Source organism: Weizmannia sp. WK01 (assembly GCF_025905465.1).
Taxonomy (GTDB): domain Bacteria; phylum Bacillota; class Bacilli; order Bacillales; family Bacillaceae_C; genus Weizmannia; species Weizmannia faecalis.
Map to the genome: position 1 here is coordinate 403700 of NZ_CP109616.1, position 57671 is coordinate 461370.

Consider the following 57671-nt stretch of genomic DNA (forward strand, 5'->3'; position numbering starts at 1 on the left):
GCGCGTTACGGACCGCGATGTCTATTTGCATGTGCTCCCGATGTTCCATGTAAACGGATGGGGCTCGCCGTTTTACTATACAGCAAACGGGGCGACCCATGTCTGCCTCCGCAAACCGTCGGCGGAAGCCATTTTCACGGAAATCATCAGGCATAATGTGACGGTGGTGCATATGGCGCCAACTGTGCTGAACAGCCTGTTGCAGTACAACGCGGAACACCATCCCGCTATTGAACAGGACGTGCGTGTTGTCATCGCCGGAGCTGCACCGCCGCCCGCATTTGTGGAACGCGTGGAAAAAGAACTCGGCTGGGAATTCATCCAGGTGTACGGCATGACGGAGTCAACACCGCTCACCCTTGTATCTGTCATTCGTTCGCAGCTTGGCGGGCTGGACCGTGATACACAATTGCGGTTGCGGGCGAAAGCCGGGTTTCCGATGATCGGAAGCGATGTCCGGGTTTTACGGGAAAATGACGAAGAAGTGGCCCATGACGGGAAAGAAATCGGCGAGGTCACGGTAAGAGGCCATGGTGTTATGCTCGGATACTGGAAAAACCCGGAAGAAACGATGAAAACGATCCGGAACGGGCGGCTCTATACAGGGGATATGGCGACCGTTGATGAATACGGCTATATCGATATCGTCGACCGTAAAAAAGACATTATTATCAGTGGCGGAGAGAATATATCCTCTATAGAAGTGGAAGGAGTGCTGTATGAGCATCCGGCTGTCCTTGAAGCAGCGGTGATTGCTGTTCCACATGAAAAATGGGGGGAGACCCCGCATGCGTTTGTCGTCCGGAAAGCAGATGCGGCCGCAACAGAAGAAGACATCATCCGTTTTTCAAGGGAAAGGCTTGCCCATTTCAAAGCCGTGACGGGTGTGACATTTGTGGATGAGTTGCCGAAAACGGCATCTGGCAAAATCCAGAAAGTCCGCCTGCGCAATGAATACTGGGAAAAGCTCGGGAAAACAGAGCGGTTTGTAAATTAGGGCTTGCTGAACGAATCCGATTCTGCGTTTGTCCCAATTGATCAGCAAGCTCAGAAGAATCTATCTACGACAATGCGTGATTCTGTCTTCTCTAATACGTTGAATCAGCTTTCGAGTGCAAGCTTTTCCCTCGATTTTTTATAAAACGCTTGCATTTAAATTTTGAATAAAGTTGTCAGCCTCCTTTCCAATTTAGAAATTTTGCTTACTCAGCAAGCCCTAATGAACATGTCTGAAACAGATCCGGCAAAACGCAAGGCCGCCGAAAAGCACAGGACAACGCGTTACATTTCGGCGTAAAACAGAGGAAAACATTTCACATCCATGCCCCTTGCTTCAGCGATGAGGCGGGGGGCGTTGGAGGAATCGCCATAAACGATTTCAGCAGCTGCAGACGGCAAATTTTAACCGAATTGCCCTTTCTTATCCTTTGACTGATGGTTTCTTTTGGACAGAAATACAGTATAATAGGATAAAAGACCTATATCAAAGGGGCAAATCCATTGAAAAATGGAGACGCAAAACTACAGGGGCTACCGGTTTTCTAACCATGCCAGCCAGTTGCTAATGCGCAGTGAAAAGCCGAAGTTTGGCCTTTGTTTTCGTTTGCAAGTTCCCCGGAGATTGATCAGAAAGGCGGGGCGGAAATGGGCAGGAAAATCGAGACATTGGAAGATTTTAAAAGAATCCTTTATCTTTGGATCAGCCCGCTTTTGATCGCTGCCCTTGCGATTTACAATTTGGTCCCTCACACAGGCACCCGTACAGCTTTATTTTATCTCGCCACGACGCGGATCCTGATTGCCTGGAACGCTCTGTTTCTCATCTGCATGGTTTTCAAGCGTTATTTCCGCTTGTTTGACTATGTGAATCTCGTGATCCTCACGGTTTATTATCTTGCCATCGTGATGGACTGTGTTTTTCAATACATGGTTCCGGGAAAAGAGGGAGCCATCGGAATTTCGATCATTTGGAGCCCACTTCTATTTCTCTATATTTTTATCACGTTGAAAAAGCGGAACGGGATCATTTATTCGCTCGCTTTGTTCGTGACTACGCTTCTGATCGGAATGCCGCGGTTCCGCCATTTTTCCTTTGACTATAAAATATCCATGCTGATCTTTTACCTTGCCAATCTCGTCTATATCGCCATCTTTTGCATTTCTCATTATCTCTTAAAAGTATTTAGAGAATTGGAAGAGGAAAAGAAAAAGGCTTATTCGGACATGTTGACCGGGATTGCCAACCGGCGCCAGGTGCAGGCATGGCTGGATGCTGCGGTTAAACACGCGGACAAAACCGGCACATCATTTTCCGTGATTTTTTTCGATATCGACTATTTTAAACAGGTGAATGACCAGTTCGGGCACCAGACAGGAGATGAGGTGCTGAAGGAATTTGTCCGTCTTTCCTCCCGGGTGATTTCAGCGAATGATTACATCGGACGCTGGGGCGGTGAAGAATTCATCATCATTACAAAGGATGAATTGCCCCAGGCAGAGGAACTGGCGGAATATTTGAAAGCAAGCATTAGCCGCCATTCATTTGGGCATGCGGGAAAGCTGTCCGCAAGTTTCGGTGTGACTGCATATACACCGGGGGATACAGCAGAAACCATTGTAAGGCGGGTGGACGAAGGGCTATACAAGTCGAAGGGTCAGGGCAGAAACCGGATTACGGTGTTGTAAGGCAGGGGGAGAGCGGATTTTCTTCATTGCATGTGGCGAACATTTTAGCTGGCGGGTTTGCGATCAAAAAAACGTATGACAGCGGTAGTCCATTTAATTAACAGACTTGCTGCTCATAAACTGGGGTATGCGATTTGGCATGGAGAGTGCCTATAACCGCGGACGAACCTCAAAATTTGCAAAATCACTACGCGAGGCAGGGCATACGTTTGCGGCGGCACACTTCCGCTTGCGGAGCCTAAGCGGGGACTGCCATTTAGAAGTTCCCCGGTTTGCCCTGCCAGATGCTTTTTATACGGCGTATATATAATTTTCCATAAATGCATAAACCTGCTCGGCATCCGGCGGCTGTATGTTCAGCCGTTTTTCACAGTCTTCCAGATACGGCTTGAGCGTGCTGTCGTTTTTTGCCTCTTTGAGCGTAAGGCTGCCCTGTACGAGGCGGATTGCCGCTTCTTTTACCGTGTTATCATCCGTTTGAAACAAAAGATATGCCAAGCAACTGTACCGATCCATTGTTCTGCCTCCCGGAACCTTTTTATTCCCTTTTCGATAAAAGCGGCAAAAATTCCTGCAAATTCGCAAAAAAAGAAACAAAAAAGCAAGACCGGTGCGACAGGCCTTGCCTTGATGCTATTTTAATCCGATATATTTTTTGACGCTTCCATCCGACGTACGAGGCGCATCCTTTCCGGGAGCAACGAAATGGCAATCGCGGCCAGAATCAGGGCGCCGCCGAGAAAGAAGCGGCCGTTCAGGCTTTCATGGAGCAAAAGCCAACCGAGAAAAGAGCCAGTGACAGGCTGCAAAAACATAAACAGTGACCCGCTGCCGGCTTCTACCATTTCAAGCCCTTTGTTCCACAGAAAGAAAGCGCCGGCTGTAGAGATGACGCCGAGATACAAAATACCTGCCATCCCCCAAAAACCGCCCGATGATACAGGCCAGGCCATCATGGCTTCGCGGGCGGCAAAAGGCGTTGTAAACAGCAGCCCGAACAAAATGGCATATGTTGTAATGGTTAACGAATCCATTTTCCAGGAAGCCACTTTTACATAAACGGACAGAAGTGCCCATGTAATCATCGCTCCAGCCAGAATCAGGCTGCCCCAAAAGTAGGTTTGCACGTGAATGTCCCAGCCGATCACGATGACAACGCCCGCGGATGCGGTAATCAGCGCCAGTATTTTGCGCGCGGTCAATTTTTCTTTTAAAATGAAGCGCGCGAATATCACGATAAAAACCGGAGAAGCGGATGTAATGATCGCGCCGGTATGGGCGTCCGCTTTTTGCGTCCCGATAAACTGCATGGCAACGGATGCAAAATAGCCGATAAACCCGATCCAGGCGAGCAGCAGCCAGTCTTTTTTTGTAAGGCTTACCTTTTCCTTTTTCTTTCTGCCGGCATGCAATATCGCGTACAGTGCGGCAAAACCGATCATATACCGCAGCCATAAAAGCGTAAGCGGCGGTACGAAGTTTAAGACATATTTACTGACCACATACATCCCGCCCCAGATGCCGGATGCAAGTGCGAGGCAAAGTGCACCTGCCCATTTGTTTTTCACAGTCATCAACCTCCGTCTTTATTTTTTATCTAACAGCCAGACGGGGGTTTTGAAGCGGCTGTTCGTCCCCCGCATCAGGAACGAACAGGCTGGTCATTTTCAAACAGATCAAGATACAGACGCACAAACAGCACCTCCCACTATAATATTCTTAATTTTAACATATTTCCTCCCACGCAGCGAATAAAATAAATAAAATCATGAAAAAGGGGAAGTTGGACGTGATTGTAAAACAGCGGGAATATCCCGCACAAATCCGGGCGGGAGAGGCGTTGCTGGAGAGGCTGCCCAAAAGGCATCCGCTGTATGGGCAGATTGCGGAGGATGTAAAAAAGTGGAGGGCGAAATATAAAAGGGAGAAGCGGGCAGACCGTTTTTTGGAGATTCTTCCGTCCGACCAATTCCATGTTTACCATGCACTGCCCATTGCAAATACATGCCTGGACGGGTTAATTCTCACACGGAATCTTGTTTTGATTATAGGCTACACCCATTTATCCGGCGTGATTTTTCCGGATCCGGCTTTTTCCCAGCTTATCCAGCAAAAAGGCGGGAAGGAAAAAGGCTGGCCGGAACCGTTTGCGCGCCTGCAAAAACAAAGAGAAATCTTATGTACATGGGCCCGTATGCGGCATTTGCCCGAATTGACGCTGGAGTATTTGCTTGTCCTTTGCCATGAGGAGGCCGAGCTGAAAATGCCTGTTGTCAATTCAGCAGACGAATTGAAGATCTGCCCGGCAAGCCAGGCTGTTTATAAAGTTATAAAGATGCAGGACACATACAGCCAGCCGGTCCTGGACAGCAAGCATTTTAAAAAATGGCACAAGCATTTGCTGGAATGCCACGAAAAATCGGGGATCTTTCCGTGGCCGGTTGACCAAAGCGAATGGTATACGGGGGTCGGGTGCCCAGTGTGCCGCCGTTTCGAAATGGATTTTAATAATGGCATGTGGCACTGCCAGGTTTGCGGCCATACCAGTAAAGATGCGCACCGTAAAGCGATAGAAGAGTTCTATTTGCTTTTTGGCCAGGATGCGCCGGATGAGGCACTTTGTTCATTTTTGCGCGTGGATGCGCAAACAGCGGCAAAAATCGTGCGCGAGGCAGCGCATTAGTACACCAGTGCGATTTTAGCTGGAGGGCGCAATCGGAAAAAGTCTCCAACCAGAACGATGTGTGCACAGCCCTTGCTTTGATCCGCCAATCGCCACCGGGGAAGCAAACTGGACCTGGCGTACAAGTAAAAAGGCCCAAATCTATACCTTCCCTCACTGCCCATTTGGCGACTGTATAGAAATTGGCGGGTAACATAAGCTATTGAAAAAACGTTAACGCTGATTGCGAGGCTCAAACATGATTGGGTATGTTGTTTCCCTCATTGGATTTAATCTGGCTGTTTTTTGTGTAAAAAAGCGGCTTTCTCCCGGGCAGATCGTACAGATTTGGACGTTCACCATCGCTTCCCACTTGGTTTTTGATGTATATATCGATTACAAGTACCATGGCTACTGGTATTTTACAAAGGGAGTGGACTGGGAGAATCTCCCGGGTTTGGTTTGTTTACTTCCGCCTGTCAATATTTTATATCTCAACTGGTTCCCGTTTGGAAAAGCATGGATAAAAAGGTTTTTTATATTGCCGTTTGGGAAGTGCTGATGCTGGGGTGTGAGATGATCACCCTGTTGCCGGCACCATGGGGTTATTTTCATTACGGATGGTGGAATTTCACCATTTCGGCACTCGTAAATCCGTTCCTTTTGCTCAGTGTGGTCGGATTTTACAAATGGATTGTCTGGCTGGAAAACAAAAAAACTGTAACTGCTGAGCAGCAGCTACAGTGAAACGGTCCGGTCTTTCTGCCGGAGATAATCGGTATGATCATGGATGGTGGGGTCCTCTGTCTGGATGGTCGTATGGCGGATGCCGTATTTTTGTTCAAGCATCTGATTGACAGCCAAAATGACGTGCATCGGTTCGGATGAATGCCTGACAAATACATGGGCGGTCAGAGAACAATGGTCGGAAGAAATGTTCCAAAGATGCATGTCATGGACGTCTTCAACACCCTCAATTTGATACATATCTGTGCGGATCTGTTCTAAATCAAACCCTTCCGGCACCGTATCCATCAAAATCAAATAGGAAGCGCGGATGATTTTGGCACCGCCGTAAAAAATGATGCCGCCGATCACGATGCTGATGAGCGGATCAAAGAAATTCATTCCCGTAAAATAAATGAGCAGGGCGGAAACAATCACGCCGGCTGAATTCAATAAGTCACCGATAAAATGCCATAACGCGCTTTGAACATTTAAGTTTTCTTCTTCTTTTGTGCTCCGGTGCAGCACAATGGTGAGGATGATGTTCACAACAAGCCCGGTCACTGCAATGATAAACATCCACTTAAAATCAATGGGTTGCGGATGGACGAGGCGATTGATCCCTTCAATGAAAATACCGATTGAAATGCCCGCAAGCGTTAGCCCGTTCAGGAACGATGCGATGATTTCAAACCGCAAATAGCCGAATGTATATTTGCGGTTTGGCGGGCGTGTCGCCATGAACAAAGCAAGCATACTGAAGAGGAGCGCAATGACATCAGAAGCCATATGTGCCGAGTCGGAAAGCAAAGCAAGCGAATGCGAAATCAGACCACCAGCAATTTCAACAAACATGAAAAACAAGGTTAGGACGAGCGTTGCCCATAATGCTTTTTTTGATGCGGACTGGACTTTGACATGGGGAAGGTGGTGATAATCATATTCCGGCATCATCGCACACCTCTTCCTAAATAAACTTATTTTCACCTGTATTGTAGCACGAAGAAACGAAAAAGAATAGCGTTTATTCTCAATTAATATAAATTTTTTTGAATAATTGAGAATGGGAATCAATATGGATTAGCGGGTTATTGCTGTAAACAAAAAGAAATAGAATCATTTATAATGCTTATTATATGATAAAAAATCAAATAGGAGCCTGCCCTAAAAGAGAAAAACCGCCAGAATCCTTTTCCCCGGCGGTTTTTGTGTGAAAGGCACGGCCTGAAAAAGTTTAACACGATTTCCCTTTACTCGACGGTTAAGCTCTTCGCCAGGTTGCGCGGGCGGTCAACGTCATAGCCACGTACGATGCCGGCATAATAAGCAAGCAGCTGCAGCGGGATGGCGGCCAGGACCGGCATGAGAAAGGGGTGTGCTTCCGGAATGTAGAGCACTTCGTCTACGACGGCGCTCACTTCGTCATCTCCCGTGGTCGTAATCCCGACGACATATGCATCACGTGCCTTTACTTCTTTAATATTGTTTATGGCCTTGTCGCGCAAATGTTCCTGGGTGGCAAGGGCAATGACCGGAACACCCGGCGTGATCAAAGCCATTGTGCCGTGTTTCATTTCTCCTGCCGCGTAGGCATCCGCATGGAGATAGGCGACTTCCTGGAGTTTGAGCGCCCCTTCAAGCGCCAGGACATAATCGAGCCCGCGGCCAATCAGGAATAGATGCTCCTGGTCGTTTGTGACCTGTGCAAACTGGTCGATGGCATCCTGCGTCATCACCAGGCATTTTTCCACGTCATCAGCGAGTGAATGAAGGGCATCGAGCAAGGCAGGGATTTGGCCTTCGCCGGAACCGTGCAGTTTTTTTGCCAGAACAATCGAAAGCAGGACGAGCGCCGTAATCTGGGTTGTATAGGCTTTTGTTGCAGCAACCGCCAGTTCCGGGCCTGCATGCGTATAAATCACGCAATCCGATTTCCGCGCCAGCGTGCTCTTCCGGTAATTGCTGATCGCGATCACCGCCGCTCCTGACTTTTTCGCTTCTTTCAAGGCGGAAATGGTATCAGCCGTTTCTCCTGATTGGCTGATGGCAATGACGAGCGTTTTTTCGTCCAACCGCCCGTGCTCACATCTGAATTCAGATGCAATCGCGGCTTCAACCGGTATATCAAGCATGGTTTCGAGAATCTTTTTGCCGATCATGCCGGCGTGATGGGAGGTGCCGCTTGCGACAATGATGATCCTTTCCGGATCTGTAAGCTTGCGCTTTGCGAAAAAATCGTCCACTTCCGGAATGACGACACCGCTTTCTGTCAGCCGGTCTTTTAACGTGCGCTTGATTGCTTCCGGCTGCTCCATGATTTCTTTTAACATGTAGTGACCGTAATCCTGCAGGTTGAGTTCGTCTTGGTTCCAGCGCACGGATGTTTTTTTCGGCAAAATTTTTTCCCCGGAAAGTGTCTTAATTTCCACATTGGTCTGAGTCAAAATGGCCATTTCGCCGTTTTTAATTGGATAAATTTCTTTTGTATACGAAAGCAGCGCCGGGATATCCGAGGAGAGATACGCTTCCCCGCTGCCAAAGCCGATAATGAGCGGATTATCATAAGAAATGGCGATAATCTGGTTCGGGTGATCTTTTGCCATGATCGCAAGCGCAAACGCACCTTTTAATTGCGGAATGACGATCCGCACGGTTTCTTCAAAATTGCCGGTATCATAATGCGCGAGAAGATATGGAATGACTTCTGTGTCGGTGTCCGTTTGTAAACGATGCCCCTGTGCGATAAGGAATTTTTTTAATTGCTGGTAGTTTTCAATAATTCCGTTATGAACAACGTAGAAACGTGCTTCTTCATCACATAACGGATGGGAATTTTCAACGGTCGGCATTCCGTGTGATGCCCACCTTGTGTGGCCGATCCCAAGGCATCCGGCGGGAATCGGTTCGAGCTGGAGGGAAGCTTCCAGATCTTCGACGCGCCCTTTTTCTTTGCGGACGCCGATGGTTTTCATATCGGAGACGGCAATGCCTGCTGAATCATAGCCCCGGTAATCCAGTTTTTTCAGGCAATCGAGCAGAACCGGCTGTGCCGAATGTCTGCCAATGTACCCAACGATTCCACTCATCTTCTTCACCTCAACGTATCGCTTTCCTTCTATCACGTGTATTCCTATCTTCATGCTAACATGAACCGAGCGGGGAATAAAGCGATTGTGCTGCAGGCAGCAATGCCAGAATTTCCAAAGTATACCAGGAGGGATATTCGAGCACACGGACAAAAAGCGCAACCCGATCGGATTGCGCCTTTTGCCTCATCCAAATCTGATATTCAGATGACGTCCAGTACGGACTTATCCAAACCTGGCCTCAGATAAGTCCGGGGCTTCAAATAGTAGGCGGACACGAACCTTCACCGAAAGTATATCGGTTCCGGACGGTTGTCCCACTTGCCCGCTGGACAAATGCAGTGCCAAATACGGAAGATGAAGTTGCTGTCAAGTCTTTCATCAAAAACTTTACCAGTCCCTTCTTTTAAGATGTATTGGCCTTGCACTGCTCCTATTCCCGGCAGGCACGAAATAAAACAAACCAAAATATGGAAATCATGCTCTTTTCCGCTGCTCCGCCGCAGCCGGGATGATCGAAATATTCCCATATTTCGTAACCGACAGCTCCCCGCATCTGCCATAGTTTCCGAGTTTCGCATGCGGATCGGCATGAAGGCGGAGTTTTTTCAGCAAAGTGCCGGCTTTGACCTCAAGAAAAAGATCCACCGTCTGCTGTAATGCAAGCCAGTCCGCTAAAAGCGCAATATCAACGGCAGCAACAAAGCGCATCCTTCTTTGCGGCAACAGCCGGATCACAGCCGGAATCCGCCGCTCCTCCTTTGTGGTGCGGTTTTGCAAAATCACCGTGATGCCCGCTTCCTGCTTTGAGCGCGGCGGCAAATAGCCGATCTGGCCGAACCCTTTTAAAGAAAGGGCGCGGTTGCATAAGTCGCCGGCAAGCAGTTCCGCTTTTTCCGGTTGTAACCCAGGCGGCACGCGGACAGCGTCAGGAAGCAGATGGTCGAAATCATGCTTTCCTTTAAAGGCGCGGAAATCAAAGCAGCCGTCCGGCATTACCGGCAAATACCCGCGCGAAACGCTTGCTGTTGCCGCAAATTCAAATGGCATTCCGTTGCGCAGGAAGAAATAGCGCGCCCGCACCAGCTCCGGTTCCGGCACATAGTAAACGGGAAGTATGACGCTGACTTTCACAAAACATCCTCCTTATCATTTCCAGTATATGCAAATCGTTGCGCTTTTATTGCAAATAAGATCAATTTTCGATAGAATGGACGGGGAATCACGATACGGTGAAAGTAATCCTGTGATCGCTCTGTTTGTGGATAGCCTCACAACCAGGAGCGGTTATTTTTTGGCACGGATTTAAAAATGGGATTCTCTCGTTTCATCACCTGTAGAAACGGGAATGGGCACAACTACCTTTCCACATCCGGCTCGCAAAAGACGGATGCTGCCCATAAGAGGTGAAGGCACGAACCCAATTTTATCAGTACCGGTATAAGCTAAATTTCCAACGGCCGGTTTTCTTTGGAACTTTCGTGAATCCGGCCCATATTTTTATGTATATGCTCAAGGCCCAAACCATTGTCATCCCGCGGCCTGTTGCGATAAAATAGGCATTGTCGAAAAGTGGCGATGCTCGATGGAATACGATTTGCCAGCGATCCATTCACCGCTGGATAACATAGATTTTTTTCTGTATGGCACCGTTTAAGGAGCCGGCACAATGAAGGACTTTTTTGAAAAAATTTTCCCGAAAACCGCGCATCGGTCTGGCAAGGGAAAGCGAGGGGTAAACATGATGAAAATTCCCGGCAATACAGCAACCGGGACGGCACACGGAAAATTAATTTTAGCGGGGGAACATGCTGTTGTTTACGGACAACCGGCGATCGCGCTTCCATTCGATCATGTGAAAATTGAAACGGCAGTTATCCAAAAACAAGGCCCGCTCTCCATTGACTGCCGGTTTTACAAAGGGGCACTGGATAAAGCGCCGGAAAGGCTTCACGGAATCAGAGCATGTGTCAAAGAAATCCTCCGTACGTTAAAAAAGCCGGCCGAAAATTTGGCGATTAAACTGGAGTCGACCATTCCGATCGGGCGCGGGCTTGGCTCGAGTGCCGCTGTTGCCGTTGCCATTGTCCGCGGGCTGTATGCTTTTTTTGAAAAACAATTAACGAAAATGGAACTCGAACGGTTTGTCCAAATTGCTGAGAATTTTGCCCACGGGAATCCGAGTGGCATCGATATGATGGCGGTCATCAGCAATGATCCGATCTGGTTTGAAAAAGGGAAGGCGGCCCGGCCGCTTCCGTTTTCGCTTCCGTTTTATCTGGTGGTCGCCGATTCCGGGCGCGTGCATAATACGGCAATGGCGGTCGGGAGCATCCGTGAAAAAAGCGGTTCTGACCCGAAAACGGTGGAGTCCGCCATCAACCGTTTAGGCGAAATCGTGCACGAAGCGGGAAGGGCATTGATTGAAAAAGACGGACTGCATCTCGGCCGATTATTTAATGAAGCACATGCACAACTTTCCGTTTTGGGTGTCAGCGACGAAGGGCTTAACGCATTATGCGCTGCAGCACGCTCAGCCGGCGCACTCGGTGCCAAACTGACCGGTGCGGGCCGGGGTGGTTGCATTATTTCGCTCGCCGAAAGCAGGAAAAAGGCTTTAGCAGTTGCGCAAGCCCTGCAAAATGCAGGCGCCGCCCAAGTATGGCAATTTTCGCTGGAAGGATGACCGTTATTCCGCAATCATGCAGCACAGCCCCGAAAACAGGAGATGCTTCATGTAAAAGAGGCTCCCTGTTTTTGCTTGTAGCGGGCAGCTCTTTTGGTCCTGGCTTCAAAGCCGAGCGGATCATGAGAAGAGATTTTCCGTTGAAGCGGCTGGATAAGGAGACCCGAAGCTGCTAAGGATGGGGAATCGCAGGCAGTTGCCCCTTGCAAGAAAATGGTTTGCGGCATTTTCCTTTGGAGATAGTTGGTCAGGGCAGCCTTTTTGTCCGGCAGCGAGAATAGCATTGACAGGGAAGTACCTTTTCAAAGCAAGAAGGCATTTTTACTGGAAGGACGATGAAAGATGGAGGCAACAGCGAGGGCCCATACGAATATTGCCCTGATCAAATACTGGGGGAAACGGGACGAAAAGCTTTTTCTCCCGATGAACAGCAGCCTGTCCATTACGCTGGACAGGTTTTATACGACAACAAAGGTGGCTTTTGATTCCGCTTTAAAGGCGGACGTGTTTTTTCTGAACGGAAAACCGGCCATTGATGCGGAAACGACGAAAATTTCCCGCTTTATGGATAAGATCAGGGCCTTTGCGGGAGAAAAAAGATATGCCTATATAGAATCACAAAACGAAGTGCCGATCGCTGCCGGGCTAGCCTCTTCCGCATCCGGTATGGCGGCGCTTGCAGCTGCGGCTGTTAAAGCGCTCGGCATTGAGGTGGATGGGCGTACGCTGTCAATCTTGGCGCGCCAAGGTTCCGGGTCCGCCTGCCGCAGTATCTACGGCGGTTTCGTCGAGTGGCAAAAAGGTGAAAAAGCGGATGGCTCCGATTCACACGCGGTTCCGCTTCTCAGCGAAGACGATTGGGATCTCAGTATTTTATCCTGCCTGGTGGAATCAAAGCAGAAAAAAGTTTCGAGCAGGGAAGGGATGAAACGGACTGTCAGCACGTCGCCGTTTTATAAAGCCTGGCTCGAAACTGTGGAAACAGATTTGGCCGCCGCAAAATCCGCGATTGCAGCGCGCGATTTTACGATGCTTGGGCGCGTGCTTGAAGCAAATGCGTTAAAAATGCATGCGACAACGATCAGCGCCAACCCGCCTTTTTTATACTGGCAAAGTGCAACGCTCGATGTCATGCAGGAAGTGGCGCTTTTGCGCGAACGCGGGATTGAAGCTTATTTTACAATTGACGCCGGCCCGAATGTGAAAGTGCTGTGCGAACGAAAAGATGAAGAGACGGTATATCATGCGCTTTCTGCCATCCCGTCCGTCCGCGAAGTGCTGGTTTGCCATCCAGGTCCGGGCATTCAATACGGCCCGTTTTAATGCTTTTCGAAACGCTGGAACCCCGGCAGGAAGGCGCCAAAACATCCAGATGATGCACTTTTTAAAAAATGCCGTTTTTCCTTCTGCAGCCGTTGCTGAAAAAACCATTTAGGCGTCACTGGCTGTTTCGCGCTATTTAACGGCACCATGCCCGTAACGGGTTCTGGGCTGATTCCTTTTAATATGAGCATGGAAGTGCCATGGAACTTGTTTTGACGCGGGAAATGCAACCCCCGTCCGCTAGTTGGTCAGGGGGATCTATCCGAAAAAGCGGTGCAGCAGGCATTGGATGTGATGCTTGCAGATTTGACGGGTACACCGACCTAAAAAGGATTGAAAGAGATGAACGGGATGCAATTTCAAGTAAAGGCGCCGGGTAAACTGATGATTGCCGGCGAATATGCGGTCATTGAACCCGGTTGCCCTGCTATGGTTGCCGCGGTAGACCGATACATCACAATAGAGGTAAAAGAAAGCACAGAAAACCTTTTTTCTTTGCCGCAGATTGGCATTCCGCATGCCGCGTGGCGTGTGGAGAACGGGGAAGTCCGCTTTGACCGCGATGACCCGAAACTCCGGTTTATCCAAAATGCGCTCGCCGTTTTTAACCAGCTGCTTATGGAAAAATCGATTCCGCTCCGCCCGCTTCACATTACGGTAACGAGTGAACTGGATGATCCCACAACAAGGCAAAAATACGGGCTCGGTTCCAGTGCTGCGATTCTTTCTGCCGTTCTTACCGCCCTTTTGCACGCCCATGAAGGGTTGCCGGAAACGAAGGAAGCCATTTTTAAACTGGCCGCTGTGGCCCATTTGAAAACACAGGGCAACGGGTCCGGCGCGGATCTTGCCGCTTCCGTGTACGGCGGCATGTTGAAATATGCCGCATTCAGGCCAGATTGGATTTTTTCCCGGTTGGAAGCGGGCTGCACAGTTTCGGAATTACTGGCAGAAAAATGGCCGTATTTGTCCATTTCTAAATTGGTACTGCCGCCGGGCCTCATTTTTTGTGCGGGTTGGACCGGAAAAGCGGTGGCAACCGGGCCAATGGTGGAGCGCATCGGCAAATTGCGGGAGGCGGCAACGGAAACATACACGGCATTTTTACGAGAAAGTACCACCGCCGTGGATAAACTGGTGGAAAGTTTCATGCAGCAAGATATGGCTGGCATATTTGAGCACATCCGGCAAAACCGGCGTGCTTTGCAGAAACTTGAAGCAGCAGCCCATACCACCATTGAAACAGCGCCATTGAAGCAACTGGCAGACATTGCCAGCCGTTTCGGTGCCGGCAAATCATCGGGCTCGGGTGGCGGAGACTGCGGCATTGCCTTTGTAGCAGGGAAGGAAAAAGCTGCCGCGTTGAAAGCAGCATGGGAAGCTTCAGGCATTATCCCGCTTGCGCTTCAGATTTCAGAACAAGGTGTGTCCATTATGGAGTAAAAATCCGCAAAAAAATGCGGATTTTTTGCTTTTCTGTGGAAACAACGGAAGTTCCACCGTCGAGTAAGCATCATCCCACTTTTCTCAATCATTTGCTTCTCCATACTCCTTTTGAAATAATAGAAAAAAACGAAAGGAGATGGATTGGATGAAAGTTCTTGTTGCAGGCGCAAACGGAAAGATCGGAAAAATGCTTGTGGATCTTTTACAAAAAAGTGACCGCCATATCCCACGTGCCATGGTGCGGAAAGAAGAACAGGCTCAATTTTTCAGGCAAAAAGGGGTAGATGCGGTCATATCCGATTTGGAAGGCACTGTCGATGAGCTGGCGGAAGCGGCGAATGGATGCGATTGCATTGTGTTTACCGCTGGTTCCGGCGGGCACACGGGCGCAGACAAAACGCTGCTTGTCGATTTGGACGGCGCAGTGAAAACGATGGAGGCGGCAGAAAAAGCAGGTATCAGCCGTTTTGTTATCGTGAGTGCGCTCCAGGCCCACCACCGCGAAAACTGGAGCGAGGCCATCAAGCCGTATTATGTTGCCAAGCATTATGCAGACCGCGTGCTCCAGTCGACCAAGCTGAACTACACGATCATTCGGCCGGGCGGCTTGCTGAACGAACCCGGCACCGGAAAAGTCGAAGCGTCGGAAAACTTAAAACGCGGCACCATTCCGCGTGAAGACGTCGCACGCACCATTCTCGCAAGCCTCGACGAACCGAAAACATACCGGAAAGCATTCGACCTCATTTCGGGAGATACACCGATTGAGGAAGAGTTGAAACGCTTATAGAAATGGGCAAATCAAAAAAATGCAATTTGCTAAAACCCCCTCCCTCCTGCTTCATAGAAGAAGGGGGTTTCATAAAGGTTCGGCTTGCTGGATGCATGCATTCAGCAAGTCCTGCTTCAATATTTGCCATGCAGGATGAAGCGCAGTAGCATCCATTTGTTATCAATGATTTATATGAAGGTGGTGTTTCTAGTTGGGAGAGCAAAATCATATTCCAAAAAGAAAATTTGCTTGGGCAGACAAATGGATCAAGATGACTGGCGAGCGAGCAAGAATTGATGCAAAAGTAAATAACACTTATATTGTGTACGAGAAAAACGGCAAGTTGGTAAAGGAATATCCTAATGGAGATATAGTCCCATTAAAGCATAATGGTGAGTCATAATGCATAAGCATAGCCCCATGTTTTATGTATTTGCGGGGAATAATGGAAGCGGAAAAAGTACAATAAGAAACTTAATTATTGACAAAATTGGTATTGATATTAACATTGATCCGGATGCTACAGCAAGAAAAATTGATCCGGATAACCCTGAATCAAAAAGGGTAACAGCGGGAAAAGAAGTTATAAAATCAATAAATGAATACATTCAAGAAGGTAAGGATTTTTCTATCGAGACAACGCTTGCTGGTGGAAATGTCATTAGACAAATGGAGAAAGCAAAAGCGATGGGTTATAAAATTACCATGTTTTACGTAGCTCTAAATAATGTGAATCAGAATATTGAACGGGTTGCAATGAGAGTTAAAAATGGTGGGCATGACATCCCAACTGAGGATATCCTCAGACGAAATAAAACGTCTTTTGAACATCTACATAACTATGCCACTATGGCTGATAATCTTGTGTTAATCGACAATAGTCTATATAACGGGGAAATTGTTTTGGAAGTAAATGATGGTCAGATTACTTTTGAAAAGAGTAATTTGCCAAAATGGGCTCTTCCTGTCTGGGAACGATTTAAATGACATTAACTATAACCTGAATCCGTGACGAAAATCTAACAAACATCGGTAATAGGTAGTTTTCCCAAGTGTGGATTTCTAGATGTAACTGATTATTCATAAAATATATCTTTGTAACTTTGGTAGGTAAATTTTTTCCTATTTCATTTATTTTAGGCACGAAACATAAACCTGCAAATTTCCATTTTTTTGCAAGTTTTCTGGTTTGTTTCGGCTTTTCTTCTTATCGCTTATTACCCTGGTTGTCTAGTAAAAGGCATCGTATAAGCGAGCAAAAGTCGGCAACCATTTGTTGGTCGCCGTCACTTTTAATTTCCATTGCCGACCTTGGTAAACAAGCTTTGAAGCCAGTGTAATCATATTCTGGATGACAGTTCGGATTCTTCTTCGTGTTGCTTTCTTTTTCAATGGTGCATCTTGTTTTTTCAAGCTTTCTTGTCCGATCAAACGAAGTAAATTATACGCAAATACACCAAAATGGAGCACAAGGCCATTCGTTTCATATTTGACCGATGGCAACCGTTCCAGATCCAGTTCTGATTTAATTTCACTGTGAAACTGTTCGCATGTGCCATGGTCATGATAGAGAGAGATCACCACATGAGGCGGCACTTCAAGATCTGTCCAGTAGGTTTCAAATTCATATTCGGGAATCAAAAAAATCTGGCCGTCTCTTGAGATGGTTCTTTCGATCACTTTAAAGACTTTTCGGATGGTTCGTATCTGGTCTTTTAATTGAATGGTTTCGGGGATGGATCCAAGGTAAACCTTCTTTCCTTCCCGTTCTTCACAGCAGATCCCATATTTTTGGGCAATATGAAGCCAGTCTTCTGCTTTTTCCTTACGAGGATTGCGTTTGATAACAAAGCTTGCATGTTCTTCCAAGAAAATGATGAGATTATCCCGGCTGTCATTTCCGGAATCAAGCCTGAAAAGCAATGGCTGATCCGTTAATCTCCTGGCAGATTGGATGGTTTCCTTGATAAAATTCGGCGTACCTTTTTGGCAGTGGTCATTTCCCTTTCGCATCTCAACATGCAGGCAGTAGCCTTCCTGCCCAATGTAAGCGAACATAGGTGCATAACCGTCGCAGCCTTTATAGGTTCTTTCCACTCCTTCTTTTTTTGTTTTGGAGTTATCAAAAGGGGAGACATCCAGATCAACCGGGATATACGGCTTGTCTTTGGCGTAAACTGGGCTAATTTCCGCATTTGTATTGCGGATCAGATTCAGCGATTCTTCATGCAAGATCGCTTTCCATTTTTCCGTCAAGGCAGCTTGGTCCAGTCGCTGCCTTAAAGTCGGGCTGGAAGGAACCCTTTGGATATCCAAAGCCAGTGCAAAAAAGGCATCTTCGCGGAAGGTTTCAATATTGTCATAATCACTTTTTCCTTGGCAAAGCAGGCCAATATAGGATTTGGCTACATCAGCATTGGAACAGACGGGATTTCTGGAAATATCAGGGAGTCGATAGGCATTTAACCTGGAAGCTAAATTCGTTAGATTTAGTAAATTTCCTACTATCGCTAAACCGCTTTGGGCAACAATTCGTTCTTTCGTGGCTTCTATCACTAACTTTTTCATTAGATCACCTGAATGTGGAATGAGTTAAATTTAATGGATATGCTTATTATACTAGATTTCATGCGAATGGGTTAACGTTAAGTGAAAATTTCGTCACGGATTCAGGTAAAATAGAAAGCACACCCTAAAAAGGCGCACGAATCCAATTACCCACAAGCGCTTTTTAAAATACTTTCCTGAATGTTGAAAGGCTAAGAAACAAAGCTCCTCACTTTTCAGCCTGGTTTTCTTTGATCATGCCTAAGGACAGGGCTAACATGACACGGAGTGCCAGCCCACAACCAGCTTCATCTTCATTAGTGGATTTCGACGGTATAACGGTTGATTTCCTAAAAGCCCAGCTCAAATACGGGATGAACGAAGTGGAAAGTACTTATACTTACTTTGGTGCCATGTTATAAACAGTTCAATCCCTCCAGTTGATAAGGCTCCCGCCTCTTATATTCAAACGCCTAGTTCGGATTGGTTCAAGCAGTCTATCTATACTACCGGATCAAGGTCTTCGTATAAATAAACATTTGTCAAAGGTAGTTTCGACAAAATCATATTTATGGATCATTGAATGCGTTGTCACCCCAACCTATAATAAAGATAAAGGAACTCCTTTTAAAATGAATTTGTGTAAACGTAAACAAACGGCGCGCTGAATGTTGAATTTCTAACCTTTAAATAGGATTTATAACGAAAGTTTTTGATAAATATGCAATTGTGGGAGGTATTATAATGAGCGAAGGCAAAAGTATTAAAGTAGCCGTCCAAAAGCTGGGAAACTCTCTTAGCACGATGGTATTGCCAAATATCGGGGCATTCATTGCCTGGGGTCTTATTACAGCTATATTTCTTTATCCTAGTGGGTGGATTCCTAATAAAACCCTAAATGAGTTGATCAGCCCGACCGTTACTTATCTTCTTCCGATTTTAATCGGCTATTCAGGTGGTAAATTGATTTATGAACACCGTGGCGGTGTTGTAGGTGCGATTGCAACAATGGGTGTTATTATTGGGACAGACATTCCAATGTTCTTGGGCGCGATGATTATGGGGCCGCTTGGAGGCTGGATCATCAAAAAATTTGATAAGATGATCGAAGGCAAAGTTAAAGCCGGTTTTGAAATGTTAATTGATAACTTTTCAGCTGGTATACTTGGAGGAGCTCTAGCTGTTCTTGCTTTCTTAGGAGTCGGTCCTCTCGTTGATGAAATTTCGAAAGCGTTGGCAGCAGGCGTTGAGTGGTTGATCCATACCGGTATTCTGCCACTTGTCAGCATTTTTATCGAACCTGCTAAAATTCTTTTCCTAAACAATGCAATAAACCATGGGGTATTGACTCCACTTGGAATTGAACAAGTAAAAGAGACTGGAAAATCGATCCTGTTCTTACTGGAAGCAAATCCTGGTCCAGGGATGGGCGTACTACTGGCTTATTGCTTATTTGGTAAAGGCACGGCAAAACGTTCTGCGCCTGGTGCAGCTATTATCCACTTCTTTGGCGGGATTCATGAAATATACTTTCCTTATATCTTAATGAAACCGTTGCTATTTTTCTCTGTTATTTTGGGTGGTGCAAGTGGTGTCCTGACTTTGGTAACTTTACACGGCGGTTTGGTTGCGCCTGCATCTCCTGGATCCATTATTTCGATTCTGGCGGTTACACCGCATGCATTAGGGAATTATATCGCTAATATTGCAGATGTACTTGTTGCGATGGTTGTTTCCTTTGTAGTATCTTTCTTCATTTTGAAAACGGATAAGAGCACAGATGAAGATTTGGAAAAAGCAACTGAAAAAATGGAAAGCATGAAAGGTAAAAAAAGCCGAGCTGCTTCCTTATTATCAAATAATCAAGGTGAATTGAATCCAAGTGAAGTAAAGAAGATTGTATTTGCTTGTGATGCAGGTATGGGTTCAAGCGCAATGGGGGCTTCTCTCTTAAGAAAAATGGTTAAAAAAGAAGGGCTTCCGATTACAGTTACCAATACTGCAATCCGCAATCTACCGAAAGATATGCAAATTGTAATCACTCAAAGAGAATTAACAAGCCGTGCGAAACAACAAGCGCCAAATGCTTACCATGTTTCTGTGGACAATTTCCTCGACAATTCACAATATGAGCGTCTGATTGAACAACTGAAAGGTAATGGTGGCAATGTCACGCAGCAGGATCAAACCCAAGTGCCGGAAGTTGAGGAAAATTCAAATAATGAAATTTTGCCTCCAAAAAATGTATTTTTAAATCAATCGTTTAAAAACAAAGAAGAAGCAATACGTTTTGCCGGACGTGTCTTGGTAGATAATGGATATGTAACGGAATCATATATTGATGCGATGATTCAACGTGAACAACTTACATCTACTTATATCGGTAATGAGATTGCTATTCCGCATGGGACAGATGAAGCAAAAGAGGCAATTTTGAAATCTGGGATTACAGTTATCCAAGTTCCGGAGGGAATTGATTTTGATGGGAATACGGTCCGCATGGTCATAGGCATTGCCGGAAAGAATGGTGAGCATTTAGGTATTCTGTCGAAAATAGCAGAGACATGCTCCGATTTAGAAACAGTTAAAAAAATGACTGAAGCAAAAACGGTCGATGAATTGTTAAGCTATTTTGGCAGCATTACTGAACAACCTGTTAATTCATAATCATATAAAAAGGGCTGTTCCACGAAAAAAGAAATGGGCTGATCAGATGTTTATTCGAAACAGGGAAAAAAACATACTGGAACTGCTCCTAAAAATGAGTGGGACCCACACAGTTTCTTCGCTTGCAAGTACACTTCATGTAAGCGAACGAACTGTGAACAGGGACATGAGAAACATAGAAAAGATTTTATCAGAATATAACTTGAAAATTTCAAGGAATAAAGATAACTTCTTATACATTAAAGGAAAAAATGAGGATATCTTCAAACTTTCCCAAAGTCTGTCAAGAATGCGTCCATTAGATTTTTCGGTTGATCAACGAAAATTAATAGTCCTAATAAAACTGTTGCAAGCGAAAGAACCGATAAAACAGCATGCATTGATTTCAGACCTTGATATTTCCGCAGCGACAATTGCCTCTTATCTGGATGATTTGCAGGCATTTGTGAAAGGATTCGGCCTTATGCTGATTCGGAAACGTAATTTTGGTATACAGCTTTCAGGCAATGAAGCTTCGAAAAGAAAGGCTTTGGGAAAGTTTTTTATCCAGCATTTTCACGAAGAGCTGATAGAAGCCCTATTTCAGCTAGATCACCACAGATTTAGGTATACGGACAGCTTATTTCTTCATTATTTTGAACCAGCGTATTTAAATGTAGTTCAAAATGCTGTCAATACAGAGCTGGAAGAAAAGAAAATTGATCTGGCAGATAGTGATTATATGGCTTTTATTTTACAAGTTTATATCACTTATCAAAGATACAGTAAGGGTTACAGATTGCAGGACGTAGACCATCATAGCGATCTTGAGGAAAGTGATATTGCGTTTGTTCAGTCAGTTTGCCACAGAATTGAAAATGAAATAAAAAACGAGATTTCAGAACTTGAAAAGCAGTATTTAGCGGAGTATTTTAAGGGTTCAAAAGTGCAAAGCGCCGAGTCAGTGTATGACGACAATGTGATCACAAGTAGGAATATTAAACATTTGATCGAATTGGTTTCACAAAAAATTAACGTTGATTTGACTTCTGATTTTTCGCTTTTTCAAGGCCTGCTAGCCCATTTAAAGCCTTCAATTTTCAGAATCAGAAAAAATCTTGGGTCGTATAATCCTTTGACAGAACAAATTAAACAGCAATATCCGAAATTATTCAAAGTCATTACAGACGTTACACAGAGGGTATTTAAGGATTTGTCTTTTCCAGACGATGAAATCGCCTATATTGTTCTGCATTTCGGTGCATCCTTGGAACAAAGACAGTCAAATATTAATCTGCATGCGTTAGTCGTCTGTCCGACTGGAATCGGTGCATCTAAAATGCTTGAAACTCGGCTGCGCAAAGAGATACCATGCATCACGAACATTGAAATTTCATCCATAAAAGAAATGAAGACAAAGGATCTTGATCAATATGATTTGGTATTTTCAACTGTAAGGCTTCCGTGGGCAAAACATACGTACATTTATGTCAATCCCTTATTGAGTAAAGAAGATGTGAAAAATATTGAGGGGTACATTAATAGCTATATTCACTCAGACCAGAAAGATTTTAGAGAAAAAAACGTAAAACCCATTGAAACTGACTTTTTGTCTGGACCCAAAACATTGGATAATCTAATGGATGACATGAAATATATGTATTCGAGCATATCAACCTTATTGAGGAATCTTAAAGTCTATACCGGTTTAAACGGAGAAGATTATCGGGGTATTATTCGTTTGATGGTTGAATCCTGCTTTCAGCAAGATATCATAAAAAATGTTGATTCGATATATAGGCGGCTGCTGGAACGCGAAAAAATTGCTGGCCTCGGAATTCCGGGAACAAATATGGCTCTCTTTCATTGCCAGGATCAAGGTGTGAAGAAACTGGCTTTTCAGTTGGGGCATTTAGATACGCCCTTCATTTTAAGGGGAATGGATGAAAAACCAATGAGTGTACGCAATATCCTTCTCCTTTTAGCGCCAGAAGAATTAACACCGATCCAAAGAGAGATCATGAGCCTTGTGAGCTCAACGATCATTGAGGACAATAAAAGCATCTTGATTTTTTCATCTGCCAATGAACATTTAATTCGCGAAAAACTGGAAAAATCTTTTTACCAGTTTATAAAAAATAAAATTCTAGAGGAATGATGATCATGAAACAAGCAGTCCATTTTGGAGCAGGAAACATTGGGAGAGGTTTTATCGGTGCACTATTTTCACAATCAGGATATCATGTTACGTTTGTAGATGTGGCTGACCAGATTATCCAGGAATTGAACAGTAAGAAGTCATATGATGTTTATATGGCTGCAGAGCATCAAGAAGTTCAACATATTACAAACGTATCCGGTATTAATAGTAAAACTGATCCTGAGGCTGTTGTAGAAGCAATTGAAAAAGCAACTTATGTGACCACTGCAGTCGGCGTCAGCATTCTACCAGGAATTGCTCCTTTAATTGCAAAAGGGATTACCAGCAGATTAGAGAAAACAGATGAAAAACTGTATGTCATTGCCTGTGAAAACCAAATCTCGGCAACTGATATATTGAAAGAGCATGTTGTAAAACTGTTAGATCCAGATACACGTACTAAAATGGAAAATCAGGTCATTTTTATGAATTGTGCGGTCGATCGTATTGTTCCTGCCCAGCATAATGAAAAATTACTGGATGTTTTGGTTGAACCTTACTTTGAATGGGTGGTTGAAACGAAAGACAGCATTCCTGAAGTAACAGGTATGAAGATTGTGTCTGATATTCAGCCTTATATTGAACGGAAATTATTTACGGTCAATACTGGGCATGCTGTCACTGCTTATATCGGCTATGCAGAAGGAAAAGAAACAATCGATCAAGCATTGGAAGATACGGAAATCTATCAGAAAGTGAAAGCAACAGTTGAAGAAACCGGCAATTATTTGATTAAACGGTATGGTTTAAATCCATCGGAACACCAGCAATATATTGAAAAGATTCTGGGACGTTTCCAAAATAAGTATTTTAAAGATGATGTGAGAAGGGTCGGGCGCTCCCCAATCCGCAAACTGGGTCCTGAAGACCGTTTGGTAAGGCCGGCAAGAGAAGCACAAAAATTAGGACTGCCGTTTACGCATCTTGCCCAGGCCATCGCCTACTGCTTAAAATTTGACGTCGATACTGATCCAGAAGCGGTCGAACTGCAAAAGCAGCTGAAAGAAAAAGGATTGCAGGCAGTCCTTCAGGATATTTGTAAATTGGATCATGAAAATCCAATTGCAGAAGAAGTTACCCGCTTTTATAAAAAATGAGCCGGCACCTGCTGTTTCGTGTTGGTATCTGGACAATAAGGCATCAAGGCTATCTGCTGGAAAGTAGGGATGCATCCAGTTCATTTTCAGTTTCAATTCAATTGTCAACTTAAACTTAGGCTGGATCCAATTCGGGTCCAGTTTTTCTTGGTTCATTAATATAGGTAATACCAAATCCGTGACGAAAATCTAACAATCGTGGTAATAGGTAGTTTTCCCAAGAGAAGGTATCTAGAGGTGTCTGAGTATTCGATAAATTTACTTTTGCTGCTTTGATGGGTAAATATTCCCTAATTCATGTATTTGTGGGTATACTAAGTAAACGTTATGATTTAATTTTTAAAGTTTTCTGCTTTGTTTCGGCTTTTCTATTACCATGATTGTCTAGAAAAGGCATTGTATAAGCGAGCAAAAGCCAGCAGCCATTTGTTGGTCCCAGTAACTTTCAATTTCCATTGCCGGCCCTGGTAAACTAGCTTAGAAGCCATCGTGATTATATTCTGGATGATGTTTAGATATATGGCCAATATTATAGAAGATGACTCAATCAAATCCATTTTTGAAGATCTATTAAAACCTTTTCAAATCAAAAACAGCGAATCAACATATTCTTAGAAAATGAAGGGCTTCCTGTTTCCATTGGATTTTACTGAGTCCATCCTGTTGAAAAACAGAGGTTGTTCAAAGATATATTTTGATTGAATCATTTATATATTACGACTTTGTGTTGTTGTGTTGCAGCACCGCATTACCTGTATCAGTTAGAAAAGACTTAAATACTCAACTTGAAAATGAAAAACATACCTCCGATATTGTGCCAGACCTAAGCCAAGTGATTAGAATCCTTGAAAAAGAAAGGTTTGTGGATATTGGTTAAACTTCCAAGGGGACTGCGAACATGCTCAAGGACGCGAAAAACATAAAGACTCCATCATCCCGCATTGCAAGCACCCAAAAACACCTAGGCCGGCCCAAACCTTTTGGGCCGGCCTTTTCCTTACGCAAAGGCCTTTTCGAGCCTGTTTAAGCCTTCCATCAAAATTTTGCGTGGGCAGGCGATGTTCATGCGGATAAAGCCTTCTCCGCCAGGGCCGAATTTGCTGCCAATTTCGACGCCGAGCTTTGCCTTTTTCCATAAACGGTCTTTCAATGCTTCTTCTTCCAGGCCATATGTGCGGCAGTCGAGCCACATTAAATACGTACCTTCTGTTTCCATCACCCGGATTTCCGGCAGGCGTTCCGCGATGAACCGTGCCGCTGTATCAATATTTTCCTTCAAGTAAACAAGGAGCGCATCCAGCCATTCGCTGCCGTGCCGGTATGCTGCTTCCATGCCGACAATGCCAAATGTATTCAAGGCAGATGTCCCGTTTACCGCCTGCACATCTTTGAACTTTTTGCGCAGTTCCGGGTTCGGAATGATGACGGCAGAAGCTTTGATCCCGGCTAGATTAAACGTTTTTGTCGGCGCAATGCAGGTGATGGTCATATCGCGGTACTTGTCCCCGAGCGAAGCAACCGGCACATGGGTATGCGGCGGGTATACAAGGTCGGAGTGGATTTCATCGGACAAAAACAAACAGTTATACTGCGCGCAAAGATCCGCCATTTTCATAAGCTCGTCTTTCGTCCAGACGCGCCCGCCCGGATTATGCGGATTGCAGCCTAAAAACAGCTTTGCCCCTTCTTTTAGCCGCGCTTCAACCTGCTCCCAGTCGATTTCAAACCGGTTTTCCACAAGCTTCAGCTGCGCGTTTACGACAACGCGGCCGTTTTTTTCAACCATATGGAAAAACGGATGGTACACCGGAGACATCAGCAGTACTTTATCGCCCGGTTCAGTAAATGCCTGAATGGCTGTGCTGATTGCCGGCACAATGCCGGTGCAGTACGCGATCCACGCCGGGTGGATGTCCCAGTTATGGCGCTTTTTCAGCCATGCCTGAATCGCTTCTGCAGTGGAATCCGGCACAAACGCATATCCGAGGATTTCGTGTTCAACCCGCTTTTTAATCGCTTCCGCCACTTCATACGGCGGGTTGAAATCCATATCGGCCACCCACATCGGGAGCACATCTTCTTCCCCGAAGACCTGTTTGACCTGCTCCCATTTAACAGAAGCGGTATTTTTTCTCTCAATGACTGTATCAAAATCAAACAAAACCATCACCATCCTGATATTGATCTTCTTCCCATTTTACCACACAAAAGCAGATGAATATTCATTTTCAGATGGAAGGGCTATAATGAAAAACAAGTATTCCAATTGGGAGGAGTGTCCTTTATGTCGTATTATGAAAAAGATATGCTGCAACATCTATCGAAATTAAAAGACCTTGCGCCGGAACAGGCGGCTGCTTTTGACCGCCTCAATGCCGAAGTGTTTAAAGACGGTGCCGTTTCTGCCCGGGACAAAGAAATCATCGCCGTCGCCGTGGCCCATGCGACAAAATGCCCGTATTGCCTCGACATTCATACGAAAAAAGCAAAAGCAGCGGGTGTCAGTCTCGAAGAACTTACAGAAGCGGCGTTTGTGGCAGCGGCACTGGAAGCAGGCGGCGCGGTGGCCCACAGTGTCCATATGCAGCTTGCCCTGATTGAAGATGCCAGTGATACGATTTACAAAAAATCCAATATGAAAAAACTTGCCAACATGAACCATCTTGCCAAAGACGGTTTCGCGGCCTACAATGCGTTCGGTGCTGCTGCTATGAAAGCCGGCAAACTGCCTGCACTTGTCAAAGAACTGGCTGCTGTTGCGGTCGCCCATATTACCGAGTGCCCGTATTGCATTGATTTTCATTCCAAACAGGCGCAAAAAGCGGGCGCAACGGAAGAACAACTTGCGGAAGCCATCCTTGTTGCGGGCGCGCTTGCAGCAGGCGGCGCCTACACGCATATCGCGAATATGATTGACAGCTACGAAAGCTAAGCCTGGGCAGTGCAAAGAAAAAACAGTTTGAGCGCAGGATCGTTGTTGACATGCTTACGGCAAGCGGCGCCTACACGCATATCGCGAATATGATTGACAGCTACGAAAGCTGAGCCGGGCGGTATAAAGAAAGAACAGCTTGAGCACAGGATCGTTGTTGACATGCTTACGGCAGGCGGCGCCTACACGCATATCGCGAATATGATTGACAGCTACGAAAGCTTTACCCGGGCGGCGCAAAAAAAGAATAGTTTGAGCGCAGGATCGTTGTTGACATGCTTTAAGCAGGCAGTGCCTACACCGCATATCACGAATATGATTGACAGCAGAAAGCTGACCCGGGTGGCGGAAGAACAGCTTTTAACATATGATTTTTAGCAGACGGCGTCTCCACTCAGATTAGAATTATGCAACGAAAAACCGGCTTGCGGGTGCCGGTCTCGTTGCCGGTGTGCTTGTTCTCTATATGATACTGAAAGTTTGCGAAAATCCGTTTCCGGCGAAAAGGGCAGCAGGGGAGTTTCAATCTTGCTGCCCTATTTTTTAATGAAAAATTCCAAAAATATACATAGACAAGACCGGAAAAATTTGTGATAGTAAGGATATGAATTTTTTTACAAAACAGGAGTGGACAAAATGAGAGCAATTTTGACAGTAATCGGCAAAGATCAGGTTGGCATTATTGCCGGTGTCAGCACACAGCTGGCAGAATTAAAGATTAATATTCTCGATGTCAGCCAGACCATCATGAGCGGTTATTTCACGATGATGATGATGCTCGATTTGTCGAATGCTGAAGCGAATTTTGATGAAATCAAACAAGCCCTTGCGAAAAAAGGCGAAGCACTGCAAGTCCAAATCAAAATTCAGCGCGAAGAAATTTTCCAATCGATGCACAGCTTGTAAAAACGGGGGACAATCATGGAGACGAAACAAATACTTGAAACCATCCGGATGATTGAAGAAGAAAAACTCGATATCCGCACCATCACAATGGGCATTTCGCTCCTCGACTGCATTGACGCGGACGGGGAAAAGGCGCGACGGAAGATTTATGATAAAATAACGCGATTGGCAGAAAACCTTGTCCAAACCGGGGAAGAGATTGAATCGGAATACGGTATCCCGATCATTAACAAACGCATCTCGGTCACGCCGATTTCCCTCATCGCCGGGGCAACGGACGAAAAAGATTACATTGCTTTTGCCAAGACCCTTGATGCGGCTGCGAAAAAAGTCGGCGTTCACTTTATTGGCGGCTTTTCGGCGCTGGTGCAAAAAGGCTGCCACAAAGGCGATAAAATATTGATAGATTCGATTCCAAGGGCACTGGCTGAAACCGAACGGGTCTGTGCCTCGGTCAATGTCGGCTCGACTCGCTCCGGTATTAACATGAACGCGGTCCGTGATATGGGTGTCATCATCAAAAAGACGGCCGAGCTGACTGCCGATACGCAAGGGCTCGGCTGTGCAAAACTCGTTGTGTTCGCGAATGCGGTGGAAGACAATCCGTTTATGGCCGGCGCGTTCCACGGGGTTGGTGAAGCGGATGTCGTCATCAATGTCGGCGTCAGCGGTCCGGGTGTGGTGAAACGCGCCCTTGAAAAAGTGAAAGGCGAACCGTTTGATGTCGTTGCGGAAACGGTCAAGAAAACCGCATTTAAAATTACGCGGATGGGCCAGCTTGTCGGCATGGAAGCATCCAAACGGCTCGGTGTTCCGTTCGGGATTGTCGACTTGTCGCTTGCCCCGACACCGGCTGTTGGCGACTCTGTAGCCCATATTTTGGAAGAAATGGGCCTTGCGTCTGTCGGTACGCACGGAACAACGGCGGCGCTCGCTTTGCTGAATGATGCCGTGAAAAAAGGCGGTGTTATGGCATGCGGCCATGTTGGCGGCTTAAGCGGCGCATTCATCCCGGTTTCTGAAGACGCCGGCATGATTGATGCGGTCAACCGCGGGTCCTTGAATCTCGAAAAACTGGAGGCGATGACCGCGATCTGCTCCGTCGGCCTTGACATGATTGCAATTCCGGGCGATGTTCCGGCAGAAACGATTTCAGCAATGATCGCGGACGAAGCTGCAATTGGCGTCATTAACAATAAAACGACAGCGGTCCGCATCATTCCGGCACCGGGCACAAAGGTTGGCGATACGATCGAATTTGGCGGCCTGCTCGGACATGCGCCGGTGATGGGCGTCCATTCCTTTTCATCAGCGGACTTCATTGCCCGCGGCGGCAGAATCCCGGCCCCGATTCACTCATTTAAAAACTGAGCTCTTGAAAAAGAGCTCTTTTTCATATGCGGCGGCACAAAACCGGGAGGAGTCGGAAAAAATTTCCGTTCATTTTTGATTGACAGCTCCTCTCACTTTGTTATAATGAAATCAAATGGTACCGGTTTCATTTTAAAGATGGATGGTAAACAACATGAGGGGAAAAGAAGCGAAAGTCACGATTTACGATGTGGCAAAAAAAGCTGGCGTGTCGAAATCGACCGTTTCGAGATATTTAGGCGGCCGGTTTCATGAATTGTCACCGAAAACCCAGCAAAAAATCAAACAGGTGATCGATGAACTCCAATACCGCCCGAATAATTTGGCGAGAGGGCTGAAAAGCAGCCGCAGCTACTTGATTGGCGCGCTGGTTGCGGATATTACCAACCCGTATACAACGGCGATTTTAAGGGGAGCTGAGGATGTCTGCAAGCAGCATGGCTACAGTTTGCTGATTTGCAACTCTGATAACCAGCCGGCAAAAGAACGCGAGTATATTTCTATGCTGCAGTCCCACAAGATTGACGGGCTGCTGATTCAAACAACAGGAGGAAACAGCGACTTTTTGGAAACCTTGTCGGAAAACGGCAAAACTCCGATTGTCCTGGTTGACCGTAAAATTCCTGAGCTGCCGTTTGATACCGTTGAAATTGATAACCGCGGGGCCGTGATGCAGGCCGTGTCCTATCTGATAAAGAAAAATTATAAAAGAATCGGCTATTTTACAGAGCCGGTTGCACATTTCAGCCCGCGGCACGAACGGTATACAGGATTTCAGGAGGCTTTACGGCTTGTTAATCCCAGTCACCCGAGCCTGGAAGATTTGTTTGAAGTGGATCTCAATGACGAAAGCCAATTGGAGAAAAAGCTCAATACGTTTTTGTCCCGCACCAGCAAAGAACCAAGGGCCATCATTGCCGGAAACAGTGTCATCGCGTTAAAAATCATTATCAAACTGAAAGAACAGGGCTATAAAATTCCTGACGATACCGGTTTTCTGAGCTTTGACAATCCGGAGTGGGCAGCTGCCGTATTTTCAGGCATTACCACCATTGAACAGCCGACTTATCAAATTGGTAAAACAGTAATGGAACTCATTTTAAAACGGCTGGCGGACAACGAATCGCCGGTCCAGACGATCTCTTACCAGACGCGTTTGATTGAAAGGGAATCTGCCCCGGGGAGATAACTTCCCCCCTAAGGAAAAATGAGATCGGTTTCACCGAAAGAGGCGACGATACAGGCTGAAATCCTGCATCAAAGGATCAGCTCGCAGGATTGAAAAGCTGTCAACATGGGATTGGCCAAGACAAAAGTGGCAGCTTTCCCCTTTAATGGTACCGGTCCCATCTAAAAAGAAAAAGAGCTTCCGGAAACATCAAAAACAGGAAAAACGATAGATAGAGTAAACGGGAAAGTCCAAAAAATATCCCAACATCGCACTGCTCATGGAAATTTTGCAAACTATATAAGTTGTACTTAAGTTCCCAAGCACCAATTTGCACGATGACTATTTTTTACAGCAGGCAACAGAGCTGCGATATTTTGTTTATTTTATAAAATACAGGTCCGGCATCGAAAAATGGTACCGGTCCCAAGAAATCCGGTTCCAACACACAAGAAAAGAGGAAACACCAATGGCCCATTTATTTGTCACCATGAATGCATTTCAGGATACTGCCATTTTATCTTACCCGGTGTTATTCGCCGCCATCCGCAAGGCCGGATGTGACGGGGTGGAAATCCGGCGGGAGCTGCTTGAAGACCCGGCTTCTCTTTTACCCGCGGTGAAAGGCATGCTCGATAAGGCGGGGCTGATCCCTTACTATTCCTGCCCGGTTTCTTTATTTGGAGAGGATCACCAAGTTATCGATGTGGCGCCTTATAGGCAGGAGGCTGTGGAGCTCGGGGCAAAACTCATCAAATTTTCATTGGGCAACTACCGGGAGGGTCTATCTGATATGGATACGCTTGCCAAAGCTGCCGCCTGCTTTTCGGATGCCGGCATCCTGGTGACCATCGAGAATGATCAAACCGCCCTCGGGGGAAAAACAGAGCGGCTCGCGCCATTTTTTGCAGCATGCCGCAGCAAGGCTATTCCGATCCGTTTTACCTGTGATATCGGCAACTGGGCTTATACAGGGGAAGATGCTGAAGAGGCCGCTACCGCTTTAAAAAACGAGGTGGTATACATTCACGTGAAAGAAGTGGTGGAAACGGCATCCGGTTATGCAACGATCCCAATTGGCCAAAACGGCAGGCAAAAATGGAAACGGTTGCTGCGTCTGTTGCTGAAAGATGCCGCGATTGCGCTGGAATTTCCGATTATAAGTGATTTGAAAGATTATATCGAACTGCTGAAAGAAGAGGTGTTCGCAAATGAAAGTGTATGATGTGCTGACATTCGGAGAAGCGATGGGCATGTTTATTGCGGAAGAACCCGGACAGCTCGCCTCGGTCCGGCATTTTACCAAAGAACTGGCAGGGGCGGAAACAAATGTGGCAATCGGACTTTCTCGCCTCGGGTACCGGGTACTGTGGCTGAGCAAAGTCGGAACAGACCCGCTTGGCGATTATATCATCCAGGAACTGCAGCGTGAAAAAGTGGATACTTCCTTGATTAAAAGAGACGAAGAAAACTTGACGGGATTTCAATTGAAAGAAAAAGTATCGGAAGGCGATCCGGGTGTTTATTACTACCGTAAAAACTCCGCCGCAAGCCTGATGGGGATCAAAGATTTCCCTGAACTCAGAGAAATGCATGCAAAACATTATCACTTAACGGGGATCCCGCTCGCACTCTCCCCGTCTGTACGGGAACTGAGCGAAGCTTTCATACAAAAAGCCAAAAAAGAAGGCAGTATCGTTTCGTTTGATCCGAATTTGCGCCCTTCCATGTGGAAAGACGAAAAAACGATGGCGGAAACGATTCAAAGATACGCCTGCCAGGCCGACATTGTTTTTCCCGGTATCAAAGAAGGGAAAATTTTGACCGGCTATCAAGCGCCTGAAGATATCGCGAAATATTATCTTGAACACGGTGCCAAAATGGTGTTTGTCAAACTCGGGGCAAAAGGCGCCTATGTGGCAACGGAAAAGAAAGCGCATACCGTTCCAGGCTTCCCGGTTACCAAAGTGGTGGATACGGTTGGTGCTGGAGACGGATTTGCAGCCGGTGTATTAAGCGGCCTGTTCGACGGTTTAACTCCATTTGAAGCAGCGGAAAGAGGGAATGCAATCGGCGCTTTACAAACCATGTCTTCCGGGGATAAAAACGGGCTTCCGACCCGGGAAGAACTGTTGGCATTTATGAACGGGCATTCGGTGAAAAACGGTTAAACCCACAACAAAGGAGTGTTTTGGAATGGAAAAGTCGTTGAGAAATGTCGCAAGCAAGAAGAGATTTTTGCATCTGGTTCCAATCGCTTTCATTACCTACAGCCTTGCCTATTTCGACCGGGCGAATTACAGCTTTGGCGCAGCGGGCGGAATGGCGCACGATTTAAATATAACTACAGGTGTTGCCTCCTTTTTATCGGCATTATTTTTTCTCGGTTATTTCTTCTTTCAAATTCCGGGCGCGGCGTATGCAGAAAAAAGAAGTGCCAAGAAGCTCGTATTTGTCAGCCTGATTCTCTGGGGCCTGCTTGCTTCTGCAACCGGTCTGGTCCATAATGTCGCATGGCTGTATCCGATCCGGTTCTTCCTCGGTGTCGTGGAATCTGCCGTGATGCCGGCAATGCTCGTCTTTTTGAGCAACTGGTTTTTAAAAGAAGAGCGTTCCCGTGCCAACACCTTCTTAATTTTGGGCAATCCTGTCACCGTTTTATGGATGTCCATTGTTTCCGGTTATTTGTTAAAGGTGCTTGACTGGAGGGGAATGTTTATTGTGGAAGGAATTCCGGCCATCGTTTGGGCATTTTTCTGGTGGAAGCTGGTTGAAAATAAGCCGGAAGAAGCAAAGTGGCTGACGGATGAGGAAAAGGAAAACATCGCATCTGAAATGAAAGAAGAACAAAAAGGAATGATCAAAGTAGCGGGGTATAAAGAAATGTTCCGCAATAAAACGGTGCTCATTCTCGCGGTTCAGTATTTTGCATGGAGCATCGGCGTCTACGGATTTGTCATGTGGCTGCCGTCCATGATAAAAGCGGCCTCCCATATGGATATTGTGGCAACGGGCTGGCTGTCTGCCGCTCCATACTTACTGGCGACAATCGGGATGATCGCTGTTTCCTATTTTTCCGATAAAACGCTAAATCGCAAAACATTTGTCTGGGTATCGCTATTGATCGGCACCATTGCCTTCTACGGTTCTTATTTGATCGGTTCATCCAATTTCTGGTTCTCTTACGCGCTGCTTGTCATTGCAGGAGGCGCCATGTATGCACCATACGGGCCGTTTTTCGCAATCATGCCGGAAATTTTGCCGAAAAATGTATCAGGAAGTGCCAATGCGTTTATCAACAGCATGGGTGCTTTAGGCTCTTTTGTTGGCGCATACATTGTCGGATTTTTAAACGGGGCAACGGGCAGCACGCAGGCATCTTTTATCTTTATGGCGATCTCGCTCCTTGTCTCGGTTCTGTTAACCTTGATGGTCCGGGCAAAAAAACAGGCGTCTCCCCTGGCGCCGGAAAATCTTGAAGCAAAGGCGGTTTTAAAATGAAGATTCAACTGGCATTAGACCGATTCACGATTCAGGAAGCAATCGAAATTGCAGCAAAAGCGGAAAAAGCGATAGAATGGATTGAAGTCGGCACATCGTTAATTAAAGAATTCGGCGTCAAAAGCATTTATGACATAAAAAACCGGTTTCCGGACAAAACGGTGGTAGCCGATATCAAGACGTTCGACAATGCGAAGTACGAATTTGAACTTTGTTTTCGGGCGGGAGCCGACATTGCGACTGTGATGGGGGCAGCCCCTCCTGTCACACTCCGTACGTGTTTGGATATGGCCGGGCAGTTTGATAGACAAGTGATGGTTGACCTTTTGAATACAGCGGCGCATCAACAGAAGGAGATTGCCCGTTTGGAAAACATCATCGTCTGCCAGCATATCAGCAAGGACCAGCAGGAAGAAGGCGGAGGCGGAACGTGGGGGCACCGCGCAGCATCACGCAACCAGCAGCTTGCAGTGGCCGGGGGCATTTCACTGGAAAATTTGGCTGCCGTCCGCGCCCTTCAGCCGGATGTGCTCATTATTGGTTCAGCAATCAGCAAGGCAAGTGATCCTTTGCTTGCGGCACAAAAGATAAAAGAAGCTTGGGAGGCATTGAAATGAATCGGGAAATAGAAGTCATTTTAAATGAAATTCAAACGGTGTTTTCAAAAATAGACGGGGAACAAGTGGAAAAGCTGGCGGATATGCTTGCTTCTCCGAAAAGCATTTTTGTATTGGGTGAGGGGCGTTCGGGGCTGATGGCCAAGTCTTTTGCGATGCGGCTCATGCATCTTGGTTTCCATGTGTTTGTTGTCGGCGAGACGATCACTCCTTCGATTCAGCCGGGAGATTTATTGATTGCCGTCTCTGGTTCCGGCACGACTTCCAATGTGGTGCAAGCGGCGGAAAAAGCGAAAAAGAATGGTGTATCCGTTGTGGGGGTAACTTCTGATCCGTCTTCGAGACTTGCGCAAACTTCGGATAGCGTAGTCCATATTCCGTCTGCCACGAAATACCGGAGGCCGGGAGAAATTGAAAGCAGACAGCCGCTCAGCTCATTATTCGACCAGTCTGTTCATCTGTTTTTTGACGCGGTTTGCCTGAAAATTGCCGAACAGCAGAAATCGGGGAATGAAGCAGCGTTGAGCCGGCACAGCAATCTGGAATAAGGATTGGCAAAAATCAATGGGCCGCGATTGACTATTCGGTTTCTGAATAAGACAAAATGGTAATGGAACACAGAAAAAAACAGCGGGTATGGCTTGTCTCACCGTTGGATATAGTGGGGCCGGATCCGGTTCATTCCGGTTGCGGACTGCTCGCTGTACCTTTTAAAGGATATACCGCGGATGAACAATCGATCCGCGGTTTTCCATTCTTTTATCCGGAACATTACACCGGCTGATTTTCATCCTTCTGCGGGCGCTATTTATTTTGCCGCCGGGCGATTACCCTGAAAATACGGGTCGTTCCACCGCTGGTACGCATTTATTGCAGCATGGGCGCCTATCTCGGTGGGTGACTTGCTGGCACTGCATTCAATGGGTATGGCTTTCTCCCTGAAAATAGGCACTGGCTGATTTCTGTTCCTGCGCTGGTGCTGCATTCATTGCGGCATGGAGCCTATCTCGCTGGATGACTTTCATTCTACGGCTGGAGTCATATTCAAGCATGGCTGTCTATCCTGAAAATTTGCGACGGGATTTTCATTCTTCCGCTGGTGCTAAATTTTTTGCGGCACTGGCGTCTGCCCTGAAAATAGGCACCGGCTGATTTCTGTTCCTGCGCTGGTGCTGCATTCATTGCGGCATGGAGCCTATCTCGCTGGATGACTTTCATTTTGCGGCTGGAGTCATATTCAAGCATGGCTGTCTATCCTGAAAATTTGCGACGGGATTTTCATTCTTCCGCTGGTGCTAAATTTTTTGCGGCACTGGCGTCTGCCCTGAAAATAGGCACCGGCTGATTTCCGTCTTCCGCTGGTGCTGCATTCATTGCGGCATGGAGCCTATCTCGCTGATGACTTTCATTCTGCGGCTGGAGTCATATTCAAGCATGGCTGTCTATCCTGAAAATTTGCGACGGGATTTTCATTCTTCCGCTGGTGCCAAATTCTTTGCGGCATTGGCGTCTGCCCTGAAAATAGGCACCGGCTGGTTTCCGTCTTCCGCTGGTGCTGCATTCATTGCGGCATGGAGCCTATCTCGCTGATGACTTTCATTCTGCGGCTGGAGTCATATTCAAGCATGGCTGTCTACCTAGAAAATAGGCACCGGCTGATTTCCGTCTTCCACTGGTGCTGCATTTATTGCAGCATGTGTGCCGGGTCACTCGCTAGTGCCGCATTTAATGCAGCACGGGCGCCGGATTCTTCACTCTTCTTCCCGCATTTGCAGCGCCCGGTTGGCGTTCCGGACATCGTTGTTCAGCAATTGACTTAAGTTGTAGGCCTGGTACATACCGTGTTCATGCATATAGTTGAATACGCGCGCATGCCAGTCGATCGCGCTGTTCAAATGGCGGACAAGCACGGTGCGCAATGCCGGCGTGGCTGTTTCTGTAATGGCAGTCGCATAATTTCGTACAGCCGTTTTGGAAGCGGTCAGCAGTTCACCGGCCTGAAAACCGGGATTGGTTTGCCGCTCCTCGTTTTCTTCTATTTCCTCTTCCCGCGGCGCCTGCGGATAAAACTGCAGAAGGTCGCGAATATTTTTTTCAAGTGCCCGGATCGAAAACGTATACAGTTCCCGGAGCCCTGCATCGGACACATTTCTTACGACTGATTTAAACCGGATCAAACAAATCGTCTGGGATGCAACCAGCTCATGAATTTCCAATGTTTCATGCCAAGCTAACGTTCTTGCCACAATAACCCCTCCTTTTTCTCTCACACATTCCCATTTGTATGCAAACAGCTCGCACATGTGCCTGTTTGACCGGAAACCGAAATATTTTTACATTTCTTTTTGATTTGCTATGATAAGGATTGAAATCTGAAGAGAAAGGCGGAGGTAAGATGGAAAAACAAAGAAGACTCGGCAAATCGGATTTGTATGTCAACCCGGTCGGTCTCGGCACAAATGCGGTCGGCGGACATAATATTCACCCGAATCTCAATGATGAAACCGGGAAAGAAGTTGTGCGCACGGCAATTGACCACGGCATCAATTTTCTTGACACTGCGTTTATTTACGGGCCAAAACGTTCGGAAGAGTTGATCGGCGAGGTGCTAAAAGAACACGGCGGCCGTGACAAGGTCGTGCTTGCCACAAAAGGTGCACATAAATTTGTCGATGGAAAAGTGGTGTTCGACAACTCCCCTGCATTTTTAAAAGAAGCGGTCGAAAGCAGCCTGAAACGCCTGCAAACCGATTATATTGATTTGTTTTATATCCATTTCCCGGATGACCATACTCCGAAAGACGAAGCAGTCGGCGCCTTAAAAGAACTGAAAGATGAAGGGAAAATCCGTGCAATCGGTGTTTCCAATTTTTCCATTGAACAATTGAAAGAGGCAAACAAAGACGGATATGTCGATGTGCTGCAGTCGGAGTACAATTTATTCAAACGCGAGGCTGAAAAAGACTTACTTCCGTACACAGCGGAAAACGGTATTTCGTTTATCCCGTATTTTCCGCTCGCATCCGGGCTGCTCGCCGGCAAATATACAAAAGATACCAAATTTGAAGGCGGCCGTGCGAAAAATCCGCTTTACCAAGGGGAAACCTATCTCCGTAATTTGGAAAAGGTTGAAAAGCTCCGCCCGATTGCGAAAGAAAAAGGCGTGGATGTCGCACATGTTGTCCTTGCTTGGTATCTCTCCCAGCCTTCCATTGATGCTGTCATTCCGGGTGCCAAACGGCCGGAGCAGGTGATTGACAATCTGAAAACATTGGAAGTCAGCTTGACGGAAGCGGATGTGCAAAAGATCAGCGCCATTTTTCAATAATGTATTTCCACGGTGGAAAAATGTTTTTTGTTGATTGACGCATTTTCCTGTCTTATACTTAAATTAGTATGGCTAAAGGAGTTGGGAAAATGGGTGTCATGGATCTGATCAAATCGCGCCGTTCCATCGGCGTGACAGACAATAAAGAGGTGCCCGATGATGTGATTGGAACATTGCTCGAAGCTGCCACATGGGCGCCAAACCATAAGAAAACAGAACCGTGGAAATTCCGCGTGTTTAAAGGAGAAGGGCGTGTCAAACTCGGGGAGGAAATGGCTCGGATTGCAGCCCAGAAAGCGGAAGGCCTGAGTGAAGAAGAAGCGGCGAAAAAGATTGAAAAAGCGCGCAAAGGGCCACTGCGGGCGCCGGTGGTTATTGCGGTTGCCGTCAGCCCTTCCGGCATTGTTCCGGAAATTGAGGAAATCGTTGCGACCGGTTGTGCGATTCAAAACCTGCTGCTTACGGCAACCGAGCTCGGTTTGGCTACAATCGTGAGGACCGGTGACATCGCGCATGAACCCGAATTGAAAAACTATCTTAATCTCGAACCGGCAGATAAAATTGCCGGGCTCATCTATGTCGGCTATCCGAAAAGAGAATTGGACATCAAAGCGCAACGGACACCAGCAGAAGAAAAAACGCAATGGTTTGCTTAAACCCAGGCTTGCCGGCTCTTTTCATGGGCCGGTTCGCTTCTGCATGTTAAATTTTCTCAAAAATGGGAAGTTTTAGCCCGGCATTTTTGTAAGCGTAAACAAAAATGCCGCCTCACAATACCCGGACACGACCGGGGAGAGGCGTGCACATACGGTTTGCTTTTTACCCGCAACAAATAAGAAGATTGTGATATAATCAAATTTATACATAGATAAGGAGTTGATCGGTATGGATCAAAGCCCGAATGGACAAGAGCTGAGTCGCGGGCTGAAAAACCGCCATATTCAATTGATTGCGATCGGGGGCGCAATTGGAACGGGGCTTTTCCTTGGTTCCGGCAAATCGATTCACTTTGCCGGCCCGTCTATTATGCTCGTATACTTCGTAATCGGCTTGGCCCTTTTCTTTATGATGCGGGCACTCGGCGAACTGCTGATGTACAAGCCGATTACCGGATCGTTTACCCATTTTGCTGAAACATTTATCGGACCGTGGGCAGGCTTTATTACCGGCTGGACCTATTGGTTTTGCTGGATTGTAACCGGTATTGCCGAAATTACCGCAGTCGGTATGTATGTTCAATTTTGGGTACCCGATCTGCCACAGTGGATTCCTGCTTTGATTTGCGTCGCTGTTTTGTTTCTCATCAATATTGCGACAGTCAAAGCATTCGGGGAAATGGAATTTTGGTTTGCTATTATTAAAGTTGTCACCATTATTGCCCTGATTGTTATCGGCATTCTCCTCGTGTTCGCTGGTTTTCAAAGCAATGGGGGGCACGCCTCTTTTACAAACCTGTGGCAGCACGGCGGCTTTTTCCCGAATGGCTCAAAAGGGTTTCTGCTGGCGTTTGAAATGGCCGTCTTTTCATTTGTCGGGATTGAACTGGTCGGCGTAACAGCCGGGGAAGCAGAGGATCCATCAAAGACGCTGCCAAAAGCGATCAACCAGATTCCGCTGCGAATTTTACTGTTTTATGTTGGTGCTTTGTTTGTCATCATGTCGATTTACCCGTGGAACCGGCTGAATCCGGATGCGAGCCCGTTTGTCCGAGTATTTGCCGATATCGGTCTGCCGGCTGCAGCAGGTATCATCAATTTTGTGGTGCTCACTTCGGCGGCTTCCTCGTGCAACAGCGGCATTTTCAGTACAAGCCGCATGCTGTACTCTCTTGCAGAAGATGGAAAAGCGCCGAAAATATTTAAAAAGTTAAACAAGCGGAATGTCCCGGCACCTGCTTTGCTTGGTTCAACGATCATGCTGTTAATCGGCGTTATGCTGAATTATTTTATGAAGAGCACACAAGTCTTTACGCTTGTCACAAGCATTTCATCCATCTGTTTTGTCTGGGTGTGGGGCGTCATTATGGTTGCCCACTTGCGTTTCCGGAAGAATATGCCGGAAGAAGCGGCCAAAATCTCTTTTAAATTGCCGTTTGCCCCGGTCATCAACTGGATTGTACTCTTGTTCTTTGTTTTTGTCCTCGTGGTTCTCGGGATAGCAAAAGATACGCGTGTTGCCTTATTTGTGACACCGGTATGGTTCATCCTGCTTGTCATCGCTTACGGCCTGACACGAAAGAAGAAAAGCATTTAACAAAAACCCGTTTGGAAAGAGGATTTCCAAACGGGTTTTTCTCTTTTATATAGGGTCAACAACCTGTGTCTTAAAATATAGAAGACTTCATCTTTGAAAATACGATTCTGTCTTCTCTATACCTTGAATCAGCTTTCAAGTGCAAGCTTTTCTCTGGACTTTCTAAAAAAACCATTTAAATTTTTGCCAAAACTGTCAGCATCCTTGCCAAATCTAGGAATTTTGCGTGTTCAGCAAGCAAGGAGGCGTGGAAAAATGAAGGCCTTTCTTCACCTAGAGGGCGTCTACGTTAAGGAAGCGTGAAAAAACGAGGCTCTTCCTTAACCTAGAGGGCGTCTACGTTAAGGAAGCGCGGAAAAACGAAGGCCTTCCTTAACCTAGAGCGCGCCTATGTTAAGGAAGCGTGAAAAAACGAGGCTCTTCCTTAACCTAGAGGGCGTTTATGTTAAGAAAGCGTGCAAAAATGAAGGCTTTTCTTTACATAGGGCCCGTCTACGTTAAGGGAAGATGACTATGATGCAGCCGAGGAACTTGTATCCCAGCAAGATGATCTTAAAACGCAACTCGATACTTTGAACAAACAGGTCGATGTTGCACAAGCTGACTTGAAAAATGCAAAATCAGAATTAAAATCCACTCAAAGCAAAGTGGATGCCAAGAAAAAGGACCTTGCTTCATTGACAGGACAGGTGCAGAAAGCGAAAAGTGCACCAAAGACGCTGGCAGCCGGCAGATATGAAGTTGGCAAAGACATCCCGGAAGGAAGGTATAAAGCCACGCCGGTTGGTGAAGGATCGAACTTCGTCACTTTTGACGGAGAAGGTGTACCAGATGTGAATACGATTCTTGGCGTAGATGGCGAAGCTTCCTATACATTTATGGTCTATGACGGCTACACGATCCAGACAGAAGCAACGGTTAAGCTTACCCCAATCGATTAGCATCCACTCCAATTGTTACACGGCACATACCAGCAAATCCATTAAAAAAACCGGGGACCAATGCCCCGGTTTTTCATCACTTCATCTATTATTTTATCCCTCTCATCAGCCGTTTGATGACCGGTGCGTAGAGGAGCAGGAATATGCCCAAAATGACCGAAACAAGGCCGACGCCGCCGAAGTAGATCACTTCATGGTTGGCGCTGTACAGTTTGACAAGCTGGGCGTTCAACGTTTGGGCCGCAGCATCAGACAAGTTCCAGAGGCTGAGCATTTGCGCCGAGAATGCGGCTGGCGCCAGCTTTGTCGATACACTCAAACCAACCGGTGACAAGCAAAGTTCCCCGATCACGACAAGGAAGTAGCTCAATACAAGCCAGAGCGGGCTCACGAGCGACGAAGAGCCGTTAAAGTAAGCCGGGGCCATCATGACCATATAGGACAAACCAGCAAGGATAAGCCCAAACGAAAATTTAACCGGTGTAGACGGCTGCCTGTCTCCCAGCTTCACCCAAAGCGAAGCCAAAACCGGCGCAAAGACGACGATAAACAGCGGATTCAATGTCTGAAACCAGGACGGTAAAATATGAATGCCGGCAAAATTCAGCTGTGTCCGCTTGTCCGCATAGACGGCGAGCAAACTCGCGCCTTGTTCTTCAATCGCCCAGAAGACGATGGAAGCAATAAATAAAGGAATATAAGCCAAAATGCGTGAGCGTTCGTCTTTCGATGTTTTTTTGCTAAAGTACATCATAAAGAAGTACCAGGCAGGAATCAAAAATCCTAAAATGCTGACGATGGTAATAAAGCTGTTCAGATTTAAAATCCGTGTCGGAATGGTAATCGCCAGCAAAATAATCAGGACGACAGCTCCTACGCCGATTTTGGTGAAAGTCGATCTTCTTTCTTCCGGCTTCAACGGGTTGTGCACAACAGAGCCGGCAAGCCCAAGATTTTTCTTCCTGGACATGGTGAATGCGATCAAACCGAAAAACATTCCGATCGCTGCAATACTGAAGCCGAGATGGTAATTGTACCCCTGACCGATTGTTCCGACAATGAGCGGCGCAATGAAGGCCCCGAGGTTAACCGCCATGTAGTAAATGCTGAAACCGGAATCGCGGCGCAAGTCTTTTTCATCATACAATTCCCCGACGGTTGAAGCGGCATTTGGTTTTAACAAGCCTGTCCCAAGCACAATCAGTACCATGGAAACGATCAGCGCCGGGAACCCTCCCGGAAAGGACAACGCAATATGCCCGAGCATAATCAGCACTCCGCCGTAAAAAACGGTTTTGGCGGAACCGAGCAGACGGTCTGAAATCCAGCCGCCGATAATCCCCGACATATAAACAAGCGCGCCGTAAATCGAAGCAATCGATGCGGCTGTTGTCGGGTCCAATCCCAACCCGCCGTTTGACAGGCGGTCATACATGTAGTAAATCAGAATCCCTTTCATCCCGTAGTAAGAGAATCTCTCCCAAAACTCTAGGAAAAATAAAGTCGACAACCCTTTTGGATGACCAAAAAATCCGGTCTGTGGAACAGTTTCCAGAACTTTTTTCTTGTCGATTGTTGACATGCCATTGCCTCCTTGTAAAAATCACATATTGGCATAATTTGTGAAATTAACTGAAAAATAAGTGCTGGTTTTTTCGGGGAATGAATGCGATAGATTAAATATTAACGTAAAATGAGAAAAAAATAAAGATTAATTTTTTGGCAAATTTGTGTGCGTCATTGTTAAAAAAGGCTGGAATCCGCATGAAATAAAGGATTCTGAGCTAGGAAAATATTTAAAATGAATTTTTTCCTAGATAAAGGAAACGTTTTCATAAATTAAAATAAAGGTAAATTTCATATAATTTATGTTAAAAGTAAGTTTCTGATGAAAGGAAAAAACCTGCGGCAGCCACCACAGGTTTTTCCGTTAGGATTCCCGGTTAAAATCGCATTCCTGTAAAGAAACGACTTTTGTCTTTTTCACAAATTTATAAATGAGCCATACGGCAATAAAGATGGGCAGGCCAATATACGAGACAAACACGCTTTCCCACTTAATATGGTCTCCCAGAAATGCCTGGTAGTTTTGCCCGAGAATGACGACCGTACAAACGGCAAACGCAAATAGCGGTCCGAATGGGAACCATCTCGAACGGTAAGGCAGGTCGCTCAACGCTTTGCCTTGCGCCACATATGCACGGCGGAACCGGTAATGGCTGATGGCAATCCCGAGCCAGGCGATAAAGCCGGATAAGCCGGATGCGTTCAGGAGCCAGTTGTATACTGCCCCGTCACCGAAGAAAGATGCAAGGAAGGCCACCGTTCCGACAAGCGCAGTGACAATCAGTGCATTCACTGGTACCCCGCGTTTATTCAGTTTTCCGAGGAATTTCGGTGCTTTGCCGTCACGCGCCAGTTCCCAGAGCATTCGCGTTGACGCGTACATACCCGAGTTGCCGGCAGAAAGAACAGCCGTTAAAATAATCGCATTCATGACAGAAGCCGCAAAGGCAATGCCGGCACGCTGAAATACAATTGTGAACGGACTCATCGTAATGTCGTCGGCGGTTAGTCTCGAATCCGTGAACGGAATCAGCAGGCCGATGACAAAAATCGCCAGAATATAGAAAAGCAAAATTCTCCAAAAAACAGATTTCACAGCATGCGGAATAGTCTTTTCCGGATCTTCACTTTCACCGGCCGCAACCCCGAGCAGTTCTGTTCCCTGGAACGAAAACCCTGCTGCCATAAAAATCCCGAGCACGGCCAGGAATCCGCCGTGGACCGGGCCGTCTGCAATCGTAAGGTTATGGAAGCCGATTGCTTTTCCACCCATAATCCCGAAAATCATCAGTGCGCCGACAATGATAAAGGCAATGACGGTCACGACTTTTATGATTGCAAACCAGTATTCTGCTTCCCCGAACCCTTTTACAGATAAATAATTTAATAAGAACATGATGAGAAGGCAGGCCGCACTCCACACGATCGAAGGCGTATGCGGGAACCAGAATTTCATGATAATGGTTGCTGCCGATAATTCGGCCGCAATCGTGATCGCCCAGTTATACCAATAGTTCCAGCCAAGCGCAAATCCAAGTGCCGGGTCAACAAATTTCGTCGCGTACGTGCTGAAGGTGCCTGCAACCGGCATGTAGGCGGCCATTTCCGCAAGACTTGTCATTAAAAAGTACACCATGACGCCAATTAATGCATAAGCGAGAAGCGCCCCGCCCGGCCCCGCGCTGTGGATTGCCCCGCCGCTTGCCAGAAAAAGCCCGGTTCCGATTGATCCGCCGAGGGAAATCATGGTCAGGTGGCGGGATTTTAATTTTCGCTTTAGTTTTGTCACTTCACCCTTTTTCGTAACGGGAACCGCTCCAGCTGTAGTGCTTTGCCCATGATAGAAGTCATCCATCCTTGATACACTCCTTTTTATATAGGAAGGAGCAGGGAATAAACAAAAATGCCGCAGTCGTGGAGACGCGGCATCAAAGCGTATACCCTCCATCAACCTTCCGAAGATAGCTCAACACATATGCGAGGGGGAATCGCATATGTGACAGTTCTGTTCCTGTTCGGAAACAGCCCCAACATGGCACCGCGGGATCCGGCACCACATTTCGGCAGCTTTTCCTTTCAACCGGAGTCTTAAACTTTACCCGTGTCTCGTCCGATTTACTCATAAAAGCTGCGACCTCTACCTCACCGGATTTGATGAGGATTTTTTTATTCAATTTGATTTACATATAATTATAGTTATGTTTTTAGGGAAAATCAATAGAAAAGGCAGCAGAACGGGGTGGCAAAAATAGGTGTTATATAAAATGGATTTCAGTTTTTACGTCAAGCCCGGCGCCAGTTTGCATGATTGACTTTTTGCAGCAGGCAACAGCGCGGCCATATTTTATATGCGGGCTTATTTTTACAAACATCTGCCTCTCTGTAAGAAAACGCCCGAGTGGGATTGTTCGTTTTCATAAACCGGCTGGAAAGGAGGGGAGCCGAGACAGCAGGGGGACGACCGTGATGCGTGTTTTTTTCAAAAAAACCTTTACATCTGCCTGCTTTTTTGTATAATACATATGAAAGTAAACTTAAAGTTTAACAAAACAAAACTTCCTTGCCTTTGAGTTTACAAATGCTAAACAAAATGGAAGGTTTTATGATGAAGATCGGGAAAAAAATTAAAAACTTAAGGTTAAAAAAAGGACTCACCCAGGAGGAACTTGGAGAGCGTACGGATTTAAGCAAAGGCTATATTTCCCAGCTTGAGCGGGATTTAAGCTCCCCTTCGATTGACACGTTTTTTAATATATTGGAAGTGCTCGGCTGCACGCCGAAAGAATTTTTTGACGAAGAAGAGCGTGAACAAAAAGTCGTATACGGGGAAGAAGACCAGACCGATTATCTCGATGAAGAGCGCGGTTATAAAATCCAGTGGCTCGTCCCGGAATCGAATGAAAAGGAAATGGAACCGATCCTGCTTACGCTTGAGGAAAAAGGGGAGTTTAAAACGTTTGAACCTTCTTTATCGGAAACCTTTGCCTATGTACTGGAAGGCCGGATTGCGGTGCGGCTTGGCAAACGCCTGTACCGTGCAAAAGCCGGAGAAGCCATTTATTATCATGCATCCGATGAGCATCAGATCCTGAATGACGCGGAAGGCCGGTCCAGGCTTGTACTCGTTGCTACGGAATCGTATCTGTAAGCTGAACATAGAAGAGGAGGACAGCAATGAACAGCGATATCATCATTCGTTTTGAACATGTCACAAAACAATACGACGATGATCCTGCTATTTTGGATGACGTCAGTTTTGAAATAGAACGCGGAAAATTTTACACTCTGCTCGGACCGTCGGGTTGCGGAAAAACAACGATTTTGCGCCTGATTGCGGGATTTATTGCGCCGACAAAAGGAAATATTTACATCAATGGAAAAATCGTGAATGACGTGCCAGCCAACCGGCGCCAGGTCAATACCGTTTTCCAGGATTATGCGCTATTTCCTCATTTAAATGTGTATGAAAACGTCGCATTTGGGCTGCGCATTAAAAAAATGAAGGCAGCTGTGATTGAACAAAAAGTAAAAGAAGCCTTGAAGTTTGTGAATCTGGAAGGCTATGAAAACCGGGAAATCAGCGAAATGTCAGGCGGGCAGCGGCAGCGTGTCGCGATTGCGCGCGCGATTGTCAATGAACCGGAAGTGATTTTGCTGGACGAACCGCTTTCCGCGCTGGATTTGAAGCTAAGGACAGAGATGCAGTATGAACTGCGTGAACTGCAGCGCCGCCTTGGCATTACGTTTATTTTTGTCACGCACGACCAGGAAGAAGCGCTTGCGATGAGCGATGAAATTTTTGTCATCAATAACGGGAAAATCCAGCAGAGCGGCACGCCGACCGATATTTACGATGAACCGATCAACCGCTTTGTCGCGGACTTTATCGGCGAGTCCAATATCCTTCCGGGAAAAATGATCAAGGATTTTGTTGTGGAATTTAACGGCCATGCGTTCGAATGCGTTGACCGCGGCTTTCATCCGAACGAGCCGGTTGAAATTGTCATCCGCCCGGAAGATTTAGAAATCACGACACCGGAAAAAGGGAACTTGAAAGTGCGGGTGGATACGCAGCTGTTCCGCGGCGTCCATTATGAAATTTGTTGCTACGATGAAGAGGGAAATGAATGGCTTGTCCACTCGACAAAAAAAGCAAAAGTCGGGGATACGATCGGCCTTTATTTTGAACCGGAAGCGATCCACGTGATGAGATTCGGCGAAACAGAAGAGGAATTCGACCGGCGCCTGGAAGCGTACGATGAGGTCCGGCCATGAAAGTAAATGCACGCACTTTTTATCTCGTTCCGTATTTGCTGTGGATCCTTCTTTTTGTAATCGCGCCGATTTTGCTCATTCTCTATTATTCTTTTTTTGATATTGAAGGGCATTTGTCGCTTGTCAACTATGAAAAATTTTTTACGCCTGTTTATTTGAAAATGGCGCTGAGCTCTTTTTGGTATGCGTTTTTGATTACGGCGTTTACGCTTTTGATTTCGTATCCGACGGCCTATCTTTTGACAAGATCGCGGCATAAGCAGCTCTGGCTCTTATTAATCATTTTGCCGACATGGATCAATTTGTTGTTAAAAGCGTATGCGTTTCTTGGGATTTTCGGCACATTCGGCCCGGCCAACTCGTTTCTTGAATGGATGGGCATTGGGCAAAAGCAGATTTTATTTACAGACTTCAGCTTTTTGTTTGTGTCTACTTATATTTTTATCCCGTTTATGATTTTGCCGATTTATAACGCGCTTGAAGAACTGAACCCGGTCTTTATGGATGCGGCGCGCGATCTTGGCGCCTCGAAATGGACCACGTTCCGCCGCGTTGTGTTTCCGCTCACGCTGGACGGTGTCAAATCAGGGTGCCAGGCTGTCTTTATTCCGTCTCTGTCACTCTTTATGATTACGCGCCTGATTGCGGGAAACCGCGTCATTACGCTCGGTACGGCAATTGAGGAGCATTTCCTTGTCACACAGGATTGGGGCATGGGGTCCACGATCGCCGTCTTTTTGATCATTGCCATGGTCGTCATTATGATTGTGACCGGCAACCGGAAGTGAGGGATGAAGTTGAAAAAAAGATGGAAATGGTCAAACTTATATCTGATATTTGTGTTTATCGTCCTTTACGCACCGATCTTTTATTTAATGTATTATTCGTTCAACAAAGCAGGGAACATGCATGAATTTAGCGGTTTTACATGGGAATGGTACAAGGAAGTGTTCCAGGACACGCGCCTTATGATCATTGTCATCAACACGCTTGTGATTGCGCTACTCGCATCCGCGATTTCAACGGTGATCGGTGTGATGGGGGCGCTCGCGATCCGGTTTGTGAAAAGAAGAAGAACGAAAAATGCGCTGCTTTCGCTCAATAATGTGCTGATCGTAAGCCCTGACGTCATTATCGGTGCATCGTTCCTGATTTTATTTACGATTGCAGGGATCAAGCTCGGGTTTACATCCGTTCTCGTTTCGCACATCGCTTTTTGCATTCCGATTGTTGTGCTGATGGTGCTGCCGAAACTGCAGGAAATGAGCCCGACTTTGATTGATGCGGCGCGCGACCTTGGGGCAAGCCAGTGGGATGTGTTGTCGAAGGTGATTCTCCCGTATATTACGCCCGGTATTTTTGCCGGTTTTTTCATGGCGCTCACGTATTCGCTCGATGATTTTGCCGTCACCTTTTTTGTCACCGGCAACGGCTATTCGACGCTTTCCGTTGAAATTTATTCGCGGGCACGCCAGGGGATTTCACTCACGATTAACGCGCTGTCAACGCTGCTCTTCTTCTTCTCTATTATCCTTGTGATCGGGTACTACCTCGTGAACCAGCGCCAGGCCCGTACGAACGGAATGGGGGTTAAAAGATGAAACAGCTGCTGCGTGTTTTTATTGCGATAATCGTTGTCGCCCTTGCCCTGCAATTTCTCGCTGGGCGCATGAACCAAACGGAAGGCTATGCAGGCGGAAATACGCTCACGATTTACAACTGGGGGGATTATATCGATCCCGCCTTGATTAAGAAATTTGAAAAGCAGACCGGCATCAAAGTCATTTATCAAACTTTCGATTCGAACGAAGCCATGATGACCAAAATTTCCCAGGGTGGTACAACGTTTGATGTTGCGGTTCCATCCGAGTATATGATCGAAAAGATGAAAAAGGAGAACTTGCTGATTCCGCTTGATCATTCGAAGCTGCCGAACTTGAAATATATCGATTCGCGCTTTATGGATTTGCCGTTTGACCCGAAAAATCAATACTCAGTGCCTTATTTCTGGGGGACGGTCGGGATTGTGTATAATTCAAGTATGCTCGGTGGCAAAAAAATTACAAGCTGGGACGACCTGTGGGATCCCGATTTGAAAAATCAGATTCTGCTTGTGGACGGCGCCCGCGAAGTGATGGGGATGGGGCTCAACAGCCTGCATTACTCGCTGAATGATACGAATGAAAAACATTTGCAGCAGGCAAAAGCAAAACTTGACCGGCTGATGCCGAATGTGAAAGCGATCGTCGGCGATGAAATCAAGATGCTACTGGCCAATGAAGAAGCTTCGCTCGGGGTTGTCTGGTCGGGGGATGCGGCTGAGATCATGTCAGAGAATAAAAAGCTGAACTATGTTGTGCCGAGCGAAGGCTCCAATCTCTGGTTCGACAACATGGTCATCCCGAAAACAGCGAAAAACGTGGATGGCGCCCTGAAGTTTATCAATTTTATGCTCGATCCGAAAAACGCCGCGCAAAACGCCGAGTATGTCGGTTATTCAACGCCGAACAAAGCGGCTCTGAAGATTTTGCCAAAATCGATTTCCGGCGACCGCCGTTTTTATCCGGATGCTGCACTCACAAAGAAACTGGAAGTATATAAAAACCTTGGCAAGAAAAAACTCGCCCGCTATAATGAGCTATTTTTGGAATTTAAAATGCATACTAAATAACGAAAGCCGTCCCGGATGCGCGGGGCGGCTTTCAAGTTGATCACGGGCGAAAATAACCGGCGGAATGTCTTTTGAAGCGGACACAGACATCACTCGGGTGGTGATTGAGATATTTTTTGGAGGTTTCAAAAGGCCAAAAGCGGCTTGGTTGGTGTTCGAAATGTCCTTTTGGGGGTTTGAAAAGGCCAAAAGCGGCTTGGTTGGTGTTCGAAATGTCTTTTTGGAGGTTACAAAAGGCCAAAAGTGGCTTGGGTAGTGTTCGAAATGTCTTTTTGAAGGTTTGAAAAGGACAAAAGTGGCCTGGTTGGTGTTCGGAATGTCCTTTTGGAGGCTTCAAAAGGCCAAAAGCGGCTTGGGTAGTGTTCGAAATGTCTTTTTTGAGAGTTCAAAAGGACAAAAGGAATCCGGGCAGCGATTGAAATGTCCTTTTGGAGGCTTCGTGACCACTGAAAAAAGCCATTTTTTTATGTAAAATTTGCTGTGTAGTGTAAGAAATTTTCTGTAAATGGTACTCTTTACCATAGAAATTAGTAAAAATGACAAATGTTTGGCTATAATTCGCCTTTTTAGAGGATAGTATGGCGGCTATCCTCTTTAAATTTACTGCCAAGGCTGTTAGCTTGGCTTGTAAGCCCATGCTTTTTAGACCGTACCATTTGGCACGATCTAACCCGTGGAAATTCTTCATTTCGCCATTTTTCCCTTCTTGGCATGCTCTTTTTTTATACTTCTCTTTAAATCCCTCCGATTTCTGTTGTTGACTATACTCATAAAATTCTGGGGTGTTGATTCCGATCCCTAATACTTTTCCGACTGTTTTTCCGGTTATGCAAACTTCTCGCATTGGGCAATTTCTACATTGTTCTCTGTCAAAATAGTAATTATACGTTTCTTTTCCACATTTTCTTATATAGTGTTTCTTTTTGATTGTTTTGTTTCCTTGACTACAGAACCACTCGTCAGAATCTTTGTTATAACTGAATCTTTCTTCGTCTATGCGATATGCAGCTTCACTTACAGGGATGTATGCCTTTGCTTTAAGTTCAGAGATTTTGTCTAAGATTGGCTTTTTAAAATAGGCTTTATCACCATATACTTCTGGCATTTTTATTCTCGTTTTCTTGGTTAACTCTAATAATTCATCAAACTTCGTTCCATCCACATAAGCTCCATTACCAGTATGAACAGCTGTAATCATTCGATCTTCTGTTGTCATCATAAATTCCGTTTTATAACCAAAGAAAGGATCATTTTTGCTTTTATACCCTATTCTCGCTTCTTGGTCGACAATCGATCGTACCCCTTTTTGCTCCATAAACTTCGGGTCTGCTAAAATTTCTTTCGCATTATTAACGAGTGCTTTTGTTTCAGGTGCTTTCTCCAGTTCAACTAGTTCTTCTACCTTTGATACCGTTTCTTCAAGATAGGACTTCATTGTTTTTCTAGCTTCATCATGGTTTTCTATTTCTTTATAATCAGGGATTTCTTGGTTGATTTCACTTGGTATTTCTCCGTTTTCTTCTTTAACGGTTTTAAAGATTTTTTTCGCTAATTGTTTCATGACTCGTTCCGGTCTATATTTTTTGGTGTTGGCTTCTGTATGAGTGGAATCAATCGTTATACCAGAAACCTTTTGTAAAATTCCTTTTTCAATGCATTGGTTTATGATTTCAATAATAATTTCATCTATAGTGAGATTGCCTTCTAATCTACTTTTACGAAATTTTGCCAAAAGACTTGGGTGAGGGAGGTCGTCTTCCGGATTGATTCCTAAAAAATACATATATGCAAGGTTTAATGAGCAATTTTCTATAACTTTCTCATCAGATAAGTCATAGAGTTTTTGTAACACCAAGATTTTAACCATAAGTTCGGGCTCTTTTGCTGGCCTTCCATATTCTTTACAGTAAGTTTTTTCAAGCATTTTATTGATAAAACTAAAATCCACTTCATCTCTTAATAATTTAAGTGTATGATTTTCAGGAATTTTATCGTATAATATGGAATAGATGCTTAATTGATTATCTTTTTCTTTAAGCATGATAGATACCCCCAGTTTGGTTTTGGTTTGTAGTATAACTTTATTATACCAAATACTGGGGGCATTTTTTTTCAATTTATTGTACATATAATTATTTTGAATTTTCAGATTGACTTTTTCAGTGGTCCCGGAGGCTTCAAAAAGACAAAAGGACCCCGGGTAGCGATCGAAATGTCCTTTTGGAGGTTTCAAAAAGACAAAAGTGGCCTGGTTGGTGTTCAAAATGTCTTTTTGGAGGTTTCAAAAGGCCAAAAGCGGCTTGGGTAGTGTTCGAAATGTCTTTTTGGAGAGTTCAAAAGGACAAAAAGAACCCGGGCAGCGATTGAAATGTCCTTTTGGAGGCTTCAAAAAGACAAAAGTAGCTTGGTTGGTGTTCGGAATGTCCTTTTGGAGAGTTCAAAGGGACAAAAGCGGCTTGGGCAGTGATCGAAATGTCCTTTTGGAGGCTTCAAAAAGACAAAAGTGGCCTGGTTGGTGATCGAAATGTCCTTTTGAAGGCTTCAAAAAGACAAAAGGACCCCGGTCAGTGATCGAAATGTCCTTTTGGAGGTTTCAAAAAGACAAAAGGACCCCGGTCAGTGATCGAAATGTCCTTTTGGAGGGCTCGGGACCACTGAAAAAGTCAATCTGAAAATTCAAAATAATTATATGTACAATAAATTGAAAAAAAATGCCCCCAGTATTTGGTATAATAAAGTTATACTACAAACCAAAACCAAACTGGGGGTATCTATCATGCTTAAAGAAAAAGATAATCAATTAAGCATCTATTCCATATTATACGATAAAATTCCTGAAAATCATACACTTAAATTATTAAGAGATGAAGTGGATTTTAGTTTTATCAATAAAATGCTTGAAAAAACTTACTGTAAAGAATATGGAAGGCCAGCAAAAGAGCCCGAACTTATGGTTAAAATCTTGGTGTTACAAAAACTCTATGACTTATCTGATGAGAAAGTTATAGAAAATTGCTCATTAAACCTTGCATATATGTATTTTTTAGGAATCAATCCGGAAGACGACCTCCCTCACCCAAGTCTTTTGGCAAAATTTCGTAAAAGTAGATTAGAAGGCAATCTCACTATAGATGAAATTATTATTGAAATCATAAACCAATGCATTGAAAAAGGAATTTTACAAAAGGTTTCTGGTATAACGATTGATTCCACTCATACAGAAGCCAACACCAAAAAATATAGACCGGAACGAGTCATGAAACAATTAGCGAAAAAAATCTTTAAAACCGTTAAAGAAGAAAACGGAGAAATACCAAGTGAAATCAACCAAGAAATCCCTGATTATAAAGAAATAGAAAACCATGATGAAGCTAGAAAAACAATGAAGTCCTATCTTGAAGAAACGGTATCAAAGGTAGAAGAACTAGTTGAACTGGAGAAAGCACCTGAAACAAAAGCACTCGTTAATAATGCGAAAGAAATTTTAGCAGACCCGAAGTTTATGGAGCAAAAAGGGGTACGATCGATTGTCGACCAAGAAGCGAGAATAGGGTATAAAAGCAAAAATGATCCTTTCTTTGGTTATAAAACGGAATTTATGATGACAACAGAAGATCGAATGATTACAGCTGTTCATACTGGTAATGGAGCTTATGTGGATGGAACGAAGTTTGATGAATTATTAGAGTTAACCAAGAAAACGAGAATAAAAATGCCAGAAGTATATGGTGATAAAGCCTATTTTAAAAAGCCAATCTTAGACAAAATCTCTGAACTTAAAGCAAAGGCATACATCCCTGTAAGTGAAGCTGCATATCGCATAGACGAAGAAAGATTCAGTTATAACAAAGATTCTGACGAGTGGTTCTGTAGTCAAGGAAACAAAACAATCAAAAAGAAACACTATATAAGAAAATGTGGAAAAGAAACGTATAATTACTATTTTGACAGAGAACAATGTAGAAATTGCCCAATGCGAGAAGTTTGCATAACCGGAAAAACAGTCGGAAAAGTATTAGGGATCGGAATCAACACCCCAGAATTTTATGAGTATAGTCAACAACAGAAATCGGAGGGATTTAAAGAGAAGTATAAAAAAAGAGCATGCCAAGAAGGGAAAAATGGCGAAATGAAGAATTTCCACGGGTTAGATCGTGCCAAATGGTACGGTCTAAAAAGCATGGGCTTACAAGCCAAGCTAACAGCCTTGGCAGTAAATTTAAAGAGGATAGCCGCCATACTATCCTCTAAAAAGGCGAATTATAGCCAAACATTTGTCATTTTTACTAATTTCTATGGTAAAGAGTACCATTTACAGAAAATTTCTTACACTACACAGCAAATTTTACATAAAAAAATGGCTTTTTTCAGTGGTCACGGAGGGCTCAAAGGGACAAAAGCAGCTTGGTCAGTGATCGAAATGTCCTTTTGGAGGCTTCAAAAAGACAAAAGGACCCCGGACAGCGATCGAAATGTCCTTTTGAAGGCTTCAAAAGGCCAAAAGCGGCCTGGTTGGTGTTCAAAATGTCCTTTTGGTGCTTCAAAAGGACAAAAGCGGCTTGGGTAGTGTTCGAAATGTCTTTTTTGAGAGTTCAAAAGGACAAAAAGAACCCGGGCAGCGATTGAAATGTCCTTTTGGAGGCTTCAAAAAGACAAAAGTAGCTTGGTTGGTGTTCGAAATGTCCTTTTTGGAGGTTTCAAAAGGCCAAAAGCGATTAAGTCCGTATAATTGTGTAAAAAGAAGGAGTCATTTTATCAACTCTTGGCAACACTGTTTTCAACAACAATAAACAATGAAAAGAGGAGATAAAATGACTCACTTACAGTTTAACCTAAATTTGGATGTTTTAAAAGAAGCCATCATGACTTCAGATCTTGACGCGGTAATTAAATCAGCGGTTGTCCTCGTGTTAAACGAGTTTATGGAAAAGGAAAGGGATGACTATTTAAAAACGAGCCCTTATGAACGCGCTGTTGAACGCCGGGATTACCGGAACGGTTACTATGAACGCGAGCTGTTGATGAGCATCGGCAATGTTACATTAAAAGTTCCCCGGACACGTAATGGCGAATTCTCAACTACCTTATTTGAAAAGTATGCCAGATGTGACCAAGCTTTCGTCCTTTCAATGTTGGAGATGGTCATCAATGGCGTCTCTACCCGTAAGGTCACAAATGTCGTAGAACAGCTTTGCGGTAAGAATGTATCCAAGTCGTTTGTCTCTTCCCTTACGCAAAAACTGGATCCCATTGTGAATGTTTGGGCCGAGAGACCGTTGAATACAACCTACTACCCTTATGTGTTTGTGGACGCCATGTATATAAAAGTACGGGAGCACCATAAGGTCATATCAAAGGCTGTTTATATTGCGACTGCCATTACAGAGAAGAATACACGTGAAATACTGGGTTTAAGCGTTGACCATGCAGAAAGTTTGGAGAGTTGGAGTTCATTTTTTAAACAACTTAAATCACGTGGACTCCAATCACCAAAACTCGTTATTTCCGATGCTCACACGGGCCTTCAGAAAGCAATACAACGGGAATTCATTGGCACTGCTTGGCAAAGGTGCAATGTTCATTTTAAACGCAATATCATTGAAAAACTGCCCAAAAAAGATACTGCAGAAATCCGGGTGATGATTAAGCGCGTGTTTGAGGCCGTTACGATTGAGGACATACGCAAGTTTAAAGATGAATTAATAAACAAATTTGGTACAGAAGCAAGATTTGAAAAAGCCCTGGCCATTTTAGATGAAGGTTTTGAAGATACTATCCAATACATGAACTTTCCTGAGAATATCCGTATGCACATACGGAGTACTAATTCCCTCGAGCGGCTTAACCAAGAGGTTCGTAGAAGGGAAAGGGTCATTCGCATTTTTCCTAATACCCAATCTGCTTTTCGTTTGGTTGGTGCCGTTTTAATGCAGTATCAAGATACAGAATACTCGAAGAGGAAGTCACTTATGGGAAAGAATAGTTAGCAGCATTTTCAGCTTAACTTCCATCATGGATGATTTCATCTCCGGGAAGGGATGTCAAATTGAAAGGCATTTGACATCCCTTCCCGGAGATGAAGAAAAAAATCCATGGAAGTTAAGCCGAAAAAATGAAAGGGTGGTTGAAAACATTTGCCCATAAATTTACACAATAACCTGGACTTGACTCCAAAAGCGGCTTGGGTAGTGGTCGAAATGTCCTTTTGAAGGCTTCAAAAAGACAAAAGGACCCCGGTCAGTGATCGAAATGTCCTTTTGGAGGGCTCAAAAGGACAAAAGCAGCTTGGGTAGTGGTCAAAATGTCCTTTTGGAGGTTTGAAAAGGACAAAAGTGGCCTGGTTGGTGTTCGGAATGTCTTTTTGGAGAGTTCAAAAGGACAAAAGGAACCCGGTTAGCCCCCAAAATGTCCTTTTGGAGCTCTCCAAAAAACCAAAAGGAGCACTCCGAAAATGATCATCACAGGTATGAAGATAAAAGTGTTCCCTGCCCGCCCGCAGAAATGTCCTTCATAGCGGGCATGAAAGACAAAAGGGACCCTCCCGTCAATAGAAATGTCTTTCATCGTGGTTATGAAAGACAAAAGGGGATCGTTCGAGGGTCCAAATGTCTTTCATCAATTGAATGAAAGACAAAAGAGAGACGTCAGCCCGTGGAAATGTCCTTCATAGCGGGCATGAAGGACAAAAGGGACCCTCCCGCCGGTAGAAATGTCCTTCATTGTGGTTATGAAAGACAAAAGGGGATCGTTCGAGGGTCCAAATGTCTTTCATCAATTGAATGAAAGACAAAAGAGAGACGTCAGCCCCCGGAAACGTCCCTCATCACAGGCATGAAAGACAAAAGGACCCGGCCCGCCCGCAGAAATGTTCTTTACCAAGGTTATGAAAGACAAAAGGGACACCCCGCCCGCCCTCGGAAATGTCCTTCATCATAGCATGAAAGACAAAAAGGGGACCTTCCCAACCGCCGACAGAAATATCCTTCATCGCAGCCATTTGGGCGACCGCGTACTCGGCCATAAAAAAAGCAGGGTCTGGCCCCACTTTCGCCTTACGCTCTTCTTTTTTCCATATCAATATACAAATTTCGGTATGCGTTCGATTCCGCTTGCATGCCGAGTTCGTGATAAATTTTTGACAACCATTTGACCGGGGCGGGGTCGTTTTCCCGCAACTCCATTTCCCAGCTGAAACAGTCAAGCGCTCTGTCGTACTGCCCAAATTCAAAATACAATTCCCCGAGCAGGGATTGCTTGTCGGGATCGTCCGCCATTTGGTGCATTTGCTCCACTTTGCGGATGGCCGGCAAATGCCCGGCTGCTTTCTTGAACGGAAGCAGCCATTCCAGTATATAGGAAGTGTCCCGGTGCTGTAACAAATAGGAAGTGCATTTTACCACGAATTTCTCTGCCTGTGCCGGATGCCCGGAAAAGAGCGGGGCAAGCCGGTTCAGTGCTTCTACATCTGTTTCACCATCATCCGGGCTCCATGATTCAAGCATCTTTTCCACTTTTTCTGCCTGTTTCGCACTCAACTGAATCTGTTCCTCAAGCATCATCGGGATCATTTTTTCCAGTTGTTTTGTCTCAATATAAAACTTTAGTAAATCTTGCTGCAGCGGTTCAAACTGCCGGATGCGGGCATAGAGATTTTCCAAAATGGCCATTTTTTCCGCCTCTTCGAAATGCGCGTCCAGCCGTTCAAGGAGCGCTTTGTAGCCGGTATCGGTCGGCGACGATTCCATTTGCTCAAGGCTTAACGCGATTTCGTCCGCCCACCGGTTTTGCGCACGCAGTAGGTCGCAAAGTTTTGCAAAAGCTTCAGCATCCGGCATTTTCTCATATAAAAGTTTTTCGGCATAAAGGGGGTCTTTCCGGATCAGTTCGGGTGAATAGGATTGAAAGAGTTTGTCGTACTTAATCAGATTTAAATCGCGGGACATTTGCTTGACCCAGCTTTGCTTCGGCGCAAAATCTTTTAAAATGCGGAGGATGCGCGCGCACTGCAATAGCTGGCCATTGCGGCGGTATTCATAAAAGATGGATTGGATATATTCAAAGAGCTTCCGTTTCGGGACAAACGATTCGAAAAACGTGGCAATCCAGGCGGCTTCAAGTGGCGGGAACAGTTTCTCCATTTTGCCGGTAAGCTGGGCAAAATGAATGGTTTTAAATGAGCAACCCGGCTGGAAAAGCAAATCAATCAGCGGATGGGGAGGTTCGAGCACAATGCAGTCACGGAAAGCCTGTGCCACTTTGGACCCCC

The 57671-nt window shown here is 45.5% G+C and carries 45 protein-coding genes, 2 pseudogenes and 2 riboswitches (2 of these 49 running past the window's edge); of the genes and pseudogenes, 34 read left to right on the forward strand and 13 right to left on the reverse strand.

Features of this window, described 5'->3' with window-relative positions; genetic code table 11:
• Positions 1-997, forward strand: the 3' portion of a protein-coding gene (locus OF158_RS02040) for a long-chain-fatty-acid--CoA ligase (protein WP_026685144.1). 596 nt of this gene lie to the left of the window's left edge; the window shows 997 of its 1593 coding nt (coding positions 597-1593); its start codon lies beyond the left edge, outside the window; the stop codon is at positions 995-997.
• Positions 998-1480: 483 nt separating this feature from the next.
• Positions 1481-1566: riboswitch (cyclic di-GMP riboswitch) on the forward strand.
• A gap of 78 nt (positions 1567-1644) precedes the next feature.
• Positions 1645-2685 (forward strand): GGDEF domain-containing protein, encoded by a 1041-nt coding sequence (locus tag OF158_RS02045; RefSeq protein WP_026685145.1) that lies wholly within the window; start codon positions 1645-1647, stop codon positions 2683-2685.
• A 291-nt stretch (positions 2686-2976) separates the two neighbouring features.
• Here OF158_RS02045 and OF158_RS02050 read toward each other — a convergent pair whose 3' ends face one another.
• The gene (locus tag OF158_RS02050) at positions 2977-3201 is read right to left on the reverse strand and encodes a hypothetical protein (RefSeq protein ID WP_014096346.1); all 225 of its coding nucleotides are present in this window, start codon (positions 3199-3201) and stop codon (positions 2977-2979) included.
• Positions 3202-3323: 122 nt separating this feature from the next.
• Positions 3324-4259: a DMT family transporter gene (locus OF158_RS02055; RefSeq protein WP_035182681.1), complete on the reverse strand. Its 936-nt coding sequence runs from the start codon at positions 4257-4259 to the stop codon at positions 3324-3326.
• A 215-nt stretch (positions 4260-4474) separates the two neighbouring features.
• Here OF158_RS02055 and OF158_RS02060 point away from each other — a divergent pair, with 215 nt between their 5' ends.
• Both OF158_RS02060 and OF158_RS02065 read left to right on the forward strand, forming a co-directional pair.
• The gene (locus tag OF158_RS02060; protein ID WP_035182679.1) at positions 4475-5368 is read left to right on the forward strand and encodes an NERD domain-containing protein; all 894 of its coding nucleotides are present in this window, start codon (positions 4475-4477) and stop codon (positions 5366-5368) included.
• Positions 5369-5866: 498 nt separating this feature from the next.
• Positions 5867-6094, forward strand: a complete 228-nt coding sequence (locus OF158_RS02065) for a hypothetical protein (RefSeq protein WP_225620943.1) — start codon at positions 5867-5869, stop codon at positions 6092-6094.
• On the opposite strand, the gene OF158_RS02070 is transcribed toward OF158_RS02065, so the two are convergent.
• The 3 genes from OF158_RS02070 to OF158_RS02080 all read right to left on the reverse strand — a co-directional run bounded on the left by OF158_RS02070 (position 6086) and on the right by OF158_RS02080 (position 10293).
• Positions 6086-7027 carry a cation diffusion facilitator family transporter gene (locus OF158_RS02070; RefSeq protein WP_017550699.1) on the reverse strand — a complete coding sequence of 314 codons (942 nt, stop codon included), beginning with the start codon at positions 7025-7027 and terminating at the stop codon, positions 6086-6088. The genes OF158_RS02065 and OF158_RS02070 overlap by 9 nt on opposite strands.
• A 296-nt stretch (positions 7028-7323) precedes the next feature.
• On the reverse strand, positions 7324-9159 hold the full coding sequence (gene glmS, locus OF158_RS02075) for a glutamine--fructose-6-phosphate transaminase (isomerizing) (protein ID WP_017550698.1): 1836 nt from the start codon (positions 9157-9159) through the stop codon (positions 7324-7326).
• Between the two features lie 477 nt (positions 9160-9636).
• Positions 9637-10293: a hypothetical protein gene (locus OF158_RS02080; protein WP_035182677.1), complete on the reverse strand. Its 657-nt coding sequence runs from the start codon at positions 10291-10293 to the stop codon at positions 9637-9639.
• Between the two features lie 610 nt (positions 10294-10903).
• Between OF158_RS02080 and mvk the strand changes: the two genes are divergently transcribed.
• The 6 genes from mvk (at position 10904) to OF158_RS02110 (ending at position 16373) form a co-directional block, all read left to right on the forward strand.
• Positions 10904-11845, forward strand: a complete 942-nt coding sequence (gene mvk / locus OF158_RS02085) for a mevalonate kinase (RefSeq protein ID WP_026684855.1) — start codon at positions 10904-10906, stop codon at positions 11843-11845.
• Between the two features lie 342 nt (positions 11846-12187).
• Positions 12188-13168, forward strand: coding sequence for a diphosphomevalonate decarboxylase (gene mvaD / locus OF158_RS02090; RefSeq protein WP_035182673.1), 981 nt, complete (start codon positions 12188-12190; stop codon positions 13166-13168).
• Between the two features lie 342 nt (positions 13169-13510).
• The gene (locus OF158_RS02095) at positions 13511-14611 is read left to right on the forward strand and encodes a phosphomevalonate kinase (RefSeq protein WP_035182669.1); all 1101 of its coding nucleotides are present in this window, start codon (positions 13511-13513) and stop codon (positions 14609-14611) included.
• A 148-nt stretch (positions 14612-14759) separates the two neighbouring features.
• Positions 14760-15404, forward strand: a complete 645-nt coding sequence (locus tag OF158_RS02100) for an SDR family oxidoreductase (protein ID WP_017550692.1) — start codon at positions 14760-14762, stop codon at positions 15402-15404.
• 193 nt (positions 15405-15597) lie between these two features.
• The gene (locus tag OF158_RS02105; protein WP_017550691.1) at positions 15598-15789 is read left to right on the forward strand and encodes a hypothetical protein; all 192 of its coding nucleotides are present in this window, start codon (positions 15598-15600) and stop codon (positions 15787-15789) included.
• On the forward strand, positions 15789-16373 hold the full coding sequence (locus tag OF158_RS02110) for an ATPase (RefSeq protein ID WP_035182667.1): 585 nt from the start codon (positions 15789-15791) through the stop codon (positions 16371-16373). Before OF158_RS02105 ends, OF158_RS02110 begins: the two co-directional genes overlap by 1 nt.
• A gap of 243 nt (positions 16374-16616) precedes the next feature.
• Here the strand turns inward: OF158_RS02110 and OF158_RS02115 are convergent, their stop codons facing one another.
• Positions 16617-17954 carry an IS1380 family transposase gene (locus OF158_RS02115; RefSeq protein ID WP_080966408.1) on the reverse strand — a complete coding sequence of 446 codons (1338 nt, stop codon included), beginning with the start codon at positions 17952-17954 and terminating at the stop codon, positions 16617-16619.
• 723 nt (positions 17955-18677) lie between these two features.
• Here OF158_RS02115 and OF158_RS02120 point away from each other — a divergent pair.
• Genes OF158_RS02120 through OF158_RS02130 form a run of 3 tightly spaced genes read left to right on the forward strand, consistent with a single transcriptional unit; the run spans position 18678 to position 23876 of the window.
• Positions 18678-20600 (forward strand): PTS mannitol transporter subunit IICBA, encoded by a 1923-nt coding sequence (locus OF158_RS02120; protein ID WP_035182661.1) that lies wholly within the window; start codon positions 18678-18680, stop codon positions 20598-20600.
• Positions 20566-22737 carry a BglG family transcription antiterminator gene (locus OF158_RS02125; RefSeq protein WP_128890988.1) on the forward strand — a complete coding sequence of 724 codons (2172 nt, stop codon included), beginning with the start codon at positions 20566-20568 and terminating at the stop codon, positions 22735-22737. Before OF158_RS02120 ends, OF158_RS02125 begins: the two co-directional genes overlap by 35 nt.
• A 5-nt stretch (positions 22738-22742) precedes the next feature.
• Positions 22743-23876: a mannitol-1-phosphate 5-dehydrogenase gene (locus OF158_RS02130; protein ID WP_035182663.1), complete on the forward strand. Its 1134-nt coding sequence runs from the start codon at positions 22743-22745 to the stop codon at positions 23874-23876.
• A 997-nt stretch (positions 23877-24873) separates the two neighbouring features.
• Here OF158_RS02130 and OF158_RS02135 read toward each other — a convergent pair.
• A complete protein-coding gene (locus OF158_RS02135; protein WP_014096333.1) occupies positions 24874-26043 on the reverse strand; it encodes a MalY/PatB family protein in 1170 nt (389 codons plus the stop codon).
• Positions 26044-26160: 117 nt separating this feature from the next.
• Between OF158_RS02135 and OF158_RS02140 the strand changes: the two genes are divergently transcribed.
• The 10 genes from OF158_RS02140 to hxlB all read left to right on the forward strand — a co-directional run bounded on the left by OF158_RS02140 (position 26161) and on the right by hxlB (position 34919).
• Entirely contained in the window at positions 26161-26808 is a 648-nt protein-coding gene (locus tag OF158_RS02140) for a carboxymuconolactone decarboxylase family protein (protein ID WP_017550905.1), read from the forward strand.
• Between the two features lie 93 nt (positions 26809-26901).
• Complete coding sequence (locus OF158_RS02145; protein ID WP_035182657.1) at positions 26902-27186, forward strand: hypothetical protein; 285 nt, start codon at positions 26902-26904, stop codon at positions 27184-27186.
• A gap of 258 nt (positions 27187-27444) precedes the next feature.
• The gene (locus tag OF158_RS02150; RefSeq protein WP_013858224.1) at positions 27445-27714 is read left to right on the forward strand and encodes an ACT domain-containing protein; all 270 of its coding nucleotides are present in this window, start codon (positions 27445-27447) and stop codon (positions 27712-27714) included.
• Between the two features lie 15 nt (positions 27715-27729).
• Positions 27730-29085, forward strand: coding sequence for a PFL family protein (locus OF158_RS02155; RefSeq protein WP_017550904.1), 1356 nt, complete (start codon positions 27730-27732; stop codon positions 29083-29085).
• A 154-nt stretch (positions 29086-29239) separates the two neighbouring features.
• On the forward strand, positions 29240-30274 hold the full coding sequence (locus tag OF158_RS02160; RefSeq protein WP_017550903.1) for a LacI family DNA-binding transcriptional regulator: 1035 nt from the start codon (positions 29240-29242) through the stop codon (positions 30272-30274).
• Between the two features lie 448 nt (positions 30275-30722).
• The gene (locus tag OF158_RS02165; protein WP_035182655.1) at positions 30723-31478 is read left to right on the forward strand and encodes a sugar phosphate isomerase/epimerase family protein; all 756 of its coding nucleotides are present in this window, start codon (positions 30723-30725) and stop codon (positions 31476-31478) included.
• On the forward strand, positions 31465-32424 hold the full coding sequence (locus tag OF158_RS02170; RefSeq protein WP_014096328.1) for a sugar kinase: 960 nt from the start codon (positions 31465-31467) through the stop codon (positions 32422-32424). The genes OF158_RS02165 and OF158_RS02170 overlap by 14 nt, the downstream gene beginning before the upstream one ends.
• A 25-nt stretch (positions 32425-32449) precedes the next feature.
• Positions 32450-33754, forward strand: coding sequence for an MFS transporter (locus OF158_RS02175; RefSeq protein WP_014096327.1), 1305 nt, complete (start codon positions 32450-32452; stop codon positions 33752-33754).
• Positions 33751-34371 (forward strand): 3-hexulose-6-phosphate synthase, encoded by a 621-nt coding sequence (gene hxlA / locus OF158_RS02180; protein ID WP_026684602.1) that lies wholly within the window; start codon positions 33751-33753, stop codon positions 34369-34371. Before OF158_RS02175 ends, hxlA begins: the two co-directional genes overlap by 4 nt.
• Positions 34368-34919, forward strand: a complete 552-nt coding sequence (gene hxlB / locus OF158_RS02185) for a 6-phospho-3-hexuloisomerase (protein ID WP_035182653.1) — start codon at positions 34368-34370, stop codon at positions 34917-34919. The genes hxlA and hxlB overlap by 4 nt, the downstream gene beginning before the upstream one ends.
• Positions 34920-35415: 496 nt before the next feature.
• On the opposite strand, the gene OF158_RS02190 is transcribed toward hxlB, so the two are convergent.
• On the reverse strand, positions 35416-35616 hold the full coding sequence (locus tag OF158_RS02190; RefSeq protein ID WP_017550899.1) for a hypothetical protein: 201 nt from the start codon (positions 35614-35616) through the stop codon (positions 35416-35418).
• Between the two features lie 506 nt (positions 35617-36122).
• On the reverse strand, positions 36123-36674 hold the full coding sequence (locus OF158_RS02195; RefSeq protein WP_088775944.1) for a spore coat protein: 552 nt from the start codon (positions 36672-36674) through the stop codon (positions 36123-36125).
• Between the two features lie 92 nt (positions 36675-36766).
• Here OF158_RS02195 and OF158_RS02200 point away from each other — a divergent pair, with 92 nt between their 5' ends.
• The 4 genes from OF158_RS02200 (at position 36767) to OF158_RS02215 (ending at position 40893) form a co-directional block, all read left to right on the forward strand.
• Positions 36767-37699 (forward strand): aldo/keto reductase, encoded by a 933-nt coding sequence (locus OF158_RS02200; protein WP_035182649.1) that lies wholly within the window; start codon positions 36767-36769, stop codon positions 37697-37699.
• Positions 37700-37788: 89 nt separating this feature from the next.
• The gene (locus OF158_RS02205) at positions 37789-38355 is read left to right on the forward strand and encodes a nitroreductase family protein (RefSeq protein WP_014096322.1); all 567 of its coding nucleotides are present in this window, start codon (positions 37789-37791) and stop codon (positions 38353-38355) included.
• Positions 38356-38584: 229 nt separating this feature from the next.
• Positions 38585-39952 carry an amino acid permease gene (locus OF158_RS02210; protein WP_014096321.1) on the forward strand — a complete coding sequence of 456 codons (1368 nt, stop codon included), beginning with the start codon at positions 38585-38587 and terminating at the stop codon, positions 39950-39952.
• A 572-nt stretch (positions 39953-40524) separates the two neighbouring features.
• Entirely contained in the window at positions 40525-40893 is a 369-nt protein-coding gene (locus OF158_RS02215) for a hypothetical protein (RefSeq protein ID WP_017550895.1), read from the forward strand.
• A gap of 88 nt (positions 40894-40981) precedes the next feature.
• On the opposite strand, the gene OF158_RS02220 is transcribed toward OF158_RS02215, so the two are convergent.
• Positions 40982-42475, reverse strand: a complete 1494-nt coding sequence (locus tag OF158_RS02220) for a peptide MFS transporter (RefSeq protein WP_017550894.1) — start codon at positions 42473-42475, stop codon at positions 40982-40984.
• Between the two features lie 348 nt (positions 42476-42823).
• Positions 42824-44314 carry an amino acid permease gene (locus OF158_RS02225; RefSeq protein ID WP_017550893.1) on the reverse strand — a complete coding sequence of 497 codons (1491 nt, stop codon included), beginning with the start codon at positions 44312-44314 and terminating at the stop codon, positions 42824-42826.
• 99 nt (positions 44315-44413) lie between these two features.
• Positions 44414-44607: riboswitch (Lysine riboswitch) on the reverse strand.
• 457 nt (positions 44608-45064) lie between these two features.
• Between OF158_RS02225 and OF158_RS02230 the strand changes: the two genes are divergently transcribed.
• The 5 genes from OF158_RS02230 to OF158_RS02250 are packed head-to-tail and all read left to right on the forward strand — an operon-like array spanning position 45065 to position 49405.
• Entirely contained in the window at positions 45065-45607 is a 543-nt protein-coding gene (locus OF158_RS02230; protein ID WP_026104558.1) for a helix-turn-helix domain-containing protein, read from the forward strand.
• 26 nt (positions 45608-45633) lie between these two features.
• Entirely contained in the window at positions 45634-46734 is a 1101-nt protein-coding gene (locus OF158_RS02235) for an ABC transporter ATP-binding protein (protein WP_014096316.1), read from the forward strand.
• The gene (locus OF158_RS02240; RefSeq protein WP_035182646.1) at positions 46731-47522 is read left to right on the forward strand and encodes an ABC transporter permease; all 792 of its coding nucleotides are present in this window, start codon (positions 46731-46733) and stop codon (positions 47520-47522) included. Before OF158_RS02235 ends, OF158_RS02240 begins: the two co-directional genes overlap by 4 nt.
• 3 nt (positions 47523-47525) lie before the next feature.
• Positions 47526-48335: an ABC transporter permease gene (locus OF158_RS02245; protein WP_017550888.1), complete on the forward strand. Its 810-nt coding sequence runs from the start codon at positions 47526-47528 to the stop codon at positions 48333-48335.
• A complete protein-coding gene (locus OF158_RS02250; RefSeq protein WP_035182645.1) occupies positions 48332-49405 on the forward strand; it encodes an ABC transporter substrate-binding protein in 1074 nt (357 codons plus the stop codon). Before OF158_RS02245 ends, OF158_RS02250 begins: the two co-directional genes overlap by 4 nt.
• Before the next feature lie 565 nt (positions 49406-49970).
• Here the strand turns inward: OF158_RS02250 and OF158_RS02255 are convergent.
• A pseudogene (locus tag OF158_RS02255) lies at positions 49971-51446 on the reverse strand (IS1182 family transposase); the annotation flags it as partial.
• A 735-nt stretch (positions 51447-52181) separates the two neighbouring features.
• Here OF158_RS02255 and OF158_RS02260 point away from each other — a divergent pair.
• Together OF158_RS02260 and OF158_RS02265 are read left to right on the forward strand one after the other, a co-directional pair.
• A pseudogene (locus OF158_RS02260) lies at positions 52182-53657 on the forward strand (IS1182 family transposase); the annotation flags it as partial.
• Positions 53658-54216: 559 nt separating this feature from the next.
• Positions 54217-55392, forward strand: coding sequence for an IS256 family transposase (locus tag OF158_RS02265; RefSeq protein WP_048339799.1), 1176 nt, complete (start codon positions 54217-54219; stop codon positions 55390-55392).
• A 1065-nt stretch (positions 55393-56457) separates the two neighbouring features.
• On the opposite strand, the gene OF158_RS02270 is transcribed toward OF158_RS02265, so the two are convergent.
• Positions 56458-57671: the 3' portion of a hypothetical protein gene (locus OF158_RS02270; RefSeq protein ID WP_035182642.1), read on the reverse strand. 178 nt of this gene lie beyond the right edge of the window; only the last 1214 of its 1392 coding nucleotides appear in the window; its start codon lies off the right edge, out of view — the gene reads right to left on this strand; it ends in the stop codon at positions 56458-56460.

Coding starts and splice junctions, on each gene's coding strand:
- hxlB (WP_035182653.1), top strand. CDS start 34,368: ATGAATCGGGAAATAGAAGTCATTTTAAATGAAATTCAAACGGTGTTT.
- OF158_RS02095 (WP_035182669.1), top strand. CDS start 13,511: ATGAACGGGATGCAATTTCAAGTAAAGGCGCCGGGTAAACTGATGATT.
- OF158_RS02120 (WP_035182661.1), top strand. CDS start 18,678: ATGAGCGAAGGCAAAAGTATTAAAGTAGCCGTCCAAAAGCTGGGAAAC.
- OF158_RS02100 (WP_017550692.1), top strand. CDS start 14,760: ATGAAAGTTCTTGTTGCAGGCGCAAACGGAAAGATCGGAAAAATGCTT.
- OF158_RS02135 (WP_014096333.1), bottom strand. CDS start 26,043: ATGGTTTTGTTTGATTTTGATACAGTCATTGAGAGAAAAAATACCGCT.
- OF158_RS02205 (WP_014096322.1), top strand. CDS start 37,789: ATGGGTGTCATGGATCTGATCAAATCGCGCCGTTCCATCGGCGTGACA.
- OF158_RS02155 (WP_017550904.1), top strand. CDS start 27,730: ATGGAGACGAAACAAATACTTGAAACCATCCGGATGATTGAAGAAGAA.
- OF158_RS02055 (WP_035182681.1), bottom strand. CDS start 4,259: ATGACTGTGAAAAACAAATGGGCAGGTGCACTTTGCCTCGCACTTGCA.
- OF158_RS02240 (WP_035182646.1), top strand. CDS start 46,731: ATGAAAGTAAATGCACGCACTTTTTATCTCGTTCCGTATTTGCTGTGG.
- OF158_RS02110 (WP_035182667.1), top strand. CDS start 15,789: ATGCATAAGCATAGCCCCATGTTTTATGTATTTGCGGGGAATAATGGA.
- OF158_RS02140 (WP_017550905.1), top strand. CDS start 26,161: ATGTCGTATTATGAAAAAGATATGCTGCAACATCTATCGAAATTAAAA.
- OF158_RS02045 (WP_026685145.1), top strand. CDS start 1,645: ATGGGCAGGAAAATCGAGACATTGGAAGATTTTAAAAGAATCCTTTAT.
- OF158_RS02165 (WP_035182655.1), top strand. CDS start 30,723: ATGGCCCATTTATTTGTCACCATGAATGCATTTCAGGATACTGCCATT.
- OF158_RS02245 (WP_017550888.1), top strand. CDS start 47,526: ATGAAGTTGAAAAAAAGATGGAAATGGTCAAACTTATATCTGATATTT.
- OF158_RS02230 (WP_026104558.1), top strand. CDS start 45,065: ATGAAGATCGGGAAAAAAATTAAAAACTTAAGGTTAAAAAAAGGACTC.
- OF158_RS02210 (WP_014096321.1), top strand. CDS start 38,585: ATGGATCAAAGCCCGAATGGACAAGAGCTGAGTCGCGGGCTGAAAAAC.
- OF158_RS02250 (WP_035182645.1), top strand. CDS start 48,332: ATGAAACAGCTGCTGCGTGTTTTTATTGCGATAATCGTTGTCGCCCTT.
- OF158_RS02235 (WP_014096316.1), top strand. CDS start 45,634: ATGAACAGCGATATCATCATTCGTTTTGAACATGTCACAAAACAATAC.
- OF158_RS02160 (WP_017550903.1), top strand. CDS start 29,240: ATGAGGGGAAAAGAAGCGAAAGTCACGATTTACGATGTGGCAAAAAAA.
- OF158_RS02065 (WP_225620943.1), top strand. CDS start 5,867: ATGGATAAAAAGGTTTTTTATATTGCCGTTTGGGAAGTGCTGATGCTG.
- OF158_RS02170 (WP_014096328.1), top strand. CDS start 31,465: ATGAAAGTGTATGATGTGCTGACATTCGGAGAAGCGATGGGCATGTTT.
- OF158_RS02050 (WP_014096346.1), bottom strand. CDS start 3,201: ATGGATCGGTACAGTTGCTTGGCATATCTTTTGTTTCAAACGGATGAT.
- hxlA (WP_026684602.1), top strand. CDS start 33,751: ATGAAGATTCAACTGGCATTAGACCGATTCACGATTCAGGAAGCAATC.
- OF158_RS02195 (WP_088775944.1), bottom strand. CDS start 36,674: ATGTGCGAGCTGTTTGCATACAAATGGGAATGTGTGAGAGAAAAAGGA.
- OF158_RS02225 (WP_017550893.1), bottom strand. CDS start 44,314: ATGGATGACTTCTATCATGGGCAAAGCACTACAGCTGGAGCGGTTCCC.
- OF158_RS02130 (WP_035182663.1), top strand. CDS start 22,743: ATGAAACAAGCAGTCCATTTTGGAGCAGGAAACATTGGGAGAGGTTTT.
- OF158_RS02150 (WP_013858224.1), top strand. CDS start 27,445: ATGAGAGCAATTTTGACAGTAATCGGCAAAGATCAGGTTGGCATTATT.
- OF158_RS02175 (WP_014096327.1), top strand. CDS start 32,450: ATGGAAAAGTCGTTGAGAAATGTCGCAAGCAAGAAGAGATTTTTGCAT.
- OF158_RS02115 (WP_080966408.1), bottom strand. CDS start 17,954: ATGAAAAAGTTAGTGATAGAAGCCACGAAAGAACGAATTGTTGCCCAA.
- mvk (WP_026684855.1), top strand. CDS start 10,904: ATGAAAATTCCCGGCAATACAGCAACCGGGACGGCACACGGAAAATTA.
- OF158_RS02220 (WP_017550894.1), bottom strand. CDS start 42,475: ATGTCAACAATCGACAAGAAAAAAGTTCTGGAAACTGTTCCACAGACC.
- OF158_RS02200 (WP_035182649.1), top strand. CDS start 36,767: ATGGAAAAACAAAGAAGACTCGGCAAATCGGATTTGTATGTCAACCCG.
- OF158_RS02190 (WP_017550899.1), bottom strand. CDS start 35,616: ATGCTTGAATATGACTCCAGCCGCAAAATGAAAGTCATCCAGCGAGAT.
- OF158_RS02265 (WP_048339799.1), top strand. CDS start 54,217: ATGACTCACTTACAGTTTAACCTAAATTTGGATGTTTTAAAAGAAGCC.
- mvaD (WP_035182673.1), top strand. CDS start 12,188: ATGGAGGCAACAGCGAGGGCCCATACGAATATTGCCCTGATCAAATAC.
- OF158_RS02070 (WP_017550699.1), bottom strand. CDS start 7,027: ATGATGCCGGAATATGATTATCACCACCTTCCCCATGTCAAAGTCCAG.
- glmS (WP_017550698.1), bottom strand. CDS start 9,159: ATGAGTGGAATCGTTGGGTACATTGGCAGACATTCGGCACAGCCGGTT.